Origin of the sequence: Burkholderia sp. Ac-20345 (genome assembly GCF_017104825.1) — a bacterium.
GTDB classification, from domain to species: domain Bacteria; phylum Pseudomonadota; class Gammaproteobacteria; order Burkholderiales; family Burkholderiaceae; genus Burkholderia; species Burkholderia lata_B.
This window is the reverse complement of the sequence record NZ_JAAGPO010000082.1, coordinates 1-41,283: the sequence shown is the minus strand read 5'-3', so window position 1 is coordinate 41,283 and position 41,283 is coordinate 1. Positions and strand designations below refer to the sequence as shown.

Sequence of the window (41,283 nt, the reverse complement as noted above, 5' to 3'; positions counted from 1 at the left end):
ACACGCTGCTCGTCGTCGTGCTCAGGCCCGTCGACACCGACGTCGACAGCGACGAAACGTTGCTGTCCGTCGTGCTCAAGCCCGTCGAAATCGAACTCACCGAGCTATTGGTCGTGCTCAGACCCGTGGACAGCGACGACACGCTGCTCGTCGTCGTGCTCAGGCCCGTCGACACCGACGACACGCTGCTGGTCGCCGTGCTCAGGCCCGTCGAGATTGAGCTTACCGAACTGTTGGTCGTGCTCAGGCCCGTCGAGACCGACGTCGACAGCGACGAAACGTTGCTGTCCGTCGTGCTCAAGCCCGTCGAGATCGAGCTCACCGAACTGTTGGTCGTGCTCAGACCCGTCGACAGTGACGACACGCTGCTGGTCGCCGTGCTCAGGCCCGTCGACACCGACGTCGACAGCGACGAAACGTTGCTGTTCGTCGTGCTCAAGCCCGTCGAGATCGAACTCACCGAGCTATTGGTCGTGCTCAGACCCGTCGACAGTGACGACACGCTGCTGGTCGTCGTGCTCAGGCCCGTCGACACCGACGTCGACAGCGACGAAACGTTGCTGTCCGTCGTGCTCAAGCCCGTCGAAATCGAACTCACCGAGCTATTGGTCGTGCTCAGACCCGTCGACAACGACGACACGCTGCTCGTCGTCGTGCTCAGGCCCGTCGACACCGACGTCGACAGCGACGAAACGTTGCTGTCCGTCGTGCTCAAGCCCGTCGAGATCGAACTCACCGAGCTATTGGTCGTGCTCAGACCCGTCGACAACGACGACACGCTGCTCGTCGTCGTGCTCAGGCCCGTCGACACCGACGTCGACAGCGACGAAACCGTGCTGTTCGTCGTGCTCAAGCCCGTCGAAATCGAACTCACCGAGCTATTGGTCGTGCTCAGACCCGTCGACAACGACGACACGTTGCTGTTCGTCGTGCTCAAGCCCGTCGAGATCGAGCTCACCGAGCTATTGGTCGTGCTCAGACCCGTCGACAACGACGACACGTTGCTGCTCGTCGTGCTCAGGCCCGTCGAGATCGAACTCACCGAGCTATTGGTCGTGCTCAGACCCGTCGACAACGACGACACGTTGCTGCTCGTCGTGCTCAGGCCCGTCGAGATCGAGCTCACCGAGCTATTGGTCGTGCTCAGACCCGTCGACAACGACGAAACGTTGCTGTTCGTCGTGCTCAAGCCCGTCGAGATCGAACTCACCGAGCTATTGGTCGTGCTCAGACCCGTCGACAACGACGAAACGTTGCTGTTCGTCGTACTCAGGCCCGTCGAAACCGACGTCGACAGCGACGTCACGCTGCTGTTCGTCGTACTCAACTGCGCACCATTTACCGCGTCCGTCGAGCCTGCCGCAGTGCTGCCGTTTCCGACAAAGATAATTTTTCGGGTGGTCGTACTGTTGCCGACTGAAACGACGTTTGCTTGACCACCGTCCGTGCTATAGGCACCCAAAGCGACCGAGCTGCCTCCCGACGCAGTTGCATGAGCACCAATTGCAACCGTGTTGGAGGCAATAACATTCATACCGGCCTGGAAACCAACAGCTGTATTATCACTTCCTGTTATTTTCTGACCAGCTTGGCGACCGAGGAACGCATTTTCAGATCCGGTTACCGACTGACCTGCTGTCATCCCGACGGCCGCATTGTCGGATCCGATTACTCCTTGGCCAGACTGGTAACCCAAGGTCGCGTTATTACTTCCGGTTACCCCGCCGCCTGCCTGATAACCGACACTAGCATTCTGATCCCCGGTTACACCTTGCCCCGCTCCGGCCCCGATGCCAACGTTAAAGTTACCCGTAGTAAATTCGCCAGCAGACTTACCGATCTCAGTATTGAGATTGCCAGTCAGAGAATGGCCGGCCACATAGCCCTCGAGGGTATTATCACTACCAGTGAGTGCGGCGCCTGCAGAGGCTCCAAAACCGGTATTCTCCGAGCCAGAGTAACTTTCACCGGCGCCATTACCATAAAACGAATTGCTAAATCCAACATTACTAGCCGTAACGCCGGTACCATAAACGTCCGAACCGTTGGTAGTATCAGCGTGAGCAGGATTCGATACCGCGAACGCGACTGCAAGCGCGATTCGAGAAACTGCGACAGTCAGTGAGATGGTACCGCCACCAACCCCACCGCCATTTCCCTTTGAATGACTTTTAGCCTCCTCCGAGGCCACCATGACGCGTCCGGTCCGACGATCGAATACAAGCTTGTAGGCCTTATTCATTATTTTTTCCGCTTAGTGATTTATTCGTTTTCGAGAGCCGGACAGCTCGTTGCTGCGGCCAAGTGGTTGAGCTCACGGCACACCGATACAATCGGTTCCGACCAGTCAGTCATAACCTTCTGTCGGTAAGTGACTGCGTTCGGGTACCACGCGGTGTCGCTACACCACCGCCAATCCGCGTGCTTTTGCAACAACACCCTCGTGTCGCAGCCGAGCGCACCAGCAAGGTTCGCCGAGGCCGTGCATACCGTCACCACAACGTCCAGTGCGTTCATTAGCGCCGCGGTCCGACTGAAATCAGTCAAGTGCGCGGCCATGTCGACAATTCGCACGTCCGCAAGCTGAGCCAACGCATCCCGGTGCGGCTCATCCAGCAAGCTGAAAAAATGGATATCAGGATGGTCATGCTGCAACGCCTGAAGATGCGCATTCAAGATGGCCGTGTTTGCATTGCGCTGGCGACGGTTAGCCTGTGGTGAGAACGGATTGGACGACCATACGAGTCCTACGCGCAAACCTTCCTCACGGCGCAACAACTCGTGCATATAGATCGCATCTTCCGGGGCAGGACTCAGATAGGCGGCGGGCCGCGGCTTCTTCAGAAACTGCGGAAGATCACCAAACATCACTTGAAATGTGCGCGGCGACAGTTGGATACCGCCGAAATCCGCTGGCTGAGCCACTTCGTGCGCAACGAGCACAGCGCAGGGGAAACTCGCCTCGAATAGCCGAATCAGTGACGCCCGGCACGCCACCACGATGCGCATGCCCACTTGCTTGGCTCGCGAAATAAGATCCGGCAGGAAGGCAGCAAACAGGATCTCGTCACCCGCACCCTGTTCACCTACGACAAGCAGTGTCGAATCCGATTCATAGTGACCGGTCCACCATGGATAAGCCAGCGCTACGCGGTGAAGTCCAATGTGCGAGCCGGCATCGAAGCGTCGCGCGTAATGCGGCCAGGCATCCTCGAACTTTCCGCGTGCGAGCAGATAGTGCGCGTACTCCCAGTGCGTAACCGGCTCGTCGTCACGCGCAATCTGCTCCTCGAAGAGAGTGGTTGCTTCGTCATCACGTGCCAGCCAGCTACAGCACACCGCCATGCGGTGAGCCATCTTGTCGCGCCTTCTTCCGCCCTCCAGTTTCTCCAGCCGCTCGAAACACTCCATTGCCTTAGCGAAGTGCTCGCGAATGCGCAGCAGCTCTCCGTAATTCCACAACGCGTCCGCGCAACATGGATCGATCGCCAGGCAGGCCGCGTACTCGACCATGGCGGAGTCGATTCGCCCCGCCTGCTGCAGGGTCACTGCGAGGTTGTAGCGAATTTCCGCATCACCGCTCGATTGACGTGACGCAACAGTCAGCTCTTCAACACTCCGATCCAATCGTCCGACCCGTGCGAGCGCGACGCCATGAATAAGCCGCGCGCGCGCATGCCACGGAATACGCCGCACCGCCTCCGATGCAGTAAGTGCAGCCTGCTCATTCTTACCGATGCGCAGGCACGCAAGGGCCTCGTCGATCAGTCCGTCGAACAATTCGAGATTCCCCTGAATACCGACAGTTCGGTCTTCTGCCACGTTCATTTAGTTTTCCAGCACACCAAAATTTCAGGATCGGAACTAGCAAACGATCCGGTCGACCCTGTCAACCATTGCTTCGAAAAGCGGATCACTAACGTGACGCCATCTGCGGCCGATACGTTTTCTGCTTGCGCAAGAGACATCACACCAGGCGCCCACTTCGGCCGCACCGGACGATGCGTGCCGAAGACCACCGACCGTGGACGAGCGTCGACCAGGAAGATTCCTACCGGCAATCTCATGTCACGAATATTCGAACTCGGTGACTGCATAGCGTCCGAAAATCCACGTCCACCGGCCTCCGAATTCCACTCAACGTCAACTAGTTGCGGGCGCACCGGTAACGCCATACGGTCTCGCCACGTTACCGATCCGCCCCCTATCGATCACTTACAGGAAGGATCTTCTTCGTCACCGTGACGCGCTACCTCGATACGCGCCTCGACCTTGCTGACCAGTCGGCCAGGCAATCTCAACCGCAACAAGTTGATCATTGGTGCGAGTCGCATCGACAGTGGTACTTGCGCAGTGATCGAGTGGAGGCCTCACAGAACGATTGGAAGGTATTCGGACGACTGACCGCAGAATGGGCTCAAACGAGTAGCGCAAACCGCTACGCCTCGGTGGCGCTTACTTTGAATGGTGAGAAGGTGCTATTCGATATACCGATAGACGCGAGCCAGTCGGACAGGCCGCATTCTGATAATGGTTCTTACGCCTGCCACGCAACCCACGGAAGACTCAATGCACCGCGACGCCATTACTCGACCCGCGCAGACAAGCGCTTACGGCATACGAACTCAGTACCGGGCTGCCACCAGGGCCTATCCGGTCAGGAAGCGGAAGAACCACGAAGCGCGCCGCATTGTGCTCCGCGCGCGACCATCACGCTCGCCCGGAACCATGCCGACAACACGTAAACTTGCGCAGCTCGAGACTTTCGCCGAGCGGCGCGCCCCGCTTATTGCTTACTGCAATTCCGATCGGCCGCCGTGCCGTCAAGTCAGGTAGCCCAAGGCACGCTCGAACAATGCTTGTTGAACGAATTGCAATATCAATTGCTCCACGACTACATCAGTCAAGTAGCCCGCCTGCCGCCCCAAAAAGACATACCACCAGAGAGCGATACGCGTGTTCGGATGAAGATCGAGAGAAGACGACCGATCGAGCAGACGCTCGATCAGAGACGGGTCGGCAATCGGAACGGCGTTCACCGAAAGTCGACCTAGTCGCCTACTACTCGGCCCCTCGCACAAATAGCGAAGCGCCACTTCGGTCTGAATCGCGACACGCCTCGTCTCCAGCGGCGACGCCTCCATCGCATTGTCGAGAACCTCGTACCAAGCTTTGCGCAATACAAAAACGGCGCTCATCGGCGCCGCGGCCGTATGCCACGAAAGAAACCCGCCGTCTATTACCCGAAGACCGCGCCCCCGGTGTGCCTGCCCTGCCGAATCCCAATCAGCGCCCCCGACAGAAAAGAGCATGAAATCAAGTGGACCTCCGTGCACCGTCCGACCGAGCCAGTTGACACCATCGCTTTCGCCAAAAATAGGAGGTGCCGCATATCGTTTCGGCCGCAAGCGGCCTGCATGCCCCGAAGGACAGTCTTCCGATGAGGCCGGTGCGGTCAACAGCATCACGCACGAATCACCGCGTTCGATTTCCCTTTGCGTCACGATACATGCAGGGCGAGTGGCGCCGATCAATTTCGACTGACCGTGGGTCATTACCTTACCGAAATCGCAGTCATCCATTGCTCACCTCAAATCTCGAATAATCCACTCTTTGCACTATGCAGTCGCCCACCGATAATTCACGCCGAACGGCATCGGCCGACCGAGAAAGCGACCTTGCGCAAAATCAATGCCAACCAGCCACAGCATCGCCACAAGTGACCCTCGATCCAAATATCTGTCCCGGCTGAATGATTCCATGCTTGAGCTCGCTTCTCACAATCTCGATAATCTCGACGCCACCAAGCGACGTAGCCGAATTATTTCTACTGGCGCACTTCAAGTCCCGAGAGCCGACATCACTGTACGCATGGCAAAGACGTTCGAATACCTTCCTAACCACTAAACGATCGATTTTAACGCCGAGACCGCTTGCCTCCACATCGGCAACGAATTGATCCGCCGATACATGGCGACCGTCGTCGTCGACTATTCGGCACAGAAATTCGAGGCGATCATCTGCCTTGCCACGTGAACTCAACGGTACAATCGGTGGCTCAAAAAAATGGGACTTACCTCACACGCATAACGACGCGATACAGCTCTCTGTCGCGCGGAAGCGAGGAACGATTGCGCCCGACGCGGGCACTCGCGCTTGACTCGACGGATAACGACGCACCATCTACATCAAAAATTGCAGAGCACCTCATCGACACCTTTCCCCAGTGCCTCAAAACAACGATCAGCCCGTAATGTGGGATGCAGCGACATTCAGATATGTTATCCAGCCGCCGGACTCAACCAATACGATACCGTTACCCACCAAATCCAAAATCGCACATCAATGCTCTGGAATATCTTCATTTACATTCCGATCCGCACCGTTATTCATGCCGTCATTGTGCCGCGCGCTGCACAATCCGACTTAAATAATTGGCCGAACTACTTCGTTGGCTTCATGCTGCTGCAGTCCACCACTGCAATCTCGAAATCGGCACCGACCTCGAAGCGCGACAAAACGTTGCAACGGAATCGCCCTTCATCGCAAACGAGCTGCCGCTGAACCGAGGCCCCATTCATCGGCAAAACAGCCAGCGTTGGCGATCCCGAGCCTGCGTTATCGACGTCGATAATGGATACGGCTTCACTGACGGCGCCAGTTGGCCAAGCGCCACGCTGATTCCGCATGTTTCGTACGAGAACGGTACCGCGGATCAGCCAGACTCCGGCTTCCCAGCCGGCAGGGTCGATCCGTTTGAGCCAGCGCACAAACCCGATGCAGACTTCACCATCGAAAACACCCTGAACCTGCAGGAGCGCACCGACACACAGCCGGTTTGTTTCTGCCGATGCCTGATCAAACCTGATTCGACACCCCTCTTCGCTTCGATCAAGAACGAAGGCCTCCCTAAACCGTTGTACGTCCCCGCACTGGTTTGCCGTGACTTGCCTGTATCCAACGCACACCTGTACGCGTCGCAACATTTCAACGCGGCTTCCTAGGCGGCTCAGCTTGCGCGTGCGTCGCCCGACGACGGTTCTTAGCAGTTGCTTGGCTGGCTCGGCTTTTGTCACGTCAACCATTACCAGATGCGTTGCTCGCTTGCATATCTCATCTCGGAGTTGACCGAACGAAATGAACCGTATTGCCGGGGTCGGGGTGATCTCTCGCTGCAGCAAAATCAAGCCACTACCGACATCGAACGCAGCGTCCTCCAGTGACGTAGGCGCCGCTGAAACAGCGGGCCGCGCCGCCGAATCACGCAGCATTCGATCGAGCAGGAGTTGAGCCGGAAGCGAAAGTGATAACGGCGAGACCCACTGGGCAAATAGAAGGCTCGTCAACTCATGCATGACGCTCGGGGAACGCTCAGCGGCATTGATCAAGGCCGGATCTGCATGCTGAAATTGCCAGCGTTCAGATGCCTCATAAAGATAGGCCGCATTCGCCCATACGCGCGTGGCGGGCTGCTTATAGCGCAGCCAAGACCACCTCGCAACCCATCGGGTCGCAGACATGGCAACAGCCGTCACATCCGACCATATAGGAAGTCTGTTCTCGCCGAACGCGCGCTCGAGCTGGCGCACATATTGCACAAGCTGATTCATCAGCGATGCGCTGGTGAGTTCGCCCACGGCGCTGATCGCAGAATCGTTGGCTTTTCCGAGGTCGCTCTCATACTCGAGCCACAAATCATCCAGCGCTAAAAGCGCTTGACGAACACGCGCCAAAAGGCTGGATACGTCCTCCGCGCGCACGGCGTTGCCAACCAGAGCATCGAAGCCGATCGCTTCAAGCGTGTCCCGCAACCTTGCATGCAGACTTATCTCAACTGCGGGACGTCGAGCCGCCCAGTCTGTCGAAGGTGCACCCACCAACTTCCAGGCGTCGACTTGATCATCGATGTCATGCGTGTCCATGACCCATCCTTGTAGTCCGCCCGTCGGCGGCCGCAGCACACAGAACCCTATCACGAACACTTCCGCTTAGGACCAGTTCTTGAAATCTAGCGCGGGATGCTAGGAGACCGCGCCCCACTTTTAACTTACGGCAACAGATATCGAATGCGCTGGTGTGCGGGCATAACGCAAGCCAGCAATACTCCCGCACAAACGGCGCCAAGCGCACTCGCACGAAATCATGCTCGCCTGGCGGACCGTGTCGATTTCCCCAAGCAGACACGCACCGACCGACGTTCGAAACAGCGTTTGGCCCCAGCCCACGGAAACGACCCAGCCCCACGATCCTTCATCTCATGCCTGTCTCTATTCGATCAGTTGCCTGTACAGCGCAGTCGTTTTCTCTGACGGGGTAATGCTCAGCACAACAGACAACATCCGGCGGCATCGCCGATACGTCTCCAATGCATCCGCCACGCTACCGCTCCTGCGTTGACTCTCCATCAATGCTCGATACAAATCCTCGGAGAGGTTGTCCACTTCAATTCCTCTCCGGTATACCTCGATCGCCTTCGACCAGTTTCCCCTCTGCTCCAACAGATCTCCCGCCTTACGGACAAATCGTATAAATTTACTTTTGACTTTGTCCGCTGGAGCGAAAACCCATTGCTGCTCTTCTTCAAAGCATAGAAAGTCACCCCGATAAAGCTGAAAGACCCGATCGATTACAGCACCGACTTCTCGTCCCAACGCCCCCTCTCTACTAGATTCCTGAGAATGTACCGGCATCGAGACAAGTTGCTCGAACTCCCAAATGTCGACCCAGCACATTTTCGTGTTCAGAGAAACACAACGATTCGTGAGCGTTACCGCATCATCTGCGAGCAATTTTCGCAAGCGATGCAACGTGGTATCGAACGATTTCTGTGCAGCATCTCCCTGCGAGTCCGGCCACAGCGCTCCCATTACCATGTTAACGTCGACCGACTTCCCGCCATACGCGATCAAGATCTTCAACAAGTCCAATGGTCGGCGCTGAGCTTTCCCACTAAATTCGATTGTCTCGCCATCCTTGACGAGCATGAACGCGCCAAGCGTGTAGATGCGGATTCGCCACGGCCAACGCTCGTGCAAGCGTTCGGCAAGTGGCTCAACATCACGACTGAGCACGGCCGTCGACACATCCTTCTCCGCGACGCCGGATTCGAGCGCTACAGTGCAAAGGAAAGACAGAATCGACTGCGAGACGAAGAGATTACAAAACCGGTCTAGAGTGCGCGTCAGATGAAAGACCCTATTCAACGCCTCGCACATCTCGTCATGATCCGAGCGCTCCATGGCCACCCGTGCGACAAGCAACTGCAGGTAGACGTGGCGCGGGCAATCTCCCAAATGCGTGGCGTCCAGCCGCAATTGATCAACGATTGACATGGCGCTCACCCAATCGCCCGACTCGACAAGGGCATGGCCGACCGCAAGCGACGCGTAAAACCGCATTGTCGAATCGCCTTGTGCCTGAGCAAATGACATTGCCGCTTGCGCCAGATGAAGTGCCTTTGCAGGCTCACCCTGTTGCAGCAATAGTCCAATCCTCGCAACCTTATGACCGACCACGACGAGCGCATCACGCACCACCTGTGCGATTCTCGCCGTTTCGTCCACTTCGTGGATTGCCCGTGGATCGCGCATATCAACCATCATATGTAGTCGCTGCCAGGTACACGATGCGCTCAAATTCTCCAGTCCTTTACCGGACAGTTGCTCTTGCAGTGCGTCAAGCAATTCCAACGCAGTGTCGTAATCGCCTTGCGAATGCAGGCATTCGGCAAGGGACAAGCGCCACCTCGCCACCAGAGGGAATATATAAATCTCCTCACGGACCAGTGGGATCAGTTTGCGTGCCATCGCCATGCCGACCCCAGCCGTGCCGATAGAAGCCTCGTACGACAATAGAGCGGTTACTGCAATAAGCCTAAGTTCATCGTCAAATTGCTGTCTAGTGAGCAAATCCCCCAGTTCGGAAGCACACCGCGACAATCGTGCCTGGAGTGCCCAGGTATTCTGATTGCCCTGCAAAATCGCCGATAGCCCGAGGAGTCGGCTGCGCGCTCCGAGCTCCTCCTCATGCCATTCGAGAATCTCGTTGAGTCGATTGAGCCAGTCGCGCACTTTTTCGACTACTCCTTCTGAAAGCAACACAGCCAGCGAGGCCCATCCAAGACAATTGAAGTAGTCTGATACTTTCCCCATGGAACTGAATCGCCGCAGTGCTTCCTCGAAAATCCTGCTCGCCGCCGGCACATCCTCATTGAGCAGGCTTCGTGCCAGCCAATACTGAAGCAGAGGATCCGTATCACGCACGTTGACCGGCAATGCCATCAGCAACTCCTTTACCTTCGCGCCCAACCCGTCTCGCAACAGGTGCGGGGCATAGTCACAGATAACGGCACGCGCGCCGCCCCAATCGCCCGCCTCCACGTTGACCATAAACAGTGACTCATGCATCTTCTCGGCAGTGAGTAAATCAGAAGCAAGATTCCTGAGTTCACTAACGCATTCGGGAGAAAATCGAACCCTAGCCTCCTCAAGAAGGAATTTTCTGAAAAGAATATTCCAGGAAAACCCCTCTGTTCCGCTTGATCGAAGGCATGAAATGGAAAATTTCGTGAATAACGATGCAATGATTTTATCGCAATCCCTGTATCCACTTATGGCAATTGCGCTATCGGCTGTTATTTCAGGTAGAAATGCACACCGAAGTACGGCGTCGTACATGTTTTCTTTCGAAAGATAGCGTTCGACATCGGCATATAAGAACGGAAGGCCGGTGAGCATAGCTTTCTGCCTCATCAATAGAGGAGCACTTTCAAATGACTCCACGTACGATGCAAGGAACATCAGTGGTCCTGCTAAACCATTGGAAAGGTTAAATAAATTTCGGGCACATTCGGAATCAGCAGCAATTCCGAACACCGAGCCAATCTGCGCCTGATTGAATCGAGAATTCTGAAGAGAAATCGCAATAGGTCCGTTATTCTCGGCAGCAGCATCTCGGAGGCTCCCCGGCAAAACGGTGTCGGTCAGCACGATAAGCTTTACCTTGCTTCCGAGCAGTTCGATGAGTTTCAGCACGAACTCTGACAGCGCATCAGCCGATGGCTCCCTCGAATCAAGCTCAATCACAATACTCAGCTCTCCATTGGGGAGTGTGATGGATAGCTGACGAAAAAAATCAATCCACTTCGGATCGCTGGCCAGCGATTCCCGAGGCATTTGAAACGGCAAAAACCTAGGATCGGCAATGCTGCGCGACGATATGCCGAGAACCAACATGTCGCGCCATTGTCCGACCGAACTCATTCGGCACCAGAGATCGACTGCTCCATTTTGAGCAATCACAGCTTCCGCCATACAGACTCGACCCAGCTGCATGCAATCTCGAATCCAAACAACGCCTATATTTGAGACGCATTGGGGCAACGCGAACAACGCTGCTCCGATCCCGACATGGGGCGGGGAGAATTTCCATTGAGATTCCGGAGCCGTGTGCACCGATGTCGTCAACCGAAGGTGATCAACAAGATTGCGAGTCTCGTCACAATGCATAAATTCCCCGTTCTTTACTTATTTAATTCCCACACCAAAATCACGCCACCAAACTCGTTCGATGATGCTGCCGGACATCTCTGCGTTACCATCTTTTCGACACTGGCTTCGACAGCATCTGCGCACCAATAAAACATCAGGCCTATTTTATTATTCTCTTATATTATAATATTTGATTCGCCATTAATTATCCAAATTCCACCTCCACCCCCGTACGACTGCCGTGATAAATCACATTTAACCCAGCTCCCCCAACATATTACTTACCCAAACGGGCAACAGCTCACGACCTGGCTCATCCATGCGCCATCACCGTGTCGACCCCGCCCAAATTTTTCGAGACAACTCGCGAAGTGATCAGCACTTCCAATGTGGGCATCGGAACGGAACCTTAGACCTGCTCTCGTCTATTGCCGACTCGCCACTAAACGGCCGGGCTCAAGGCAAAGGAGTCGATAGGCCCGCCATCACCTGCCGTGCGAGTATCCATGTGAGCGAACATAAGAGCGGGCCCGACAAAGTCGAATGCTCCATCGATCACCAACGGAGCCGAGATCAAGTGAATCAACAGGCTTGTCCTGACGCACAGCTCGAGCGCGTCTTCGTGGTCAACCGCGCGCCCTCCCCGACATCGTGATTTGGGCACGAATCGCCCCAGAGCGGATACGCACCGTTCTGTTGCACGCACCGCCCGCGATCTGCCTACCCATCGTGCATCAGACTTCGGGCCGACGTCGAAGTATTGAAGCGGTGACTGCTGAAAGCCGTCGTAGTGGGCTGTCTCTTTCTCGGAGTTTGCCGCGTGTCACTGACTCACGCGAAGAATCGGCTCAACGCTGGTAGACCATGTGTGGCCAATTGCGCAGCGCCAGTGCGCTTGTAACGCAGGAAGCCAAGCAGCAACTGTTGAGCGTCATGGCGGCATGCCCATACTATCCGAGCGTATGCCGTGATACGCCCCTCACCCTTTGCCAGACTGCCAGAGTTGTTTGCTAGAATGCAATTTGTTTGAACGGCAAGTGATCGGATATACCCCACTGCCAGATGACCGATTCGGCACCGCCTCGAAGCGAGCCATCTGCATGCCGCTTCCTGACCTAATTGCGAACGATGCGGCGGCGTATACCGATCACTCAAGCATCACTGGGAAAATGTCCGCCCATCACCGGGTAGATCTCGCGGGGAATCCACCCTGCAATCGATGCCGCGGTGACATCACGGCGCGGTAAGCCAAAGGGCTGGCGGGAAGCTGCTTCGACGAATGTGGTGAAAATGCCGACGACAACCCCACTGCACCGGTACGCTGGTGTAATAAAGTCTGCGGCATTGAGCAAATCAAGTTTGAATGAGGAAACTTTCGCGATCCTGCCCCTTGATCCAGGTGGGTTCGCGTCCGCGACCGCTCCAGGTGGCACCAGTAACCGGATTCCAGTATTTCACGCTAACCGTCCGCCGCGGCCTTTTTTCAATTTTCGTTTGCCGCGGGCCAAAAATATCCTCGGCCATCAGATCATAATCAGAAGCGAGCTCGCGAATTCGCACTATCACGCTTTGCACTTCCTCCTGTCGCGCTTGCTCGATACGCGCCGCCAACACCTGCGCCTGCTTCTTGAGTTCCCGATAAGTGGACATCCAAGTCTCCGACGAGATTAAAAAACCATCTTAACGCCAGTTGTGAAACTTCCGGGTTCGGCAACTCGTTAATGTTAGTAATCCGTTAGAAATAACTCTCCGCGATCAATGCGGTGGTGCGGTTCATCGGAAGTCTTGACCACTGGAGATGTGGGTGGTGTCTGTGAACATCGATTGAAGTTCATCGAGTTCTCCGCGCGCTGCCGCCCGCCTGATTTGCTCAGCGAACGGCATACATGCAGGATCCAGCGACACGACTTTCCCTGCCCAGTCCAGCAAGTCGGAGACTGCGCCGAGTTCGACCAGCATGCGGCCTTCGTCCATCAGGTCCTGCGCGGGCCGCTTAAGCATCGCGATGTCGATGGCGGCTGAAAGCACACGGTGGTGCTCACGGGGCAGATTCAGCAGCGTCGCAATCGTGTTTCGCAGGTCAGCAAGACTAACCGGTTTATGCAGATGAGCGTCGAATTGCTCTTTCGCCGCAGACTGACGAAACGGTACCGCCGACATCAGAACCACCGGAATGCGTGGGTGGCGATCTCGAGCAGCGAGCAATACCTCCTGGCCGGACGCACCCGGCATCGAAAGATCCGTCACGACAAGCGCGAGTGACGTCCCGTCCTGCGCCGTCAGTCGACGTATGGCCGAAGTACCGTTGCCATACACTTCGACGTCGAAACCGAGACTCGACAAATCGTCGCGCAGTAGCGCCCGGATCTCGGCAGTGTCTTCCGCAATGAGCACGCGATGTCCACGCCCGTCGATACGAGGAAGCGCGTCGGCAGCCTCATGCATCCGCAACTTGCCTATCGCAGACTCATCCATCTCGCTTACGACCAGTTCGATGACGAAGGTCGTTCCCGCGCCGGGTGTACTTTCAAGTTGCACCGTCGCTCCCATTCGGCCGGTCCATAGTTTGACGATCGAGAGTCCGAGACCGATACCGGGACGGTAATCATTCTTCAGTGCACGTACGAACGGATCGAATACGCGTTCCTGATCACCCATCGCAATTCCGCAACCGCTGTCAGCAACGACAAAACGCAGGCTCCAGCGACGCCCGGCCGTATCGATAATGCGCGCGGAGACCGCCAGGCGAATCGCTCCGTGATCTGTGAACTTGGCGGCATTGTCGAGCAAATTGCCGAGCACCTGCTGCATACGCCGGTCGTCCAGTTCAATTACGGGTGGCAAATCTCCAACGACATCGACGGAGAAGGTATTGCCGCGGCGGGCCGCCAGAGCGCTGCCATGCTGCGAGACTGTGTCCAGCAAGGCATAGGTATAGACAGTCGAAGGCGACAGCGCGTCGGCATCACGTCCGCTTGCGTAGTCAATTAAGTCATTGACCATGCCGAGCATGTGATCAGCACTTCGACGGATAATGCGGCCCCGCTCGGCATCCGTGCGGCCAGCCGCCTGAATGAGATCCGCGAAGCCGATAATCGACGTGAGCGGTGTGCGCAGATCGTGACTGATTCGTGCGAGAAAATCAGTCTTCGCGCGGACTGCATCGTCAGCCCGAACAAGCGCTTCGCGCAACTCGTGGGTACGCGTTGCGACCGCGTGCTCAAGCCCTATCCGTGTCGCTTCGCGCTCAGCCAGCAGCGCCCGCTGTGCCTGCCGTTGCTGGATGAGAAGTTGCCGTGCCCTGCCGCCAATGACGAGCGAAAGCAGCACTAGCACGCCGACGCTATCCCAAATCTGAGCAGTACCGGCGTTCCACTCCGGCGGAATGATGCCGGCAATCACGGCGAGCCGGGCGAGGAGCGTTGTAAAGTCCGGCAGGAAGGCAACGAGAATCAGGCGTGCGTTCGGTATTCCGCGCCGCCATCCGTCAGCGATAGAGGCGATCCACACCAGGTTGCAAGCAAAAGTTAGCTGTATCGAGACTGAAGCCGCCGTGCGGTAGTCGCCGAATGCGGTCCAAACAGCGGCACCTGAAAGAACGGTGACCATGGTCAGATAGATCCAACGCCACGCGCGAAATCTGCCAAACCCCATGAACGACATGAGGAGCGACGAAAACAATACGACGCTCATATCACCGGCCACGCCCGGCAACCGCAGCACCCAGTCCCCGCCGTGACGCAACCATAGAACGTACAGATACCCTTCGAATGCGAGTTCGTAGACCACTTCTCCGATCACTGTCGCCGTCAGCAGCACGAACACGCGGTCCCGCCAGGTCACCCCAAGCACTGCCGAGAAGACGGCCATCGCCAGCATCGTGCCGGTCAGCAACATGTGCCCCGTCACGGCACGCATCTCGGCTTCGCGAAATGCGCTTGGGAGCCATAGCCGGATCGATAACGTAAGGGACGATCGACTCTGCGCGCGGATCAGATATCTAATTTTTTGACCGGGCAACAGTGTGACCGGAAATACCGTTCGTACGGTCTCGATCGGTCGGGCGGAAAGCGAAGACCCTACCCCCGACTGGTAGCGCTTCTCCGGCATAGTGCCCGCATCGGTCACGACATAGAACGATACATCTTCGAGCCGCAGGGGATCGACCGACAGCCATCTCGTTACCGAGCCCTGACCACGATTGACTAGCGTGCCGGCAATCCATACGGCAGAACGTGTGAAGCCACGTGATAGCGACCGTGCCGTCGCGGGATGCCAGTCCGGAAGGCGCTGCACGGTACTGGCATCGAGTTCGTGAGACGCATCGTCGAACTGCATGACGTCCGTGGCCAATGATTGTTCGCTGCTCACTGCTGCAATGTCGACCGCTTGCGGCCATGGCAAATCAGCCGCCAATGCCACGCGCGCGCCCAGCATAACCAGCATCGCGAGTATGAATCCGCTAAACATGCGCGAGAACGACCGGTTCATGCGCCTCCCCACGTTTTCCGATGTTTTTGCGACTGCCGCATGTCGGTCGGTGATAAACCAAAACGAACCTTGAATGCAGTCGAAAAATTCGCGCCGCTTGAATACCCAACCCGCATTCCAATCGTCGAAATGTCGTTATCACTTTCCAGCAGCAACCGCTTCGACTCAGTCAATCGCTCCTCGCGAATGTAGTCGAAAATCGTGAGCCCGGTACAACGCCTCAATGCAAGCGACAATCGCCTCGGGGACGTGCCTGTCGCGCGAGCCAGCATTTCGGCGTTGGGCACGTCCGTGAAGTCTGCCACTACAATTGCCCGAACCTGACGAAACAACGCAACATCGAAACTCGTCGCATCGTTAACTGGTTCGACTAAGTCGATTGCCGCAACAGGAATGTTCTCGTCGAATTCAAGCGGAAGATGGATCGCAACGCGCATCCGCACTTCGTCGAAATGGAACGGCTTCGTGATGTAATCGATCGCGCCGGCCTCGAATCCCGCGACACGTTCTCCGGGCTGGCAGGCCGCAGACAGAAACATGACTGGGATGTCACGCGTCGCTGGATCCTCCTTCAGGCGCCGACACGCAGTAAGCCCGTCGCAGCCAGGCATCGCAACATCCATCAATATGAGGTGGGGCCGACATGCACGCGCCTTGTTAATGCCGTCCAGTCCATCGCTCGCCATATACACCCGAAAGCCGTGTTGTCCGAGGAAATCCGCAAGCAGACTGCGATCGCTGGGGTGATCATCGACGACGAGGATGCGACTCATGGCGGCCAGATTCAATAGATGAAGTGCGCAGAGAGGGAGCACGATGCTCCAGAAAACGAAAACCGAACGATCCGCCAAGATTTCCACATTGTCATACTCCGAAATTCCGCAGCCGGAATTCGTTCGGCGACATGCCGAACCGTTTGCGATAAGCAGTAGAGAAATTCTGCCGGGTCGTATAACCCACCGCCGTCGCGACCTCCTGAATATCGATCGTTGTCCAGGCCAGCAAGCTCGCCGCATATTGCATACGCGCCTCGAGCATGAACTCGAACGCGGTCACACCTGCACAGCGCTTGAACGCCAGATTCAAGCGCAACGTGTTCGTGCTGAGCGCTTTCGCGACTGACGCAAGCGACTGGGTTTCATTGAGCCGCGACAGCAGCCGGTAGCGCGCATCGCGGAACAGACGCATATCGAGTGCGCCGCTTCCGGACGCCTTGAGTTCCCTTTCGTACCGACGCAAGCGTGTACGCGCATGGATACTCAGGCGCAGGTAGAGTTCCTTCAGATCGAACGGCTTGACTACGTAGTCGATCGCGCCCGACTGAAGACCGCGCACACGCTCGGCTGGCTGGCCAGCCGCGGTGAGAAAAATCATCGGAATCGCGCGTGTGTCGGACACCGACTTCAGAAGGTGGGATGCGGTCAGCCCGTCGCAGACGGGCATGCTGACGTCCATCAGGATCAGATCCGGAAGAATCGCCAGCGCCTTTCGGAAGCCATCGTGTCCGTCATAAGCAACGAAAACACGGCAGCCTTTGGAGCCAAGATAGTCCGCTAGCAGCGAACGATCGCCGGGATCATCGTCGACGATCAGAATGCGTAGCCCCTCCAGGGGAGCAGATGGTGATTGAGCAACAACGTGAAACATAGCAGCCTGCACGTGGTCGGGGAGCCCGTTCCATCCCACGAGGATGGGGGACTCCAACGATCGAAACTCGTCGCGAAAATATCCAATGCAGCAACGCACCCGACTCCGGGTGACGCCGACGGACGATGCCGCGTGCGATTTCCTGCATGGGCCGCCAGATTCATTCGTCTACACAATAAAACAAGGATTGAAGTTGTACGACGACACGCATTCGTTCAGACGAATGACGTGCTAAAACCTGCAAGCGAAGGCATTATTGCACGCCATATCGATGCATTACCAACATTTCAGAATTAGAAGCATTGCCGCTCGTGACTGCTATGCTCTCGATCAACACAATGACTAAACTTTCGACTTTCGATCGTATGCGGTCCATGGCCGGAGACAGAGTCGGCGATCGGCTCTCAACGATCGCTCAGAAATCCAGCGTCATGACAAGCGATGCGTTGTAGGTGCCGACACCCACGTCCTGTCCGCCGATGATACGGCCATAGACCGTGAACGTTGCGGTTCGCGGGTTGCCCCGTATGCTAAGAGCGACCGTCGCGGTTCCGCTCGTGCCGTCTCCCCACACCGTCTGCCGAGAAGCGTCCGTATATAGGTTGTATTGCAGGCTATCGCCCGGGCTCGACATCAGACGGTTCGTAAACGAACCCTGACCGCTTGCGATCGAAAGCGTCACTGTTGCGTTTTTATCGCAGGAAACCCGAATCGACGACGCCCCATCGACCGGTGCCCCTCCCATCGGATCGTAACTGCCAAAAGCGACATTAGGCGAACTGATGATGGTGCACGTAGCTGCGTCGGATAATGTCGACAAACTTAGGAACGCAAATCCAAGGAGCACGACCTCCAAGCACTGCTGCATACCCGATCGCGACATCATGGACGTGCCTCCTTGCATACGATTTCACCCAGGTTCTGTATCGGTTCGGCAGTGCGGTTGAACGCAAACATCGCCTCGCAGCGCCGGCCATCCCAACGGACATTCAAGCGATTGGTCGCATTCAGTCCATTAACGAAGACAGCGCCATCCATGGCGACGGGAAACTGTTCAGTCTGTTCGTTTACGCCGACCTCAGTGCCAGCCGGCAGCGGTCTCCCGTCGGCAGTCACGAGGCGCAACATCGCACTATTGGTTCGCCGCACTGGTGGATGGATCAGCACACCACTGCGGAAGTAGGGCACGACATCGGTCGTCAGACTGCCAATTTCCGTATCCCAAGGCAGATCCTGCTGCTCGATCCGCACCGGATTATCGTCATAGGCACGCAGCGCCGGCAGCAGCGCATTGCCGTCCTTGTCGGTATACGCCACCAACTGGTTGTCGGCATAAATCCGCACGCCGGACAGACCGGGCAGTTGTACCAGGCCGACACTGTTGTCGATCCGGCGGCTCAGGAACGTTGATCCACCCAGCACGACCACACCGCCCGACATGCCCGCTCGCGCGGCCGACCGACCTGCGTACTGCGCCGCTTCGAGCGTATAGGTGCCGATATCGTTCTGCAGATACAGACTGGCCTGCTGCGGCGCGTTATGGGCGGCCTGTACGCGGTATCCGTAGCCGGATCCGGCAGGTAGATTGCGCTGAAACTGCACGATCGACTGGTCCGCTGCGCCGCGCGATGAAATTTGCGTCACGCTCGCGCTTGAAGCAACACCACCGAGTGGCAGCGTGATGCCGACGCTGAGCGTCCGTTCCGGTTGACCGTTCAGTGTCCTAAATGTTGTCACCGACAACATGCCAACGCGATGGATCTGCAGCGTGTAGCTTAGATTGACTAGCGATACACCGGTTTGGCCAGAGACGGCCCGGGAAAGCCAAGCGAGGTTGATCGAGCCATATCGCCCTGACGACACACCGAAGCTCGCTGTAGACTGACGGCGCGGAGCCAGAGCATTCGCATCGTAGCCAAGTTGTTGGAAGCGCTCGCTTGCGTGCAGCGTCTGAAAAGCAGCACTGAATATTGCTCCTCGTCGCTCAAATCCCAGCGCCCAAAGCTGACCGCTGTCACCGCCCCTGCGGCTCACGGCTCCTGCAACAGTGAACACCCCGAGCCACGGAACCAACGCCACGCAGCCTAGCCCCATCGTGGCTTGGCTGCTACCTTCGAGCTCAATATGAGCCTCGCCAGTGAAGGCGTCGTTCAACCCTTGCCGGTACGTAGCCGACGCAATGACGGGGCCGTAATCCAGGCTCGACAGTCCATAGTTGCGCCGGATCGCACCCAACTCGGCGGAAAAATCCTTCAGACCGGGACGCAGCAGACTGCCGCTCGCATAGAACCGTTGGCTGATCACCTGTTCACGCCCAAGCGCGTCCTTCACCACGAGTTGCACGTCACCTTGCCCCGTGACCACCGGCAGTTCGTTGATCGAAAGCGGACCGGGCGGCACATTTTTGCTGGTGGCCAGAACACTGTTCACATATACGTCTACGGTGGATGGCAACGCGGCCTGCCCCGCGAAACTTTGCAGCGGCATCGTGACGAAGCCTGGCTGGGTGGCGAAATTGGTCGCATACTGTAGCCCCCCGAACCGCACCGCCCGCCCCCACAGTGCCGCATTGCGTGTCACGGCGTCCCCGATACGCAGACTCACCAGATCGGCGGGCCGGTCCGCGGTGAAGGTGCTCTCGAGTCGCAGCGAGCGGGACGTCGCTGCGCCGCGCTGGAGAAGGAAACTACTGGTCCCGACTCCCAGTCGGCTGAACGCCCCGAATTCAAAAGAACCCGCCTCGGTCGTGGTGCCCGCGCTGCGATCTGCGAACACGTCGTAGTTCGCGAACAGACCAGGCACAGTCGGCGTGGGTGCCGGTATCGTGCGTGGGGCGAGGCTGGTCTGCGTGGTCACGAACGCGTCCGGATTCACCACCAGAGACAAGCTCTGGCTCGCTTCATCGAGTCTATAGGTGGCACCTGGCAGGGCCGACACGGGATAGTAGTGCTTGCCTTGCAGAATCACCGGCACACGCTCAGGTACACGCAGCCGCAACCGTTGTAAATCGTCTTGCGCCAGCCATGGCTCGCCCGTGGAACTGCGAAACGCCAGGAGCGTGTCGGTATGGCCCTGCTGATTGATGTCGACCACAAGCAGAGCGGGCTGATAGTTGTCGGCCACAACCATTGACTGCCCGATGGCAGGACCGTCCGTAAAATCCGCAGCATGAACCGACGCGACGGGCAGCAGACCGGGCACAACCAAAAACCATACGACGCTACTTCTTCTCCACGTTGACGTCAGCGTCGATTTTTCCCACATCTGTGTAAGCCCTGATGCGTATCCTGGCGGTATTGATGGCCTGCGTGGTTGCCAGCACCCATTCCCGTTGCTGCATGGGCAGTACATAGGCCGACACCTGCTGGGCCGCGACAGGCCCTTTCCCATCTGGCAGGACCAGGCTGAAGTCGGTGACCTGGACGTGAGCAACGCCTTCGTTCGTGAGTTGAACCCTGACCCGCTCTCCGTCCAGTTGCTCTATCTTCCAACTCAGGTCTGGGGAGGATCGGGTTCGGTTCCGAGCAAAGACGGGGATTCCGAGGCGCAGCGCGACCTGCAGGCCCTGAAAGCCTGGCCGAGGCCGCGCAGGTACCTCCTGCAAGTAGAGGCGGTAACTCAGCTCCGTCTCCGAATTGGGTGGACGGAGTACGCCGACCCGCAGAATCTGAGTGCTGCCCGGCTTGATCGTAAAGATCGGCGGCGTCGCGAGGATGTCTGTAGTCGTCTCATAGTGATCACGACCGCCAACCTGGGACCATCTCATCGTTTGAGCTTGCACGATTACTGGCTCATCGCCGTCATTGCGCACCGTAAGTGCCGAGCTGGACTGTTCAGGAGAGAGATCCACTCGCACCGGTGATACCTGAAACCCCGCCGCCCGGGCTGCCTGAAAGAGCAGCAAACCAGTCAGTGCGAGGCTGATCACCAGAGCAGCCCGCAACGCTTGTACCATCATCATCCGGCCGCGTTCTCCACCGATGTATTACAGAACGCCAGAGGCGGCGTTTGCTGCCTGCCGTCGCGCACCGGCAGGTTAGAAGTTGACGGTCGCAACGACCGTGTCCGAGTAAGTATCCACCGTCACATCCTGTCCACCCGAAATCTGGCCGCATACGTTGTATGTGCGCGCTGCCTTGCTGGTCGCGGTCGTCGGCGTGAAGATGCTGCTACCCGTCGCACCCCAAACGGTCGTGTACGCGCACGCAGCGCCCGGCGCCGTCCCTGACGGTTGGTACAACTCGTAGGTCAACAAGTCGGAACTGCTCGCACCTATCAGGCGGCGCGTCGACCCCGACGCATTGCTGCCGAGACCCAGCGTGACTGTAGGGGCGGCTCCTTTGGTGCACGCGATCTGGACAGCACCGGTCGCTGTAAGCGCCGTGGAGGCGTTCGCGGAAACTGGATCGTATGTGGAAAAGGAAACCGCGGTCGTGTTGATCGTGCAGTTTGCCGCTACGCTGGCCGTGACGCCCAGACTAGAAGTCGTGCTTCCGGCAAGCGCGGCATCGGCGCCGGCCAGGAGGCAGATTGCAGATACGGTCTTCAGCAAAGTGTTTTTCATAGCTATCTTCGAATTTGACGCGAATGCGCGATAAACAAGTCGTAGCACGCAGCGCCGCCGACCATTCCCGTGAAAGGCCCTTGCATACGGGCAATACTGGAACTCTGCCGCCCGCGCTTTCCGGATAACCGGCGCACCGGGAAACACGCAACCCATCACCAGAGTTCTCGGCCCGCATTTCCAATTCCGCTATCATCCGGCCGCGCCCCTTACCGATGCCCCACCAGATACCAGGCACAGCTTTCGTCGTGTGCGCTTTGCATCGGTGGCACGGCTAGACGTAGATCATTGAAATCCACAAGGCTCACGACACCGATCTTTTGCACCCTCGATCGCAGGCAACGACAAGGTGCTCTTGAAAGGTACGCAGCACACCATGTACGAACGCTAAGCTTCAGCGAGAAGACAGGCCGAATTGGTCGCATTCGGCACCGACTCCCACAATATGCTTGAGTCACCCGAGACTTTTCCATCGTGGGCTCCGGAACTCTATGTGCTTCTGGCACGGTATGCGTCATACCGAGGTCAACCCCAAATACATGCCAACGCCAGCCCCACCAGCAAGCGGCTAAAGTACGCCGAAACCGGCACTGTGCGCCCTGATGTCGATAGTCCGATGTCAGACACTGCCCGTTGCGATGCTGAGCGGCAGCCTATAGTCGCACCAAGCCGTCTCGCTCCGCCCGAGCTTCTGCGCGCTCTAATCGCGGGCATGTCTAACACCATCGATATTCCATGGCCTCACATCCTTCTGCGTCCTGGCACTGCCCGCATGCGAATTCGGTCGGATGCAGGCTCCAGCAAATCGGGCGTTGAGACCCTCGCCGCACAACCAGAGCTGGGATCCCGGTTAGTCCATTCAGCGAGGTGACAGGACGGCGCATGTGCGTGATCGGTAGGTACGAGATGCCCAAAATTCTTATCGCTCTATCGCTGAGCGGCAAGTTGCCATGACGTTGCAGCCGACGATTTTCGAGGCGCGAGAATTCGCACTCGAGCGGCTAGTTTGCATCGGCCGGCAATTTTGAGCGCCGCGCCGTTACGTTACGTTCAATTCACACGTCATGAACACTGTCGAAATTCAAGCGCGCACTGCCGACGGGCAGTGGGAGAGTATCGCGACCTGCGAGCAGTACCGTACAAATCAGCCAGATCCGGTACAGCCTTCCCCGATCGGGTTACCGGCACCACGGCACAACGAGAAATCTCGGCTTGATCAGCCCTTGACGGTCTCCATGATTACCAAGAACTCGGTGCTCGGATATACACCACAAGGTTTAACGGAGCAACAGTCTATCGGGCGATACGTCGATCTTTATTGCTGATTTCTTCCTGGCGAAATGGATCGCCAGCTTCTACGCCAATAGCCCATATGCCGGAAAGCAAACTGCTTTGGCGTGGTCCGCCGCAGAACTGATATTCCGAACTTCATAGCTGTATAGGCGTGTGGGCGGGGTACCTACCGAATTCCCCCTCCGTTTTCACACCTTTGCTGGTTGTCCATGCCCAGCGCCGACTTGAAGAAACAACCAATGAAAGCAATTCGACCATGCGCCCCCCCTGGTTCCCGGCCTCCGGCAAACGGTGGTAGTACTCACCCCACTGCTGCTCCTTGCTTGCGGGGGCGGAGACAATAGTTCCTCTCCTGCCTCGGCAGCATCCAGCGCTGTCTCGATTGGTTCATCCAGCACGCTGTCGCTCTCGCCGTTGTCCGACAGCGAGGCAAATGCCACGGTAACGCCTACGTTCTATACGGCTCCGGTCGAATTGAATGCTCCTCCGGACATCGACAGCGGTTCGCCGTCCGCATCTGCCCACCAGCGCCCGGTGTCGCAGGCAACGGACCCCGCCATGGAAGCAGTGTCGAGAGCACAACTCACGCCACAGGCGATCGCTGCGTCTGCTGCATTCGTATCGCCGTCGACTACCAACCCGAAATCGGTCAGGACGTATACCCCGGCCCAGATTCGTGCGGCTTATAGTCTGCCGGCGTTGCCGACGTCGTGGAATAGCCTCAGCGCAAGTGAAGCCGCGCAGATGGGAGCCGGACAAACGATCTACGTCATCGATGCGAGGGACGATCCGAACATTGCAGCTGAACTCGCGACGTTCAGTCAGAAATTCGGCCTCCCCCCATGTACAACGACGACAATTCCAGCATCGGCCAATCTGCCGATCACGGCGGCCGGGCCTAGTTGCCAGTTCTCCGTCGTTTACTCGACCAGCCGCGGTGGGATGACCTCATCGGCACCGGCATATCACGCGGGCTGGGCCTCGGAAATTGCACTCGATGTGCAATGGGCACACGCAACGGCACCGCTGGCCCGCATTGTTCTCATCGAGGCCCCAAATGCCTTTGTCAGCAGTCTAGCGGCGGCAACTACCTTGGCGAATGCGATGGGGCCGGGTGTCGTCTCGATGAGCTTCGGAGCGCCCGAAGGGTCATGGACAGCGTCCGTCGATTCAGCGTTTTCCAATGCAAAGATGACCTACGTCGCCGCAGCCGGTGATCGCGGTACCGAGGTCATATGGCCCTCCGTTTCACCGCACGTTCTGGCGGTCGGCGGGACAAGCCTGACGTATAACGGCATGACACGTTCTGAAACGGTCTGGTCTCATACTGGAGGTGGTATCAGCCGGTACACCTGGGCTCCCGCTTATCAAAAACTAGGCGCTCCTAACATCGGAACACTTTCCATGCGCTCCGTCGCTGACGTGTCATTCAACGCTAATCCCTCCACGGGGCAATACGTCGCCATCATGACACCGGGGAGATCCGCTGCGAAATGGTACAGCTTCGGTGGAACAAGTCTGGCCACGCCACAATGGGCAGGAATTGCCGCAATAGCGAATGCTGCGCGGGCACAAAACGCTTTGGGACCGCTCGGCTTGCTTCAGACATCGCTCTACGGACGGATCGCGACAAGCTCCACGCTGTTCGCTTCCGCATTTGACGACATCACCGTCGGGAATGACGGCGCCTGCCCAACCTGCTCGGCCCATGCAGGATATGACCAGCCCTCAGGACTTGGTACACCTAACGTCACCAGTCTGCTCTCGGCAATCTCAACGACCAGTGAGCAGGCACCCGTCGTTTCACCAGTCTCTGTCAAGGGAATCGCCGGGAGTACATTGTCCTTTTCCATCGCTGCGACTGCGCCAGAAGCAGTGACGTGGTCTCTTTCGAATGCCCCATATGGCATGACCATCAATTCATCGGGGCAGGTCACGTGGCCGCAGCCAGTGTCTGGCTCATACGCAGTAACTGCCACGGCAACCGCAACGATGAGTGGACTTTCCGGAAGCGCGATGGCGAATGTGACCATTTCCGCTGTGCATGCGCCTATCATCGAGGCCGCGACTATTGCCGGTAGGGCAGGAATGCCGTTGGCTTATCAGGTCGACGCAATTGCTGCAAATTCTCTCAGCTTTTCGATTAACAGTGCACCGTCCGGTATGGCGATTAGCTCGTCAGGCTTGATTTCGTGGACGTCACCGATCGCGGGAACATATAGCTTCGGTGTCACAGCAACCGATACGAAAACCGGACAGACCGGCACGGCGGTATTGCAACTACGGATTTCCGCCGCGGCATCCGGCCCTGTGATCGATGCTTCCACGATCAATGGCGCTGCAGGCCGCCCAGTTGCCGGGATTGTTGGCATTTCGGATTCCGAGGGGCGTAACGTCAATGTCAGCATCAAGGGCGCGCCAGCGGGCATGATGTTCTTCGCAAGCGGTCAGGGGATTCTCTTGGTCTGGCCGCGCGCTATCGCAGGAACCTATACCCTCACGGTGACGGCGGTTGATTCCTCGGGCCTGAGTTCCCAAGCCAGCGTCGTCGTCACCATAGTCGCCGGGTGATACGTGTAGGGAAGGCGTTGGTTCGCGGAGCCACCGAACCCGTCGTTGCATCAACGGTTCCGAGTCCGCATACCGTGGTTTCGCGGACTCGGCATTAGGCACCGGTGCGGAGACGTGTCGGGCTTTAGTTGCGTCACCCGTCTTTGAACTGAGGATTGCGTGCTCCTCTTTCTAGAGCGACCGGTTCGTTTGCGCCCCCACAGCGCCAGAGTCAGCGTTTCGACTTATACGGTACACGCCCACACTCTGTTCGGTCGGCTACTGGGTAAAGGGGATTGACACGGGGACCGAACAAACCCGTTGATCTGCTTCCATGCGTCGATGTTGCGCTACTTTGGCAGACTGCCCATTGCTTCATCGCAGCGCAGCAAAACCTGCTTGACCTCCGGCATCCGCTCCGACAGTAGTTGCCACTCGCGCCCGTCGCCCGAATGCTCTCATCGAGCGCCACCTCAACCTTCAGGAATGGAGCAAGGTCGGCTTTCTCGCAGCTTTTTTTCAAGCAGGTAGTAGGTTATGTACAAAATTCGCAGCAGCGAAATCATCGTGTCCGGCGAGCAGTATCCCTCCTGCATGGTCGCGAGCGCGAGGTGATTCTCGAGTGAAATATCACGCACGACTTTCGCTGGTATTGGCAAGAGCATCCTTTGTCCGCGGCGCGCGCGTTTGAGGCTTACGCGTCATCTCGACACAGCCCTCGCCCGCTTCGCACCCACTCGACAGACCGGGCAATTCAACGTCGACGGAATGTTGTGCCTTGCCGATCAAAGCGATGTCCACACGGACACACGAACTTATGCCGGGCCGAATACCCGGGTCACATGTCTATCAGGCAACGCCAACCGTGCGTTTTCGCACCCGCTTCAGTTTCAACAACGGACCGTGAGCGTATAGCGCTGCCCGCTCGCGACCGCGTCTACCGTCGTACCTCATCGCCCGCCGCCTCATTCATTGTTGGATCGTCTCGCTTTTCAGCTACCCACCGACGAACTGCGCGCTCGCCTTTTCGACGGCGAGCGCCTGCAATTACTTGCGAATCGTCGCTGGCACCCGATTGTACGCCGGCCTTACCGCGTGTATCGCTGCCATGGACCTGGAAATCAAAAGGATTACCAGCCCAATAAATGTCTCGGCCGTGTTTTCGAGTCGCTGCATTTACTTTAACTAAAAAAATCGCTTAAGTAACGATTTTACCACGTTGACGAATTTTGTTAAAACGGTAGGCTTCGGCGATGAAGACGGCGGTGCCTGCGTTGAGAATGGACTGACGGTACTCGTCTGCGCAAACATCTGCTGGTTGCGAATGATCGCATATTGCGTGAGATCACGACCTGAGAAGATTCCATCACCCACAAAGTCCTGGACAATCACGCCACCGCTGGCGACGTAGCCAATCCCGACACTCTGTATCCAGTTCGCGACAGTGGCTTCATAGCCGCTAGTGAAGGCCCTGAGGGTCGAAGGGTGTCCCGGCAGGAAGCCGCCCTCGATGATTTGTGCGCTCGGAGTAAGTTGTGTCTGGTGGACGTATAACTGGGACGTCGAAACGGGGGGACTTATGGAAAGTGCCGCCTCAAGACTCGAGGCTGTCTGGGCGTTGGGCCACGGCGAGTTGATCACCGTGGTCGGCCAGAGCATGTTGCTATTGGACACTTGAGTGGACTGATCTGCGTACGTGATGATTAGATGCTTATTGGCGGAAGCAAACTTGCCGACGGGCGTGGACATCGTGAACTGGCTTGGGGAGGCAATCCATTGACCTAGCTGGGAACCCAGCGTCGATGCGACACTTGCATTGAGTTCAGGACTCATCCCATACAAGTGGTTTATGTCCATGACGATGACTTCACTTGATGCGTCAGCGGTTGAAAGGTAACTCTTGACATCCGCCACGATTTGAGAAAGCGGGGCCGTATATACCCCGTGACAGGTATACACCGTATTTCCTTTGCCGCACAACCGGAGATCTAAGTAGCGGTAGCCCGCTGTTAGCTGCTGTCCAACCGACAGAGACTGAGACTTCCCCCAATCCTTGACGAACATCGCCTGGAGAAAGTCAGGGACATACCGAATTTGCGAAAAATCCGGGCTGGTAACGCCTGGAACTGATACTTCGTAAGCTCCCGAGTCATGGGAACCAGGAATGACCAGCTTGTTAAGTGGTTGAGATGCAAACTGTGTCATCCATCCCGCGCAGCTTGCCGACGAAGCCAAAAGACCAGCAACCAGAAGTGCCAGCTTCATCGGTGTGTCTTTTTTGCGTGCCTGCCCCAATTTTTTCACGATTACCTTCCTTATTGAATGTGGCTTGATTGAAAGGCTTTCCGCCCTGACGAGTCCTGAGGGGCGAGATGCCGCAAGTGGATCGAGGTTTCCCGAGTTGAATCGACTCGACCGGGAAAACGCGAAGCTGTCGGCCATGTTGCGAAAGCCACCGCCGACGGTGGCAGTTGTGACTGTATTAGTCGGCGTGATGCACTATCGTGGGGTAGTTAGCCTTACGGATTACTGGCTTAGACAGTACAGCCCTTGGAGATCCCCATTTATGAACCTGTTCGTGAAGCAACGAGAATTTGCCACCTTCTTCGACCAGCCGCCGTTGGAGGGTCCGAAGTGTCACATCCACGGCTGCCGAGAAATGCTCCAGCGTCGCCCCGCCCGACGATAAGTGCTTCGTGACCAGTTGCGGACCTGTCAGCAATTTCGTGTTCAAGGCCTTGGGGCTGAAGCTCTTGTGACTGGCCCACGCCTGGATCAGCGTGCCACCGACCGAGAAATGCTCTCTGGGCAGCATCCCTTGCTTGTCGGCCAAGCGCATGACTTCCGTAAAGAACGCTTCGATCACTGCGTGTTCGAGCAAGCAATCCCGGTTCTTCGAGAACACTGAGTGGTCCCAGACGTTGCCCTCAATGGCCAGGCCGACGAGCCAGCGGAACAGCAGAATGTCTCGAACCGCGTCTTCGTCAAATTCTCGTCGACCGCCCAGTCTGCGGCCGATCACCATTCTGCTTCGAAGGTCTTGCTTCTCTGTCATTAGGGTCTTAGTGGATGTGTCCACTCGGACACTTAGCACCTGACCTTCTGCCCCTCCTTGGAAGGGCGTCGTCTATTGATGGCTTACAGTAGAGCGCATCGATTGCGCAACTGGACGCTTGAACAGGATGGCACCCGCCCGGCTCGCCGCCACGGTGCACAAGCCGAGCAGAAACGTTATCGTATAGCTATAGTTCTTACCGATAACGGGAGCAAAAAAATGGATGTGAGGCAGCTGAAGTACTTCGTCGCGATTATTGACGCGAGTAGCCTTTCCAAGGCCGCCGAACGCCTCTTTGTTGCCCAGCCTTCGCTAAGCCAGCAGATGCAAAATCTCGAGGCGGAACTTGATACGACACTCCTCGTGCGCAGCCCACAGGGCGTTCAGCCGACCGAGGCTGGACGCGCGCTCTATCGGCTGGCACGTGATGTCATCAAGCGGATGGACCAAATCCGCACGGAGGTCCATCAGGGCGGTGGCATCGAGACCGGGACGGTCGCCATTGGCTTTCCGACTACGGTAGCTGCAGTACTCGCGCAACCGCTCTTCCGTCGTGTTCGTCAGAAGTACCCTGGTATCAAGCTTCAGATTTTTGAGAGCATGAGTGGTTACATTACCGAACTACTGGCAAGTGCACGACTCGACCTCGCAATTCTGTTTCGCGATACAGAGAGTCTCGGTGTCTCGGTTCACCCGCTGTTCGACGAAGACCTCTATGTTGTCGGAGCACGCATCCCCAGCCTGAACGAAGATGACAAAGTTTGCCCTATCCAGCTGCTGAGCAACATTCCGATGGTTGCGCCCGGCCTCTCGAGCGGACTACGTCTGCTCATCGAACGCACCTTCGCACGAGCTGACGCGGCGCTGAATATCGTGGCAGACATCGACTCCTTACCGACCATGTTGGAAATCGCGGAATCGGGCGATGCCTGCACCATCCTGCCCGCATCGGCGCTGTCGCGTCGCCATTTACAACACCGCCCACCTATCCGGAAAGTCGTCGAGCCGGAAATGCGTCGGCCCGCGAGTTTGTGCTGGTCAAACGCGGTTCCCGCCGTCGCCGCAACGCAAGTAGTCCGGGCCATGGTGATTGAACTGGTGGCCGAGCTGCAAGCGAAAGGCGAATGGCCTGGCATTACGATTCGCGAGGCGGCTATTGGACCTGCGACTCCTTCTAGTGGTGCTGGTGCTGGTCCCGGACGCCGACGCCGAAAGGACGCGCCAGGCAGGCCAGTGGTATAACCCCACCCTATATTTAGCAGAGAGAATACGTATTCCCAGTGACACGACGCAACGAATACATTGCGTGTAGCTACGGTGACCTGAGACGTTTCTTGTAGCCATCCGGTAAGTGAGTTCTCTTTTATCCTAGAGACAAGGAGAACTCGATGAAGAAGCGATTTACCGACGAGCAGATCATTCGCATCTTGCGCGAGGCCGAGAGCCGGGATGAACCAGTGAAGGATCTATGCAAGCGCCACAACATCTCGGAACAGACGTTCTATCGTCGGCGCAGCAAGTTCGGTGGCATAGGTGTATGCCTACGCGCGTCGGCTCAAGGAATTGGAGTCGGAAAACGATCGGCTTAAGCGCCTGATCGCCGAGCAGATGCTCGGTGATCGACGGCCTGAAGGAATTCAGTCGAAAGAAATGAGCCCCCGACGGGCCGGCGCGAGGCGCTGGAAGTCCTGACTCGGAGGGGGCAATCACGACGCAAGGCATGTTGCTACCTGGGACTCAGTCGCCGAGTGGCGACCTATACGCTCAAGCAACCGGAGAAAGATCGGCGTCTGGGCGAGCAACTGATTGCGGCTACGCAAGAGGTGCCGCGCTTCGGCTACCGACGGACGTCGGCTTGGCTGGCGCTGGGCGAATCGCGTGTGCGACGAATGTGGCGAGCCTTGCAGTTCAACATTCCGCGGCGGCGCCCTCGCCGACGTCGGTGCGGCAACGACATACGCCTGCCAGGCGCCACCCAGCCCAATTCGGTCTGGAGCTACGACTTTGTGCACGACCAGTTGGTGGATGGGCGAGCGTTGAAGATGCTTTGCGTGATCGATGAATACACCCGCGAGTGCCTGGCGATCGAGGTAGGCGCCAGCCTGCGTTCGCAGGATGTGATCCTAACGCTGCCGCGACTGATGCGCCTGTATGGCAAGCCGGCGCTCATGCGGTCAGACAACGGCGCCGAATTTACCGCCGCCAAGGTCACGCGCTAGCTGAGAGATGCTGCAATCGGCCAGGCCTTCATCGCGCCCGGCAGCCCGTGGCAAAACGGATTCGTCGAGAGCTTCAACGGCAAGCAGTGCGACGAATTGCTGAATCGCCAATGGTTCCGCAGCCGCGCCGAGGCCAAGGTACTCATCGAGCGCTGGTGACAGCTTTACAACGCGCGTCGGCCCCATAGCGCTCTCGCTATCAACCACCTGCCACGGTCCGTCGAGCCTCGCTGGATTCCGATAGTATCGACGCGAGACTCACTGCCTGATTGGTCACAAAATTCCGCCTCATGTCAAGCTAAGACTGGGACGGAAATTGTGCCAACCTCACGCGGCCTTGCCACTAACTTTACAATGAGATACTTCAGCTGGGAAAGGTCATGACGACTCTATCTCAAACTGGCACCCAACCATATCTTTTGGCGATTCGACGCATTATCATCTGCAAAACTTACCATTCACCGCCATCGACGTGCCTTAATATATTTACGTTAATCATTAATGCATGCACGGATATTAAAAAGCTCGGCATACCTGCGCGATAACCCGCGAGGCTCGCGCTTTTCCGTATATTTAATTTCGGTGCCCATCGGGCACCTCAACTTGCTCGTCTCATGTCAACCCAGACCACTGGTATGGAATGACACATGCTATGATGAACCGCGTTCGCTTACTGTATCGCCCAATTGCCATGTCTACCAAGCCCCCAACCGATGATCCCAACAACAATGACGCTCTATCCAATCAGGTCGACCAGTCGGAATTATTAGCCCTTCTCGGATACAACGTTCGACGCGCCTATCTGGTTGTCCAGACGCACTTCGACGCACAAATGGAGATATTCAAGCTGCGGCAGGGCGATTTCGCGGTTCTTTCGACTCTGCGGCGTAACCCGAGAATCACTCAGAAGGCACTGGCCGAAGCGCTGGCAATTGCTCCGCCTAACCTCGCAACGTTGTTGGAGCGGCTTGAGTCGAGCGGCCTGCTGACGCGGATGCGCAGCACCGACGACAAGCGCATCCAGCTGGTTGCACTGACACCGCAAGGCGCGAAACTCCATACCGTGGCGTTAAAGGCGGCTCGAAAGGCCGACGATGCGGCAATTCATCGGCTCTCAGGCAACGAGCGGGTACAGCTGAAACAGCTTCTGTCAAAAATCTTCACGACATGAGCCTAGTCCGGTCCGGACGGCAGCGAAAAACGCTTTACCGCCGGACCGGTAACATCAAACGAGGACCTGGTTTGTCTCAACGAGCATCAGAGCGTCGAGCGCAAGCACTCCTTGCCCATGTGGGTAGACGACGACTGGATTCAGATCGACCTCCCGAATATCCGGCTCTGACCGCAGTAGTGCGCCAAGACGCACAACCACATCTGCCAGTGCGTCGACGTCCAGTGCAGGAGCACCTCGGTAACCATGCAACAGCGGCGCGCCTTTCAGGCGACCGATCTCGCGCACCACCGCCTCACGAGTCAGATCGTGAGGCAGCAACCGGACGTCTCGCGTCACCTCGGCAGTCACGCCGCCGAACCCAACCAGAATCACTGGCCCCCACTGTGGATCATTACGCGCGCCGACAATCATCTCGAGCCCGCGCGTGCCCATCGCTTCAATCAGCACACCGTCGAGTGCCGCCGCCGGCGCATTCCGCCGTACGTTGTCGTCGAGCTGAGCCCAAGCCGATTGCAGCGCCTCATCGCCATCAACGCCGAGTATCACGCCGCCGATGTCGCTCTTGTGGCTCAATTCGGCCGCCTGCACCTTGAGCGCGACGGGGTATCCGATCTGTTGCGCGACCGTAAGCGCGGCATCGAAATTCGTGGCGAGCTCACCGCGAGCGAACGGAATGCCGAGTGGTGCGAGGATCTTCTTCGCGCGGTATTCAGCTACAACGCCACCTTGGCGCGGCACATCGGCTGCGACGGGTTCGCACGCGACTTCGGCAAAATCCCGCGTACCAAGTTCGCTGAGCCGCGCGACGGCCCGCAGGGCGCGCTCCGTGCTCGGGAAGTAAGGAATGCCTAGTTCATGCATGCTTTCGATGTACTCGGCCGGAACAACAGCTCCTTCGTCGAGCCCCGCACAGATCACCGGCTTTTGTGGACGCAGTTCGCGCACCGCCCGCAGCACGGGCGGCATCTTGATCGCACACGTAACGGGATCGGTCTGGATCAGACCAACTACGACGGCCGAGAATCTCGCGTCGTCGAACAGTGCCGAAAGCGCACGGTAATACAATTCGGGATCGACGAGCCCCTGCGCGGTCAGGTCAACCGGATTGGCAACCGCAACAAAAGACGGCATGGCGGCGCGCAGTGCAGGCGCATTGTCATCGTTGATGGCAGGCAGTTCGACACTAAGCTCCTCGCAGATATCAAGGCATAGTGCCTTAAACGCACCCGATTCGCCCACGATCGCGGTCCCTCTGGCCGGCAGGCGTGCACAGCGCAAGCCGATTTCAACGATGTCGCCCAGTTCTTCCAAGGTCTGCGCGATCACGATGCCCGCGCGTTCGACCTTCGTGCGCATCACCGAATAGTCACCGGCCATCGCCCCGGTATGCGTCGCCGCTGAGGCCCGCGCTGCCGCGCTCCGGCCCGGATGCAGCAACACCAGCAGTTTGCCAACCTCGCGCGCACGCCGGGCGGCATCGAGAAGCCGGCGCGGCTGGCGGAACTGTTCAGCAATTATTGCGACGATACGAGTGCCGGGATCCTCGAGCAGAAACTGCAGGTAATCTTCGAGGTGGCTGGCTGCCTCGTTACCTGTTGACACTGCATACGAAAGCGGCAGATTGCGGCTAGCCAGCGTGGTATTGAGCACCGCCATCATCGCGCCGCTCTGCGACAGAATCCCGATCGACGGCTGGCTGCGGTTTCGCTCCGCCTGCGCCGCACTGACGTGCGTCTCGATGAACGTCAGCGGCACGCGATCAAGATAGTTGATGCACCCAAGGCAATTCGGCCCTTCGACGAGCATGCCCGCCTCTGCAGCGATTCTCGCGATCTCATGCTGCTGTGCAATCCCCTCGGCGCCAGCCTCTGCAAAGCCCGCCGAAAAGATCACAACAGCTCCCACGTTGCGCTTCGCAAGCTGGCGTATGGCATCGAGCACCGCCGGCTGCGGAATTGCCAGCACCGCGACGTCGACACCAGCCGGCAACTCCTCGATCGATTTCACGCACGGCCGGCCATCGATGTCGTCGCGCTTCGGATTGACCAAGTAAATCCGGCCCGTGTAATCGTTACGCTCGAGGTTGGCCAGGACCGAGGCACCAAGCGCTCCTGGCGTCGGCGACGCGCCAATGATGGCGATCGACGCCGGCCTCAACAGGCGCGCTACGGCATTGCGGCTCATACCTGGATGCGCGCCAGATTGGGTCGTATTCATGTCAGCTCGCTCCTGCGCTCAACCACGCTGCCGGGTGACGTCGTAGGAACCGAGACCAGGCTTGTAGGTTTTGTCGTCAAGAAACTGCTTGAGACCTTCCTTTCGGCCATGGTCATCGTAACTGTTGGCCGCCTCCTGGGCGCGCACTAGGAAATCCTCGGCATTCTCGTAGGTCATCTCGCGCACCCGGCGAATTGCATCCTTGGTTGCCTTCAGGGCGACCGGATTCTTCTTCAGCAGCGATTGCGCCACCTCAACAACACGCGTCCGCAACTGCTCGGCGGGCACCGCCTCGTTGACGAGCCCCCATTCTTCGGCCTTGCGTCCATCGATATTCTCTCCGAGCATCGCGTGATACATTGCTCGACGGAAAGACAGCAGTTCTGCGGCGACTTTCGATGCACCGCCGCCCGGCAAAATACCCCAGTTGATTTCCGAGAGACCAAACCTCGCCTCCTCGGCACAGAATGCGAGATCGCATGCAAACAGGGGGCCGTAGCCGCCACCGAAGCACCAGCCGTTGATCATCGCGATCGTGGGTTTCTGATACCAACGCAGGCGACGCCACCAGCCATAGCTTTCGCGTTGCGCCTTGCGAGTACCTTTTAATCCCTGCGATTCCGTATCACGGAAATACTCCTGAAGGTCCATACCTGCCGTCCACGCTGAACCTTCGCCAGTCAGCACGAGCACGCCGACATCAGGATGGTATTCCAACTCGTCGAGCACCTCCATCATGCGCCGATTGAGCGCAGGGCTCATCGCATTGCGCTTTTCCGGGCGATTGAACTTGACCCAAGCCACACCACCTTCGATGTTGAAAGCGACGGTATTCTCTTCTGCACTACTCATTTTCATACCTCATAAAATAAGGAAAGTATCGATTGCGACGCCCATGCGCGGACGCTTCGCCTTGATTCAGAAAGGATACTGCGGCACGGCTTCCTTGACAGTCACCCATTGCCAGTGCGTGTACTGCTCCCAGTCTGCGGGGCCGCCCACGCTAGTGCCATTGCCCGAGGCGCCAGTGCCACCAAATGGATTGATCACTTCATCGACGACGGTCTGGTCGTTGATGTGCAGCAGTCCCGTATGCAGCCGCTCGCCGAGCGCCATGGCACGGCCGACCGAAGCCGAGATCACGCCAGCTGATAGACCGTATTCGGTATTGTTGGCCAGTTCGATGGCCTCGTCATCCGTGTCGAACGCGATCACACTAGCGACGGGTCCAAAGATCTCTTCGTCGAATACACGCATACCAGGCTTCACGTTGGACAACACGGTCGGCCTGTAGAACAGCCCCTCATGCGTTCCGCCCGCCTCGACCACTGCTCCAGCTGCAACCGAGGCGCCAACGATGTCAACGATGTTTTGCAATTGACGCTGGTCGATAATTGGGCCAAGCGCCACCTGTTCGACTGCCGGGTCACCAACCGGCAGATTGCGAGCCTTGTCAGCAAGACGTCGCGTCAACTCGGCGGCGATGCTGCGATGAGCGAGCACCCGGCCGGTCGCCATGCAAATCTGGCCCTGATGAAACCACGCGCCGAACGCAATCGCCGACACTGCCCTATCGAGATCAGCGTCCTCGAGCACGATCAGCGAATTCTTGCCGCCCAACTCAAGCGATACCTTTTTCAGATGGCGTCCCGCCAATTCTCCGATTTTCCGGCCGGCACCTGTCGAACCAGTGAAGGCAAGCATCGGGACACCGGGCGCCTCGACCAAGGCCTGTCCGACGTCCGCGCCGCCCGGCAGGACATGGAGTAAGCCCTTCGGCAGACCCGCTGCCGCCAACACTTCGGCAATCACGAATCCCCCGGCGTAGGGCGTGCGTGGATCAGGCTTGACCACCACCGCGTTGCCAACCGCAAGCGCTGGCGCGACCGAACGAAGCGACAGAACGAGCGGGAAGTTGAACGGCGAGATCACTCCAATCACACCAAGCGGTAATTGACGCGCGATACTGAGCCGGCCCGGCACGCTCGGCAGTACTCGGCCGTTTGCCTCCAGCGGCATCGCTGCGGCGCGCTGCAGCAATACAATTGCCTCGCGCACCTCAAGCTCGCCCTTCGCCAGGATAGCGCCCGTTTCGCGCGCGATGAGGGAGGCGGCAGCGCTCGCTTGCTCTTGCAGAATTGCCGCAGCACGATGGAACACTGCAGCTCGCTCGCGCGCCGGCGTAGCAGCCCAAACACGCTGTGCCGCGCGAGCAGAATTCACGGCCTTCACAACATGTCCGGGCGTGGCATTACCAACCTGATGCAGCGACCGACCGGAAGCCGGTTCAACGACGTCCAGGAGACCGGGCACGCCCAGCCAATCGCCGTTAAAAATCGCACCCCGCCATGTATCGGGGTTAGCAAGCGAAAAACCTGTCGGACTATTCATGACGTAGGTCTCACCTATTAATTGAAAGTTGCTCGTTCAAATTGCGGCGGCGGCCAGTCCGCCGTCGACTGGAAGATTGACGCCGTTGATCCAGCGCGCGGAATCGGAAGCAAGAAACACAATCGCTTCAGCGACCTCGTCGGCGTATGCAGGCCGCTTCATCTTCGCGGCATCGGCTTCAACGCGCTCTGCCCCGACCATCGTTACGAAGTCGCCCAGAATCGGCGTGAAGACAGGGCCTGGGGCGACACTATTGACTCGCACCGAATTGTGCTTAAACCAGTCTTGCGAGCGGCGCGCACTCCATACGATCAGCGCCTCCTTGAAATACTGGTAGCAAGTGGCCTGTGGCACCGGATGTTGGCTGAGCCAACGCGCCCCGGCTTCGAAGCCGGAGATCTCAGCAAGCTCGCGATGCAGTTCGAGCCGTTGCGGCCACTCCGCACCTAAGATCGACGAGATGTTGATCACGCTGCCGCCAGTCACGATGCGTGACAGCAACGCTTCACTCAGGTAGCGCAGCCCCAGGTAGTTAACACGCGCTACGACATCGGTTGACATCGTGCCGGGCACTCCAGCGATGTTGGCCAATGCATCGATGCCCGCAGGAAGGCGCGCAACCAGCTCGTCGATAGCATCCGGATCGCCAAGATCGGCCTGATGAAACGCGTCGAGCGTCATATTGACGGGCTGGCGGTCGACGCCAATTACGCGTGCCCCATGAAATCTTGCCAAGCGCGCGGTCTCAGCCCCGATGCCGGACCCCACGCCCGTAACGATCAGAGTCTTGCCGTTCAGGTTCATTTCAGTTGTCTCCTTGGTACCGATACGTTCTGATTTTAGTTTTATACCATAATAGTTGTGTCATATAACTATTTTTTGCTGCGCAATGGCCTGAGTCACCGGAACTGGCCAGTGCGTGATATCGCGCGCTGCCGCCATGCCAACGCCAGGACGCAGAGCCACGAGGCGCGCGAACAACGAAGGCTTGTCGAGGATGATCAGAGATAAGCGTCCCATTCGTGAAATCCCCTGTGACAGGGCCGCCTGTTTGGACGCAGTCCAGGGTTCGGGCGTCGTAGATTTCGCACGATTGGACAATTGCGCTGCCCGAAGGCAGCGTCTGGTAGCCTCAGTTACCGGGGCTTTCGCAGCCATTTTCTCAAACGGCCTAGCTTCACGCCGGTGGCGTCTGGGTCCGAGAATGACACCACACAGCTTCAGAGGCCATAGCGGACATACCGATCGCAGGAGAAAACGGCCAAAGCGCACGCGTGTTGTATCGCACCCTGTTGGTCCCGCGTTGGACTGTTACATCAGACCGCTACGGCTCCGACATAGTTTTCGGCCATCGCCATCGCCGCCGGGCGCGACGTCGTGACGTGCTCGAGCTCCGCGACCTGCAAACGCTGCTCGAACGGCGTCGCGTCGTCGAGACGATGCATCATGCGCGTCATCCAGTACGAGAAGTGCTCGGCACGCCAGATCCGGCGCAGTGCGGTTTCACTGTACGCGTCGAGCAAGTCGGTGCCGTCTTCGTCATAGAACGCCTGCAGCGCCGCCGTCAGGATGCGCACGTCCGACACCGCGAGGTTCAGGCCCTTCGCGCCGGTCGGTGGCACGATATGCGCGGCATCGCCGGCGAGGAACAGGCGGCCATGCTGCATCGTCGTCGACACGAAACTGCGCATACCGACGATGTTCTTCTGGAAGATCCGCCCTTCCACGACTTGCTGGCCGTCCGCGGAGTCGACGCGTGCGTGCAGTTCCGCCCAGATGCGATCATCCGACCAGTTTTCGACCGAATCCTTCGGGTCGCACTGGAAGTACATGCGCTGCACGTTCGGCGAACGGGTGCTGACGAGCGCGAAGCCGCGTTCGTGGCGTGCGTAGATCAGTTCGTCCGACGACGGCGGTGCTTCAACGAGAATGCCGAACCAGCCGAACGGAAACACGCGTTCGTAGTCCTGTCGCAATGCGGTGGGGATCATCGTGCGCGACACGCCCTGCGAGCCGTCGCAACCGATCACGAAGTCGCAGTCGAGCGTCTGTTCGACGCCGTCGTGCACGAAGCGGACCGACGGCGCATCGGTCTCGATGCCGGCAATCGTCGTCCCGGACACGTTGAAGTACAAAGCGCCGCCGGCTGCAACACGCGCGGCCACGAGATCCTTCAGCACCTCATGCTGCGCATAGACGGTAATCGCCTTGCCGGTCAGTTCGGTCAGATCGATGCGGCGGCGCTTGCCTTCGAAGGCCAGTTCGAAGCCGTGATGCAGCGCGCCTTCCGCTTTCATCCGGTCGCCGACACCCGATTCGGCCAGCACGTCCATCGTGCCCTGTTCGAGCACGCCAGCGCGAATGGTGGATTCGATCTGGTCGCGGCTGCGCGACTCAAGCACGACCGACTCGATGCCGCGCAGATGAAGAAGATGGGAAAGCAGCAGGCCCGCGGGCCCTGCGCCGATGATGCCGACTTGCGTATGCATGAACGTCTCCAAGTAAATTAATCCCGCGCAAGTCTGACTGCGAGGGCGATATCATGCAACGCGATGTTGAGAATACCAACTATCTCCCACGCCAATAAAGGTCGCTCGTACGATACAGCGATACTGCTCCGACAGGGATAGCACTACCCACTTCCAAGAGCGGCGCAATCGAGGGCACAGGGCGGCCCCTTGAATCGACTGTATTTCTTGGGGTGTTGGCGGTCGAATGCGCGGTGTTCGCCTATGTCCACCGCTTTGGCTATCTGCAAAGGCGATTGTCGGTAAGCGACCAGCCAACCCATCTTGACGAGCGATTTTAGGCGGCGGTGGAGAGTGGCTGCCAGCGATGCGGCAGCAGCGCGTCGATGTCGTTGGCCTTGTGGGTCGGCAAGCGCGTCAGCACGTCCTTCAGATAGGCGAGAGGTTCGAGTCCGTTCAGTTGTGCCGAGCGGATCAAGCTCATGATGGCGGCCGCGCGCTGACCCGCACGCAGTGATCCGGCGAACAACCAATTGGACCGGCCGACTGCCCACGGACGGATCTGGTTTTCGACCCAGTTGTTGTCGATCGGCACATTCCCGTCGTCGAGATAGCGCGTGAGTGCGTCCCATCGTTTCAGGCTGTAGTCCAGCGCCTTCGCAATCGCCGAGCCCTCCGCAACGAGTTTGCGCTGCGCCATCAGCCATTCATAGAGGGCGTCGCACACCGGCTTGGCCCGACGCTGTCGAAGCCGCTGCCGTTCGTCGGCATCCAGTGCTGCGGCCTCGCGTTCGATATCGTAGAGTGCGGTAAAGAACGGCAGGGCCTGCCTCGCAACCTGGCTGCTGTGGTTGGCGTGCAATTCAAAGAACTTGCGTCGGGCATGGGCCGCGCATCCGATCTCGGTGATGCCGCGCTGGAACGAGGCTTTGTACCCGCTGTAGTCGTCGCATACCAGCTTGCCGTGCCAGCCCTTCAGGAACGTGCGAGCGTGCGCGCCGGCACGGCTCTCGGCGAAGTCGTAGACCACCGCGCGCAGTTCGCTGAACTGAGTCGACGTATACGCCCACAGGTATGCCCGGTGCGTTTTGCCCTTGCCGGGACTGAGCATTTGCACCGGCGTCTCGTCGGCGTGCAACACCGCCTGTTGCAGGATGGCCTGGCCGAGTGCGTCGACCAACGGCTGCAACTGCACGCCACACCGGCCCACCCAGGCACCCAGCGTGGATCTCGGGATGGCCAGTCCCGCACGACCAAAGATCTGTTCCTGGCGATACAGGGGCAAGTGGTCGCCGTACTTGGCGACCAGCACCTGCGCGAGCAACCCGGCGGTGGGCATGCCCTTGTCGATCACATGCGGTGGAACCGGCGCTTGGATCAGCGTCTCGCACGCCTTGCACACCCACTTGCCGCGGATGTGCCGTTCCACCGTAAACACGCCCGGCGTGTAGTCCAACTTCTCGCTCACGTCCTCGCCGATGCGTATGCGTTCGCAACCGCACTGGCACGTTGTGCTGTCCGGTTCGTGATGGACGTCGGTGCGTGGCAGTTGCGGCGGCAGCGGTGCCCGTTTCGGTTGCTCGCGTTGCCGTTCAGCTGTAAGCGCTCGACACGTACCGTCTGTTCATGAGGGCACGGCACCGGCAATCTGATTCCCATCAGATGTAATGGGAATCAGATTGATGAAGCCAGTGGTGCATGGAAGACGACCGGGATCGAGGAACT

General features: G+C 58.1%; 23 protein-coding genes and 3 pseudogenes. 5 read left to right on the top strand and 21 right to left on the bottom strand.

The features are described 5' to 3' along the window. On the top strand, nt 1-1,436 hold a 1,436-nt coding region (locus G3O06_RS50035), incomplete at its 5' end, for a hypothetical protein (RefSeq protein ID WP_205817998.1). An 826-nt stretch (nt 1,437-2,262) separates the two neighbouring features. Here G3O06_RS50035 and G3O06_RS26485 read toward each other — a convergent pair. The 13 genes from G3O06_RS26485 to G3O06_RS26420 form a co-directional block, all read right to left on the bottom strand. Further along, nucleotides 2,263-3,828 (bottom strand): tetratricopeptide repeat protein, encoded by a 1,566-nt coding sequence (locus G3O06_RS26485; protein ID WP_205817997.1) that lies wholly within the window; start codon nt 3,826-3,828, stop codon nt 2,263-2,265. Next, nucleotides 3,825-4,175, bottom strand: coding sequence for a hypothetical protein (locus G3O06_RS26480; RefSeq protein WP_205817996.1), 351 nt, complete (start codon nt 4,173-4,175; stop codon nt 3,825-3,827). Before G3O06_RS26480 ends, G3O06_RS26485 begins: the two co-directional genes overlap by 4 nt. Nucleotides 4,176-4,823: 648 nt before the next feature. After that, complete coding sequence (locus G3O06_RS26475) at nt 4,824-5,582, bottom strand: hypothetical protein (RefSeq protein WP_205817995.1); 759 nt, start codon at nt 5,580-5,582, stop codon at nt 4,824-4,826. Nucleotides 5,583-6,443: 861 nt separating this feature from the next. After that, on the bottom strand, nt 6,444-7,922 hold the full coding sequence (locus G3O06_RS26465) for a hypothetical protein (protein WP_205817993.1): 1,479 nt from the start codon (nt 7,920-7,922) through the stop codon (nt 6,444-6,446). Nucleotides 7,923-8,267: 345 nt separating this feature from the next. Next, nucleotides 8,268-11,312, bottom strand: coding sequence for a BTAD domain-containing putative transcriptional regulator (locus G3O06_RS26460; RefSeq protein WP_205817992.1), 3,045 nt, complete (start codon nt 11,310-11,312; stop codon nt 8,268-8,270). A gap of 1,530 nt (nt 11,313-12,842) precedes the next feature. Beyond that, nucleotides 12,843-13,139, bottom strand: coding sequence for an H-NS histone family protein (locus tag G3O06_RS26455; RefSeq protein WP_205817991.1), 297 nt, complete (start codon nt 13,137-13,139; stop codon nt 12,843-12,845). A 123-nt stretch (nt 13,140-13,262) separates the two neighbouring features. Continuing rightward, nucleotides 13,263-15,980, bottom strand: coding sequence for a hybrid sensor histidine kinase/response regulator (locus G3O06_RS26450; protein ID WP_241020255.1), 2,718 nt, complete (start codon nt 15,978-15,980; stop codon nt 13,263-13,265). Continuing rightward, nucleotides 15,977-16,840 (bottom strand): response regulator, encoded by an 864-nt coding sequence (locus G3O06_RS26445; protein WP_346779557.1) that lies wholly within the window; start codon nt 16,838-16,840, stop codon nt 15,977-15,979. Before G3O06_RS26445 ends, G3O06_RS26450 begins: the two co-directional genes overlap by 4 nt. A gap of 4 nt (nt 16,841-16,844) precedes the next feature. Continuing rightward, a complete protein-coding gene (locus tag G3O06_RS26440; protein WP_205818000.1) occupies nt 16,845-17,627 on the bottom strand; it encodes a DNA-binding response regulator in 783 nt (260 codons plus the stop codon). Between the two features lie 415 nt (nt 17,628-18,042). Continuing rightward, nucleotides 18,043-18,513 (bottom strand): spore coat U domain-containing protein, encoded by a 471-nt coding sequence (locus tag G3O06_RS26435; RefSeq protein WP_205817990.1) that lies wholly within the window; start codon nt 18,511-18,513, stop codon nt 18,043-18,045. After that, nucleotides 18,510-20,828, bottom strand: a complete 2,319-nt coding sequence (locus G3O06_RS26430; RefSeq protein ID WP_205817989.1) for a fimbria/pilus outer membrane usher protein — start codon at nt 20,826-20,828, stop codon at nt 18,510-18,512. The genes G3O06_RS26435 and G3O06_RS26430 overlap by 4 nt, the downstream gene beginning before the upstream one ends. 19 nt (nt 20,829-20,847) lie before the next feature. After that, entirely contained in the window at nt 20,848-21,588 is a 741-nt protein-coding gene (locus G3O06_RS26425; protein WP_205817988.1) for a molecular chaperone, read from the bottom strand. A gap of 75 nt (nt 21,589-21,663) precedes the next feature. Further along, entirely contained in the window at nt 21,664-22,191 is a 528-nt protein-coding gene (locus G3O06_RS26420) for a spore coat U domain-containing protein (RefSeq protein WP_205817987.1), read from the bottom strand. 1,584 nt (nt 22,192-23,775) lie between these two features. Between G3O06_RS26420 and G3O06_RS26415 the strand changes: the two genes are divergently transcribed. Continuing rightward, nucleotides 23,776-26,055 (top strand): putative Ig domain-containing protein, encoded by a 2,280-nt coding sequence (locus G3O06_RS26415; protein ID WP_205817986.1) that lies wholly within the window; start codon nt 23,776-23,778, stop codon nt 26,053-26,055. 1,164 nt (nt 26,056-27,219) lie between these two features. Here G3O06_RS26415 and G3O06_RS26410 read toward each other — a convergent pair. Next, on the bottom strand, nt 27,220-28,476 hold the full coding sequence (locus G3O06_RS26410) for a phosphatidylinositol-specific phospholipase C domain-containing protein (RefSeq protein ID WP_205817985.1): 1,257 nt from the start codon (nt 28,474-28,476) through the stop codon (nt 27,220-27,222). A gap of 295 nt (nt 28,477-28,771) precedes the next feature. Continuing rightward, nucleotides 28,772-29,008 (bottom strand): annotated as a pseudogene (locus G3O06_RS26405) (transposase); the annotation flags it as partial. A 300-nt stretch (nt 29,009-29,308) separates the two neighbouring features. On the opposite strand from G3O06_RS26405, the gene G3O06_RS26400 reads away from it, so the two are divergent. The 3 genes and pseudogenes from G3O06_RS26400 to G3O06_RS26390 all read left to right on the top strand — a co-directional run bounded on the left by G3O06_RS26400 (nt 29,309) and on the right by G3O06_RS26390 (nt 32,479). Continuing rightward, on the top strand, nt 29,309-30,331 hold the full coding sequence (locus tag G3O06_RS26400) for a LysR substrate-binding domain-containing protein (protein WP_205817984.1): 1,023 nt from the start codon (nt 29,309-29,311) through the stop codon (nt 30,329-30,331). A 146-nt stretch (nt 30,332-30,477) separates the two neighbouring features. After that, nucleotides 30,478-31,577: pseudogene (locus G3O06_RS26395) on the top strand (IS3 family transposase). Between the two features lie 422 nt (nt 31,578-31,999). Next, nucleotides 32,000-32,479 (top strand): MarR family transcriptional regulator, encoded by a 480-nt coding sequence (locus tag G3O06_RS26390; protein ID WP_205817983.1) that lies wholly within the window; start codon nt 32,000-32,002, stop codon nt 32,477-32,479. A 54-nt stretch (nt 32,480-32,533) separates the two neighbouring features. Here the strand turns inward: G3O06_RS26390 and G3O06_RS26385 are convergent, their stop codons facing one another. The 6 genes and pseudogenes from G3O06_RS26385 to G3O06_RS26360 all read right to left on the bottom strand — a co-directional run. Continuing rightward, nucleotides 32,534-34,699: an acetate--CoA ligase family protein gene (locus G3O06_RS26385; protein WP_241020254.1), complete on the bottom strand. Its 2,166-nt coding sequence runs from the start codon at nt 34,697-34,699 to the stop codon at nt 32,534-32,536. A gap of 18 nt (nt 34,700-34,717) precedes the next feature. After that, nucleotides 34,718-35,551, bottom strand: a complete 834-nt coding sequence (locus G3O06_RS26380) for a p-hydroxycinnamoyl CoA hydratase/lyase (protein ID WP_205817982.1) — start codon at nt 35,549-35,551, stop codon at nt 34,718-34,720. 66 nt (nt 35,552-35,617) lie between these two features. Then, nucleotides 35,618-37,090, bottom strand: coding sequence for a benzaldehyde dehydrogenase (locus G3O06_RS26375; RefSeq protein WP_205817981.1), 1,473 nt, complete (start codon nt 37,088-37,090; stop codon nt 35,618-35,620). A gap of 36 nt (nt 37,091-37,126) precedes the next feature. After that, nucleotides 37,127-37,894, bottom strand: coding sequence for a coniferyl-alcohol dehydrogenase (locus tag G3O06_RS26370; RefSeq protein ID WP_205817980.1), 768 nt, complete (start codon nt 37,892-37,894; stop codon nt 37,127-37,129). Between the two features lie 512 nt (nt 37,895-38,406). Continuing rightward, nucleotides 38,407-39,579, bottom strand: coding sequence for a 4-hydroxybenzoate 3-monooxygenase (locus G3O06_RS26365; RefSeq protein ID WP_205817979.1), 1,173 nt, complete (start codon nt 39,577-39,579; stop codon nt 38,407-38,409). 316 nt (nt 39,580-39,895) lie between these two features. Continuing rightward, nucleotides 39,896-41,283: pseudogene (locus tag G3O06_RS26360) on the bottom strand (IS66 family transposase); the annotation flags it as partial.

What these genes read in the sequence shown, in the direction of transcription:
- G3O06_RS26485 (WP_205817997.1), bottom strand. Translation starts at nt 3,828, where the DNA reads ATGAACGTGGCAGAAGACCGAACTGTCGGTATTCAGGGGAATCTCGAA.
- G3O06_RS26480 (WP_205817996.1), bottom strand. Translation starts at nt 4,175, where the DNA reads ATGGCGTTACCGGTGCGCCCGCAACTAGTTGACGTTGAGTGGAATTCG.
- G3O06_RS26475 (WP_205817995.1), bottom strand. Translation starts at nt 5,582, where the DNA reads ATGGATGACTGCGATTTCGGTAAGGTAATGACCCACGGTCAGTCGAAA.
- G3O06_RS26465 (WP_205817993.1), bottom strand. Translation starts at nt 7,922, where the DNA reads ATGGACACGCATGACATCGATGATCAAGTCGACGCCTGGAAGTTGGTG.
- G3O06_RS26460 (WP_205817992.1), bottom strand. Translation starts at nt 11,312, where the DNA reads ATGGCGGAAGCTGTGATTGCTCAAAATGGAGCAGTCGATCTCTGGTGC.
- G3O06_RS26455 (WP_205817991.1), bottom strand. Translation starts at nt 13,139, where the DNA reads ATGTCCACTTATCGGGAACTCAAGAAGCAGGCGCAGGTGTTGGCGGCG.
- G3O06_RS26450 (WP_241020255.1), bottom strand. Translation starts at nt 15,980, where the DNA reads ATGAACCGGTCGTTCTCGCGCATGTTTAGCGGATTCATACTCGCGATG.
- G3O06_RS26440 (WP_205818000.1), bottom strand. Translation starts at nt 17,627, where the DNA reads ATGTTTCACGTTGTTGCTCAATCACCATCTGCTCCCCTGGAGGGGCTA.
- G3O06_RS26435 (WP_205817990.1), bottom strand. Translation starts at nt 18,513, where the DNA reads ATGATGTCGCGATCGGGTATGCAGCAGTGCTTGGAGGTCGTGCTCCTT.
- G3O06_RS26425 (WP_205817988.1), bottom strand. Translation starts at nt 21,588, where the DNA reads ATGATGATGGTACAAGCGTTGCGGGCTGCTCTGGTGATCAGCCTCGCA.
- G3O06_RS26420 (WP_205817987.1), bottom strand. Translation starts at nt 22,191, where the DNA reads ATGAAAAACACTTTGCTGAAGACCGTATCTGCAATCTGCCTCCTGGCC.
- G3O06_RS26410 (WP_205817985.1), bottom strand. Translation starts at nt 28,476, where the DNA reads ATGGCCGACAGCTTCGCGTTTTCCCGGTCGAGTCGATTCAACTCGGGA.
- G3O06_RS26400 (WP_205817984.1), top strand. Translation starts at nt 29,309, where the DNA reads ATGGATGTGAGGCAGCTGAAGTACTTCGTCGCGATTATTGACGCGAGT.
- G3O06_RS26390 (WP_205817983.1), top strand. Translation starts at nt 32,000, where the DNA reads ATGTCTACCAAGCCCCCAACCGATGATCCCAACAACAATGACGCTCTA.
- G3O06_RS26385 (WP_241020254.1), bottom strand. Translation starts at nt 34,699, where the DNA reads ATGAATACGACCCAATCTGGCGCGCATCCAGGTATGAGCCGCAATGCC.
- G3O06_RS26380 (WP_205817982.1), bottom strand. Translation starts at nt 35,551, where the DNA reads ATGAGTAGTGCAGAAGAGAATACCGTCGCTTTCAACATCGAAGGTGGT.
- G3O06_RS26375 (WP_205817981.1), bottom strand. Translation starts at nt 37,090, where the DNA reads ATGAATAGTCCGACAGGTTTTTCGCTTGCTAACCCCGATACATGGCGG.
- G3O06_RS26370 (WP_205817980.1), bottom strand. Translation starts at nt 37,894, where the DNA reads ATGAACCTGAACGGCAAGACTCTGATCGTTACGGGCGTGGGGTCCGGC.
- G3O06_RS26365 (WP_205817979.1), bottom strand. Translation starts at nt 39,579, where the DNA reads ATGCATACGCAAGTCGGCATCATCGGCGCAGGGCCCGCGGGCCTGCTG.